General features: G+C 61.3%; 52 protein-coding genes (2 of these 52 cut by a window edge). 41 read left to right on the plus strand and 11 right to left on the minus strand.

Annotation, left to right across the window (positions count from 1 at the left end; translation table 11 throughout):
* The 7 genes from prpB to VJR90_08710 form a co-directional block, all read left to right on the plus strand.
* Positions 1 to 121, plus strand: the end of a protein-coding gene (gene prpB / locus VJR90_08680; protein HKV97547.1) for a methylisocitrate lyase. Its footprint begins 758 nt before the window's first position; only the last 121 of its 879 coding nucleotides appear in the window; its start codon lies off the left edge, out of view; it ends in the stop codon at positions 119 to 121.
* 40 nt (positions 122 to 161) lie between these two features.
* Positions 162 to 1,313 (plus strand): 2-methylcitrate synthase, encoded by a 1,152-nt coding sequence (gene prpC / locus VJR90_08685; GenBank protein HKV97548.1) that lies wholly within the window; start codon positions 162 to 164, stop codon positions 1,311 to 1,313.
* A gap of 128 nt (positions 1,314 to 1,441) precedes the next feature.
* Positions 1,442 to 2,890, plus strand: a complete 1,449-nt coding sequence (locus VJR90_08690) for a bifunctional 2-methylcitrate dehydratase/aconitate hydratase (GenBank protein ID HKV97549.1) — start codon at positions 1,442 to 1,444, stop codon at positions 2,888 to 2,890.
* 164 nt (positions 2,891 to 3,054) lie between these two features.
* Positions 3,055 to 5,034 (plus strand): S9 family peptidase, encoded by a 1,980-nt coding sequence (locus tag VJR90_08695; GenBank protein HKV97550.1) that lies wholly within the window; start codon positions 3,055 to 3,057, stop codon positions 5,032 to 5,034.
* Positions 5,035 to 5,113: 79 nt separating this feature from the next.
* A complete protein-coding gene (locus tag VJR90_08700; GenBank protein ID HKV97551.1) occupies positions 5,114 to 5,965 on the plus strand; it encodes a DUF6159 family protein in 852 nt (283 codons plus the stop codon).
* Positions 5,962 to 6,501: a DUF924 family protein gene (locus VJR90_08705; protein HKV97552.1), complete on the plus strand. Its 540-nt coding sequence runs from the start codon at positions 5,962 to 5,964 to the stop codon at positions 6,499 to 6,501. The genes VJR90_08700 and VJR90_08705 overlap by 4 nt, the downstream gene beginning before the upstream one ends.
* 37 nt (positions 6,502 to 6,538) lie before the next feature.
* Positions 6,539 to 7,663, plus strand: a complete 1,125-nt coding sequence (locus VJR90_08710) for an aromatic ring-hydroxylating dioxygenase subunit alpha (protein HKV97553.1) — start codon at positions 6,539 to 6,541, stop codon at positions 7,661 to 7,663.
* Here the strand turns inward: VJR90_08710 and VJR90_08715 are convergent.
* Positions 7,660 to 8,142, minus strand: a complete 483-nt coding sequence (locus tag VJR90_08715; protein HKV97554.1) for a DUF5946 family protein — start codon at positions 8,140 to 8,142, stop codon at positions 7,660 to 7,662. The genes VJR90_08710 and VJR90_08715 overlap by 4 nt on opposite strands.
* A 198-nt stretch (positions 8,143 to 8,340) precedes the next feature.
* Here VJR90_08715 and VJR90_08720 point away from each other — a divergent pair, with 198 nt between their 5' ends.
* Positions 8,341 to 9,222: an arginine deiminase family protein gene (locus tag VJR90_08720; protein ID HKV97555.1), complete on the plus strand. Its 882-nt coding sequence runs from the start codon at positions 8,341 to 8,343 to the stop codon at positions 9,220 to 9,222.
* Between the two features lie 82 nt (positions 9,223 to 9,304).
* Here VJR90_08720 and VJR90_08725 read toward each other — a convergent pair whose 3' ends face one another.
* The gene (locus tag VJR90_08725; protein ID HKV97556.1) at positions 9,305 to 10,627 is read right to left on the minus strand and encodes a glycosyl hydrolase family 18 protein; all 1,323 of its coding nucleotides are present in this window, start codon (positions 10,625 to 10,627) and stop codon (positions 9,305 to 9,307) included.
* Positions 10,628 to 10,687: 60 nt separating this feature from the next.
* The gene (locus VJR90_08730) at positions 10,688 to 11,389 is read right to left on the minus strand and encodes an SDR family NAD(P)-dependent oxidoreductase (GenBank protein HKV97557.1); all 702 of its coding nucleotides are present in this window, start codon (positions 11,387 to 11,389) and stop codon (positions 10,688 to 10,690) included.
* Between the two features lie 393 nt (positions 11,390 to 11,782).
* On the opposite strand from VJR90_08730, the gene VJR90_08735 reads away from it, so the two are divergent.
* From VJR90_08735 to VJR90_08840, 22 genes are all read left to right on the plus strand, one after another.
* Positions 11,783 to 12,796 (plus strand): zinc-dependent alcohol dehydrogenase family protein, encoded by a 1,014-nt coding sequence (locus tag VJR90_08735; GenBank protein ID HKV97558.1) that lies wholly within the window; start codon positions 11,783 to 11,785, stop codon positions 12,794 to 12,796.
* Between the two features lie 164 nt (positions 12,797 to 12,960).
* Positions 12,961 to 13,404 carry a hypothetical protein gene (locus VJR90_08740; protein HKV97559.1) on the plus strand — a complete coding sequence of 148 codons (444 nt, stop codon included), beginning with the start codon at positions 12,961 to 12,963 and terminating at the stop codon, positions 13,402 to 13,404.
* Between the two features lie 197 nt (positions 13,405 to 13,601).
* The gene (locus VJR90_08745; protein ID HKV97560.1) at positions 13,602 to 15,200 is read left to right on the plus strand and encodes a thioredoxin-like domain-containing protein; all 1,599 of its coding nucleotides are present in this window, start codon (positions 13,602 to 13,604) and stop codon (positions 15,198 to 15,200) included.
* 51 nt (positions 15,201 to 15,251) lie between these two features.
* The gene (locus VJR90_08750; GenBank protein HKV97561.1) at positions 15,252 to 17,048 is read left to right on the plus strand and encodes a GspE/PulE family protein; all 1,797 of its coding nucleotides are present in this window, start codon (positions 15,252 to 15,254) and stop codon (positions 17,046 to 17,048) included.
* Positions 17,049 to 17,122: 74 nt separating this feature from the next.
* On the plus strand, positions 17,123 to 17,416 hold the full coding sequence (locus VJR90_08755; protein ID HKV97562.1) for a hypothetical protein: 294 nt from the start codon (positions 17,123 to 17,125) through the stop codon (positions 17,414 to 17,416).
* Complete coding sequence (locus tag VJR90_08760) at positions 17,413 to 18,174, plus strand: CPBP family intramembrane glutamic endopeptidase (GenBank protein HKV97563.1); 762 nt, start codon at positions 17,413 to 17,415, stop codon at positions 18,172 to 18,174. The genes VJR90_08755 and VJR90_08760 overlap by 4 nt, the downstream gene beginning before the upstream one ends.
* A gap of 222 nt (positions 18,175 to 18,396) precedes the next feature.
* Positions 18,397 to 19,029, plus strand: coding sequence for a 16S rRNA (guanine(527)-N(7))-methyltransferase RsmG (rsmG, locus tag VJR90_08765; protein HKV97564.1), 633 nt, complete (start codon positions 18,397 to 18,399; stop codon positions 19,027 to 19,029).
* Between the two features lie 68 nt (positions 19,030 to 19,097).
* Positions 19,098 to 19,916 carry a ParA family protein gene (locus VJR90_08770; GenBank protein ID HKV97565.1) on the plus strand — a complete coding sequence of 273 codons (819 nt, stop codon included), beginning with the start codon at positions 19,098 to 19,100 and terminating at the stop codon, positions 19,914 to 19,916.
* A 2-nt stretch (positions 19,917 to 19,918) separates the two neighbouring features.
* Complete coding sequence (locus tag VJR90_08775) at positions 19,919 to 20,806, plus strand: ParB/RepB/Spo0J family partition protein (protein HKV97566.1); 888 nt, start codon at positions 19,919 to 19,921, stop codon at positions 20,804 to 20,806.
* Positions 20,807 to 20,958: 152 nt separating this feature from the next.
* Positions 20,959 to 21,348: an ATP synthase subunit I gene (locus VJR90_08780; protein ID HKV97567.1), complete on the plus strand. Its 390-nt coding sequence runs from the start codon at positions 20,959 to 20,961 to the stop codon at positions 21,346 to 21,348.
* A gap of 5 nt (positions 21,349 to 21,353) precedes the next feature.
* Positions 21,354 to 22,190, plus strand: coding sequence for a F0F1 ATP synthase subunit A (atpB, locus tag VJR90_08785; GenBank protein ID HKV97568.1), 837 nt, complete (start codon positions 21,354 to 21,356; stop codon positions 22,188 to 22,190).
* A gap of 39 nt (positions 22,191 to 22,229) precedes the next feature.
* Positions 22,230 to 22,529 carry a F0F1 ATP synthase subunit C gene (gene atpE, locus VJR90_08790; protein ID HKV97569.1) on the plus strand — a complete coding sequence of 100 codons (300 nt, stop codon included), beginning with the start codon at positions 22,230 to 22,232 and terminating at the stop codon, positions 22,527 to 22,529.
* A gap of 35 nt (positions 22,530 to 22,564) precedes the next feature.
* Positions 22,565 to 23,038 (plus strand): F0F1 ATP synthase subunit B, encoded by a 474-nt coding sequence (locus tag VJR90_08795; GenBank protein HKV97570.1) that lies wholly within the window; start codon positions 22,565 to 22,567, stop codon positions 23,036 to 23,038.
* 14 nt (positions 23,039 to 23,052) lie between these two features.
* The gene (locus VJR90_08800; GenBank protein ID HKV97571.1) at positions 23,053 to 23,598 is read left to right on the plus strand and encodes a F0F1 ATP synthase subunit delta; all 546 of its coding nucleotides are present in this window, start codon (positions 23,053 to 23,055) and stop codon (positions 23,596 to 23,598) included.
* A gap of 24 nt (positions 23,599 to 23,622) precedes the next feature.
* Positions 23,623 to 25,164, plus strand: a complete 1,542-nt coding sequence (gene atpA, locus VJR90_08805) for a F0F1 ATP synthase subunit alpha (protein HKV97572.1) — start codon at positions 23,623 to 23,625, stop codon at positions 25,162 to 25,164.
* Between the two features lie 170 nt (positions 25,165 to 25,334).
* Positions 25,335 to 26,195 (plus strand): F0F1 ATP synthase subunit gamma, encoded by an 861-nt coding sequence (gene atpG, locus VJR90_08810; protein HKV97573.1) that lies wholly within the window; start codon positions 25,335 to 25,337, stop codon positions 26,193 to 26,195.
* 125 nt (positions 26,196 to 26,320) lie between these two features.
* On the plus strand, positions 26,321 to 27,718 hold the full coding sequence (gene atpD, locus VJR90_08815) for a F0F1 ATP synthase subunit beta (protein HKV97574.1): 1,398 nt from the start codon (positions 26,321 to 26,323) through the stop codon (positions 27,716 to 27,718).
* Between the two features lie 20 nt (positions 27,719 to 27,738).
* Entirely contained in the window at positions 27,739 to 28,167 is a 429-nt protein-coding gene (locus tag VJR90_08820) for a F0F1 ATP synthase subunit epsilon (protein ID HKV97575.1), read from the plus strand.
* 66 nt (positions 28,168 to 28,233) lie between these two features.
* Complete coding sequence (gene glmU, locus VJR90_08825) at positions 28,234 to 29,595, plus strand: bifunctional UDP-N-acetylglucosamine diphosphorylase/glucosamine-1-phosphate N-acetyltransferase GlmU (protein HKV97576.1); 1,362 nt, start codon at positions 28,234 to 28,236, stop codon at positions 29,593 to 29,595.
* Between the two features lie 157 nt (positions 29,596 to 29,752).
* The gene (glmS, locus tag VJR90_08830) at positions 29,753 to 31,579 is read left to right on the plus strand and encodes a glutamine--fructose-6-phosphate transaminase (isomerizing) (GenBank protein HKV97577.1); all 1,827 of its coding nucleotides are present in this window, start codon (positions 29,753 to 29,755) and stop codon (positions 31,577 to 31,579) included.
* A 100-nt stretch (positions 31,580 to 31,679) separates the two neighbouring features.
* Positions 31,680 to 32,243 (plus strand): hypothetical protein, encoded by a 564-nt coding sequence (locus VJR90_08835; GenBank protein ID HKV97578.1) that lies wholly within the window; start codon positions 31,680 to 31,682, stop codon positions 32,241 to 32,243.
* The gene (locus VJR90_08840; GenBank protein HKV97579.1) at positions 32,230 to 33,339 is read left to right on the plus strand and encodes a hypothetical protein; all 1,110 of its coding nucleotides are present in this window, start codon (positions 32,230 to 32,232) and stop codon (positions 33,337 to 33,339) included. Before VJR90_08835 ends, VJR90_08840 begins: the two co-directional genes overlap by 14 nt.
* A gap of 432 nt (positions 33,340 to 33,771) precedes the next feature.
* On the opposite strand, the gene VJR90_08845 is transcribed toward VJR90_08840, so the two are convergent.
* Complete coding sequence (locus VJR90_08845; GenBank protein HKV97580.1) at positions 33,772 to 36,114, minus strand: GH92 family glycosyl hydrolase; 2,343 nt, start codon at positions 36,112 to 36,114, stop codon at positions 33,772 to 33,774.
* 117 nt (positions 36,115 to 36,231) lie between these two features.
* Here VJR90_08845 and VJR90_08850 point away from each other — a divergent pair, with 117 nt between their 5' ends.
* From VJR90_08850 to VJR90_08870, 5 genes are read left to right on the plus strand one after another with little or no spacing between them, the layout of a single operon-like run.
* On the plus strand, positions 36,232 to 37,515 hold the full coding sequence (locus VJR90_08850; GenBank protein HKV97581.1) for a sugar MFS transporter: 1,284 nt from the start codon (positions 36,232 to 36,234) through the stop codon (positions 37,513 to 37,515).
* Positions 37,508 to 38,488, plus strand: a complete 981-nt coding sequence (locus VJR90_08855) for a carbohydrate kinase (protein HKV97582.1) — start codon at positions 37,508 to 37,510, stop codon at positions 38,486 to 38,488. Before VJR90_08850 ends, VJR90_08855 begins: the two co-directional genes overlap by 8 nt.
* A complete protein-coding gene (locus tag VJR90_08860) occupies positions 38,485 to 39,672 on the plus strand; it encodes an AGE family epimerase/isomerase (protein HKV97583.1) in 1,188 nt (395 codons plus the stop codon). Before VJR90_08855 ends, VJR90_08860 begins: the two co-directional genes overlap by 4 nt.
* 44 nt (positions 39,673 to 39,716) lie before the next feature.
* Positions 39,717 to 41,102, plus strand: coding sequence for a glycoside hydrolase family 47 protein (locus VJR90_08865; protein ID HKV97584.1), 1,386 nt, complete (start codon positions 39,717 to 39,719; stop codon positions 41,100 to 41,102).
* Positions 41,099 to 41,791 carry an aspartate/glutamate racemase family protein gene (locus VJR90_08870; protein HKV97585.1) on the plus strand — a complete coding sequence of 231 codons (693 nt, stop codon included), beginning with the start codon at positions 41,099 to 41,101 and terminating at the stop codon, positions 41,789 to 41,791. Before VJR90_08865 ends, VJR90_08870 begins: the two co-directional genes overlap by 4 nt.
* 193 nt (positions 41,792 to 41,984) lie before the next feature.
* On the opposite strand, the gene acs is transcribed toward VJR90_08870, so the two are convergent.
* Positions 41,985 to 44,021 carry an acetate--CoA ligase gene (gene acs / locus VJR90_08875; protein ID HKV97586.1) on the minus strand — a complete coding sequence of 679 codons (2,037 nt, stop codon included), beginning with the start codon at positions 44,019 to 44,021 and terminating at the stop codon, positions 41,985 to 41,987.
* A 122-nt stretch (positions 44,022 to 44,143) separates the two neighbouring features.
* Positions 44,144 to 44,728, minus strand: a complete 585-nt coding sequence (locus VJR90_08880) for an acetate uptake transporter (GenBank protein ID HKV97587.1) — start codon at positions 44,726 to 44,728, stop codon at positions 44,144 to 44,146.
* 340 nt (positions 44,729 to 45,068) lie between these two features.
* Between VJR90_08880 and VJR90_08885 the strand changes: the two genes are divergently transcribed.
* The 5 genes from VJR90_08885 to VJR90_08905 all read left to right on the plus strand — a co-directional run bounded on the left by VJR90_08885 (position 45,069) and on the right by VJR90_08905 (position 50,665).
* Entirely contained in the window at positions 45,069 to 46,298 is a 1,230-nt protein-coding gene (locus tag VJR90_08885; GenBank protein ID HKV97588.1) for a hypothetical protein, read from the plus strand.
* 116 nt (positions 46,299 to 46,414) lie between these two features.
* On the plus strand, positions 46,415 to 47,827 hold the full coding sequence (locus tag VJR90_08890) for an extracellular solute-binding protein (GenBank protein ID HKV97589.1): 1,413 nt from the start codon (positions 46,415 to 46,417) through the stop codon (positions 47,825 to 47,827).
* Between the two features lie 26 nt (positions 47,828 to 47,853).
* Complete coding sequence (locus tag VJR90_08895) at positions 47,854 to 48,885, plus strand: ABC transporter ATP-binding protein (protein ID HKV97590.1); 1,032 nt, start codon at positions 47,854 to 47,856, stop codon at positions 48,883 to 48,885.
* Positions 48,872 to 49,807, plus strand: a complete 936-nt coding sequence (locus tag VJR90_08900) for a sugar ABC transporter permease (protein HKV97591.1) — start codon at positions 48,872 to 48,874, stop codon at positions 49,805 to 49,807. The genes VJR90_08895 and VJR90_08900 overlap by 14 nt, the downstream gene beginning before the upstream one ends.
* A gap of 12 nt (positions 49,808 to 49,819) precedes the next feature.
* The gene (locus VJR90_08905; GenBank protein HKV97592.1) at positions 49,820 to 50,665 is read left to right on the plus strand and encodes a carbohydrate ABC transporter permease; all 846 of its coding nucleotides are present in this window, start codon (positions 49,820 to 49,822) and stop codon (positions 50,663 to 50,665) included.
* On the opposite strand, the gene VJR90_08910 is transcribed toward VJR90_08905, so the two are convergent.
* From VJR90_08910 to VJR90_08930, 5 genes are all read right to left on the minus strand, one after another.
* Positions 50,662 to 52,191, minus strand: a complete 1,530-nt coding sequence (locus VJR90_08910) for a CoA-acylating methylmalonate-semialdehyde dehydrogenase (GenBank protein ID HKV97593.1) — start codon at positions 52,189 to 52,191, stop codon at positions 50,662 to 50,664. The genes VJR90_08905 and VJR90_08910 overlap by 4 nt on opposite strands.
* Before the next feature lie 53 nt (positions 52,192 to 52,244).
* Positions 52,245 to 53,015 (minus strand): exodeoxyribonuclease III, encoded by a 771-nt coding sequence (gene xth / locus VJR90_08915; GenBank protein ID HKV97594.1) that lies wholly within the window; start codon positions 53,013 to 53,015, stop codon positions 52,245 to 52,247.
* Positions 53,016 to 53,360: 345 nt separating this feature from the next.
* A complete protein-coding gene (locus tag VJR90_08920; protein HKV97595.1) occupies positions 53,361 to 55,439 on the minus strand; it encodes a M3 family metallopeptidase in 2,079 nt (692 codons plus the stop codon).
* A gap of 51 nt (positions 55,440 to 55,490) precedes the next feature.
* Positions 55,491 to 56,426: a GIDE domain-containing protein gene (locus VJR90_08925; GenBank protein ID HKV97596.1), complete on the minus strand. Its 936-nt coding sequence runs from the start codon at positions 56,424 to 56,426 to the stop codon at positions 55,491 to 55,493.
* A gap of 48 nt (positions 56,427 to 56,474) precedes the next feature.
* The gene (locus VJR90_08930; protein HKV97597.1) at positions 56,475 to 57,047 is read right to left on the minus strand and encodes a LemA family protein; all 573 of its coding nucleotides are present in this window, start codon (positions 57,045 to 57,047) and stop codon (positions 56,475 to 56,477) included.
* Positions 57,048 to 57,193: 146 nt separating this feature from the next.
* On the opposite strand from VJR90_08930, the gene VJR90_08935 reads away from it, so the two are divergent.
* Positions 57,194 to 57,671 carry the 5' portion of a gamma carbonic anhydrase family protein gene (locus VJR90_08935; GenBank protein HKV97598.1) on the plus strand. The gene runs 74 nt beyond the window's last position, so the window shows 478 of its 552 coding nt (coding positions 1-478); it begins with the start codon at positions 57,194 to 57,196; the stop codon falls past the right edge of the window.

Genomic DNA, 57,671 nt, shown 5'->3' on the forward strand with positions numbered 1-57,671 from the left:
CATTCGCAAACAGGGCACGCAGCAGAAGATCCTCGACTGGATGCAGACGCGTGACCAGCTTTACGACGTACTGAATTATCTGAGCTACGAAAAAAAGCTCGACGAGCTGTTCAAAAAGTAGGAGCGGCCCATGGCCGCGATGCTTTCTTGGAGACAAGCACATGAACGAATCAACGGTCGGCTTCAAACCCAAAAAATCCGTGGCCCTGTCCGGCGTGGCCGCCGGCAATACCGCGATTTGTACCGTCGGCCGGAGCGGCAACGATCTGCACTACCGCGGCTACGACATCCTCGACATCGCCGGCAAGTGCGACTTCGAGGAAGTGGCCTATCTGCTCATCTACGGCAAGCTGCCGAACCGCGCCGAGTTGAAGGCGTACAAGATCAGGCTCAAATCCATGCGCGGCCTGCCGGAGACCGTGAAGACCGTGCTCGAATCCCTGCCCGCGTCCGCGCATCCCATGGATGTGATGCGCAGCGGCGTCTCCGCGCTCGGCTGCGTGCTGCCGGAGAAGGAGGATCACAATCCGGCCGGCGCGCGCGACATCGCCGACCGGCTGGTGGCTTCGCTCGGCTCGATCCTCTGCTACTGGTACCACTGGAGCCACGACGGACGCGCCATCGAGGTCGAGACCGGCGACGATTCCGTGGGCGGACATTTCCTGCACCTGTTGCACGGCCGCGAACCCCCGGATGCCTGGGTGCGCGCCATGCACAGCTCGCTGATCCTGTACGCCGAGCACGAGTTCAACGCCTCGACCTTCACCGCGCGCGTGATCGCGGGCACCGGCGCGGACATGTATTCCTGCATCACCGGCGCCATCGGCGCGCTGCGCGGTCCCAAGCACGGCGGGGCCAACGAAGTGGGTTACGAAATCCAGAGCCGTTATGCGACTCCGGAAGAAGCCGAAACCGACATCCGTAAACGTGTAGCGGCCAAGGAAATCATCATCGGCTTCGGTCACCCGGTGTACACCGTGAGCGATCCGCGCAACCACGTCATCAAGGAAGTGGCGCGCAAGCTTTCCAAGGAAGCCGGCGACATGAAGCTGTTCAACATCGCCGAGCGCATAGAAAAAACTATGGGGGACGCGAAAAAGATGTTCTCCAATCTCGACTGGTTTTCGGCCGTGTCCTACCACATGATAGGCATTCCCACCGCCATGTTTACGCCGCTGTTCGTGATTGCGCGCACCACCGGCTGGAGCGCGCACGTCATCGAACAACGCGCCGATGGCAAGATCATCCGCCCGAGCGCTAACTACATCGGCCCGGAAGACCAGAAGTTCGTGCCCATAGAAAAACGTGCTTGAAGCGGCTCTGCCCGACCGAAGGTTCCCGGTAGGTGCAACGATATTGTGGGAGCGACGGTCCCCGTCGCGATTCCATAACCATCGCGGTCGGGACGACCGCTCCCACAGCAAACCCCGGAGAAAATGTAGTGTCACATCAAGACATCAAATCCGCCCAGCGTCCCGCGCCCGAGAAAGTCCTGACCGATATCGCCGATTACGTTCTCGGCTACCAGATCAAAGGCCTCGAAGCCTACGAGACCGCGCGTTACTGTTTGATGGACACGCTGGCCTGCGGCATGCTGGCCCTGAACTACCCGGCCTGCACCAAGTTGCTCGGGCCTCTGGTAGAGGGCGCAACGCTCACGGGCGGCGCGCGCGTGCCGGGCACGCGCCATGAACTCGATCCGGTGCAGGCGGCGTTCAACATCGGCGCCATGATCCGCTGGCTGGATTTCAACGACACCTGGCTCGCGGCGGAATGGGGCCATCCTTCGGACAACCTGGGCGGCATACTGGCCACTGCCGATTATTTGTCACGCAAGAATCTCGCCGTCGGAAAAGCGTCGCTCACGATACGCGACGTGCTCACCGCCATGATCAAAGCGCACGAAATCCAAGGCGTGCTGGCGCTGGAAAATTCCTTCAATCGCGTGGGGCTGGACCATGTGCTCCTGGTGCGCGTGGCCTCCACCGCCGTGGTCACGGCAATATTGGGCGGTACACGCGAGCAGGTGATCGCCGCGGTATCCCAGGCCTTTATTGACGGCGGGGCGCTGCGCACCTACCGCCACGCGCCCAATGCCGGCTCGCGCAAGAGCTGGGCGGCGGGCGACGCCACCAGCCGCGGCGTGCGCCTGGCGCTCATCGCGCTCACCGGCGAGATGGGCTATCCCACGGCGCTCTCGGCTAAAACCTGGGGCTTTTACGACGTGCTCTTCAAGGGCCAGCCCTTCAAGTTCCAGCGCGCCTACGGCAGCTATGTGATGGAAAATGTGCTCTTCAAGATTTCCTATCCGGCCGAGTTCCATGCGCAAACCGCGGTGGAATGCGCCATGACATTGCACCCGCAGGTCAAGGATAAGCTGGAGCAGATAGAAAAGGTCGTGATCGAAACCCAGGAACCCGGCGTGCGCATCATTGACAAGACCGGTCCGCTCAACAATCCCGCCGACCGCGACCACTGCATCCAGTACATGACCGCGATCCCGCTGATCTTCGGCCGGCTCACGGCCGAGGATTACGAGGACAAGGTGGCGGCCGATTCGCGCATCGACGTGCTGCGCGCCAGAATGGAAGTGCGCGAGAACCCGCAATTCACCAAGGACTACTACGATCCCGCCAAGCGCTACATCGGCAACGCGCTCCAGGTGTTCTTCAAGGACGGAAATAAAACCGAGCGCGTGGCCGTGGATTACCCCATCGGCCATCGTAAGCGCCGCGTCGAAGGCATTTCGGTGCTGGTGAAAAAATTCGAGCAGGCCATCGCTGGCCGCCTTCCGGCGAAACAGTGCGAAGCACTCAAGGTTCTGTGTGCCGATCAAAAGAAACTGGAAGCCACGCCGGTCACGGAGTTTATGAAATTGTGGGTGGTTTGAGCGGTCGAGCAGGGCGGCTGTAGGTTGGGCTGACCCCGGACTTGATCCGGGGGAAGCCCAACGATTGAATCCTTGAGGTTCGCTGGGCTCGCCACCAAATTACGGCGTAGCCGCACGATTCCGAATTTCCGTTGTCTGAAACCGTCTGATACATGGAGAAAACCATGAAACCCGTGAAGTATCTGTTGATGTTGATGTTATGCGTTTGGGTCTGGCCGCTCGCGAGCCGCGCGGCCGCACCGGCGTTCACGCTGGATGACTTGCAGAAAATCATCTCCCTGCGCAGCCCGCAGATTTCGCCGGACGGCAAGCAGATCGCGGTCATCGTATCCACGCCCGACTGGAAAACCGACAAGGCGAAACAGGAAATTGATTTGGTGGACGTCGCGACCGGCGCGCGGCGCGCGCTGACTTCAAGCCGCGAGGGCGTTTCCGAGCCGCGCTGGTCGCCGGACGGCTCGCGGCTCGCATTCATGGCGAAGGATACGGAGACCAAGGAAGCGCAGATTTTCGTCATGCCGATGAACGGCGGCGATGCGGTGCGCATCACCGACAACAAACAGGGCATAGACAACTTTTCCTGGAGCCCGGACGGCCAGCAGATCGCTTTCATCGCGCAGGATCCGCCGTTGAACGAGAAGGCCATCAAGGAGCACAACAAGGTGTTCCAGGTGACCGACGGCAATTTCCTGCTGGACAAGGACGTTGCGCCCTGGCAGTTATGGGTGGTGTCTGCTACGGGCGGCCAGGCCAAACAGCTTACCAAGGGCACGTTCAGCCTGGACACGGATCAGGGCGGGGCCACGCCGCCCGCCTGGAGCCCTGACGGCCAGCGCATTGCGTTCACGAAGTTTCCGAGTTCCTATTGGGGGCCGTCATTCCAATCCGTGATCGCCGAAGTGAACGTCACGAGCGGTGCGGTGCAGACGCTGGTCTCCGCGCAAACCTCGGCGGATGTCAACTTCGCGCCGGCGGGTGACGCCTTTGCATTCGCTCGCCCACGCGGCGGCGACCAGAACAACGGTAACGCCGTGTACGTGGGCAGCAATGGGGAAGTCCACGATGCCACCGCCGCACTGGCGCGCAATTTCAATAACTATATATGGATGCCGGATGGTAAGTCGTTGTTGCTGCAGGGCGAGCTGGGCACGCGCTCGGTTTTTTGGCAGCAGCCGGTATCCGGCAATGCGCGCCTGCTCAATCTGGGTGATGTGGATGCCGGTGCCTCCATGAGCGTTTCCAAAACCGGTGCCATCGCCTTCATCGGCAGCACCGCAACGCATCCCGACGAGTTGTACGTGCTGGAATCCGTGCATGCTCAGCCGCGGCGACTGACGGACGTGAACGCTTTCGTGGACAAACTCAGTCTCGGCCGCACCGAACCTATCGAGTGGCGCGGCCCGAATGGATTTCACGAGGACGGCGTGCTCACGTATCCGGTCGATTATCGGCAGGCCAGCAAATACCCACTGGTGCTGGTGATTCACGGCGGGCCGGAAGGTGCGTCCACGGTGCGCTTCTCGCCCTTGCCGCAACTGCTGGCGGCTGCGGGCTTTCTGGTATTCCAGCCGAATTACCGCGGCAGCATCAATCTGGGCGACAAGTACCAGCATGCGATTTACCGCGACACCGGCGAAGGGCCGGGCAAGGATGTGATGGCGGGCCTCGCCGCGGTGGAAAAACTCGGCAGCGTGGACAAAGGCCGCATCGGCGTGACCGGATGGTCCTACGGCGGCTACATGACCACTTGGCTCAGCGGGCATTACGACGTGTGGAAGGCCGCGGTCGCAGGCGCGCCGCTCACCGACTGGGTGATGGATTACACGGTTGCCTACTATCAGACCGGCGACCGGTATTTCTTCGGCTCCTCGCCGTGGACCGATGCCGGCTGGAAAATCTGGCGCGCACAGTCGCCCATCACCTACGTGCGCAATGTCAAGGCGCCCACGCTGCTCATGAGCGACGTGATGGATGCCAACGTACCGTTCGTGAATGCCGAGGAGTGGTACCACGGACTGCGCGACAACGGCGTGACCGTGGAGTTCTACGCCTATCCCGAGCCCACGCATTTCCCGCGTGACATCGTGCAGACCACGGATGTCTACCGCCGCTGGGTCGGGTGGATGGAGAAATACCTGAAATAGCGCTTGCACCGGGGCGCTGGCGCATACCGCCCGCTTCAGGCAACATTTCATCACCAATGGGCAACCGGGAGAGGCTCACATGGGGAAATTCGCACGCACCTGGCAGTTGATGGGCGCCTCCTGGCAACTGCTCAAACAGGACAAGCGGCTGGTCGTGTTTCCATTGATCTCCGGCGTGGTGCTGGCGCTGGTGATCGCTACGTTTGGCATACCGCTGTTCGCCACCGGTCAGGCCCAGCACTACCTGAGCGACCCGAACCAGCCGGCGCGACAGATGTACGTCACGCTGTTCATCTTCTATTTTGTCAGTTACTTCGTGATGATCTTTTTCAATTCCGCGTTGATCGCCTGCGTGCTGAAGCAGATGGACGGCGAGCAGCCGACCATCCGTGACGGGTTGAGCGCCGCCTGGCAACGGCTGCCGCAGATTTTCGCTTGGGCGCTGCTTGCGAGCACCGTGGGTTACCTGTTGCGTTTGCTGGAGCAGCGCGTTGGCTTTGTGGGCAGGATTGTGGTCGGACTCTTGGGTATGGCATGGACCGTGACGGCGTTTCTGGTGGTACCGGTGGTCGTGGCCGAAGGCGACGGACCGTTTGCAGCCTACAAACGCTCCGTGGTGATGCTCAAGCGCACCTGGGGTGAGCAGATCATCGGCAACGTGAGCTTCGGTTTGATATTCATGCTGCTCGGCATCGTGCCTGCGATTGTCGTGATCGCGCTCGCGGCTGCAGCCGGCCCCGCAGCGGCGCTTGCAGCCGTGGCGCTGGTCGTCATCTATCTCGTGGCGCTTGGTCTGGTGCAATCCACGTTGCAGACCATATATCAGGCCGCGGTTTACCGCTACGCGGTGAATGGTGAGGCGCCGGGCGGATTTGACAAACAGTTGATCGCCGAAGCGTATCGCGTGAAGAAACCGAAGAGCTGGATGTGAACCCGCAGGAGATTCTGAAATTCTGGTTTGAGGAAACCACACCCGGGCAAAAATTCAAAAAGGATGCCGTATTCGATGCGCTGATCCGCCGGCGTTTCTCGGAAACCCAGCGCGCGGCGGCGCATGGCGAACTGTACGGTTGGCGCGTCACGCCGGACGGACGGCTCGCCGAAATCATCGTGCTCGACCAGTTCTCGCGCAACCTGTTCCGTGACGATCCGCAGGCGTTCGCCTGCGATGGCATGGCGCTGGTGCTCGCTCAGGAAACTGTGCGCCTTGGTGCCGATCAGGCGCTTGAACCGCGCCAGCGCGTATTCCTGTACATGCCTTACATGCACAGCGAATCGCGTGCCATCCACGTGATCGCCGAGCAGTTGTTCCGGCAGCTCGGCATTGCCGAAAATCTCAAGTTCGAACTCGCCCACAAGGCCATCATTGACCGCTTAGGGCGCTATCCGCACCGCAATGCCGTGCTGGGACGCGAGTCCACCGCCGAAGAACGCGAGTTTCTGCAGCGCCCGGGATCGTCGTTCTGAGCAAAGCCGCTTTGCCGTTGCTGCTATGCTTGCCTTTGTGAGCCAGCCGATTCCACAGCACTTCCCATCCGCGTTGCAGCAGGCGGACTTGAACCCGCAGCCCTTGCAGCAGGCGCGCACCTTGCCGGCTTATGCGTACGCCGATCCCGAATTTCACGCCTTCGACGCCGCGGCGATCTTTGCGCGCACTTGGCAGTTCATTGGCCGGGCGGATCAGGTGAAAGACCCTGGCGACCATCTGGTGGCGGAGATAGCCGGCAAGCCGGCGATAGCCGTGCGCGGCAACGATGGTGTGTTGCGCGGGTTCTTCAATGTCTGCAAACACCGCGCGGGGCCGTTGGCTGTGGACAATGGCAACACGCGATTCCTGCAATGCCGCTACCACGGCTGGGTGTATACGCTCGAAGGCCGGCTGCGCGCCACGCATGAGATGCAGGAAGCCGAAGGCTTCGACCCGTCCGGTGTCTGTCTTGATTCGGTGTACGTGGCCGAATCGCAGAATCTGGTGTTCGCAGCGGTCAGCGACCCCGGCGTGACGTTGGCAAAAGTGTTTGACGGTATTGCGCAGCGCATTGCACCGATCGAGCTCGCCGCGTTGCGCTTCCATGCACGCGTGAGTTACGACCTGCACTGCAACTGGAAAGTGTATGTGGACAATTACCTCGAAGGCTACCATCTGCCGTATGTGCACCCGAAGCTCAACAAATTGCTGGATTACCGCAATTACACCACTCACACCGCGGAGTGGTATTCGTGGCAGCAAAGTCCGGTGAGCGGCGGCGCGGGACTGTACGCCGGAGGCGAGGCGCAGTATTACTTCGTGTTTCCGAACCTGATGCTCAACATCCTGCCCGGACGCATGCAGATCAATCAGGTGATTCCGGTTTCACAGAACCTGTGTCGCGTGCTCTTCGATTATTACTACGCGGATACGCAATCCGCATCCGCGAACAAGCTGATTGCCGACGACATGCGTTTCAGCGACGAAGTGCAGCGCGAGGACATCGCCATCTGCGAGCGCGTGCAACAGGGACTGGAATCCGGCGCCTACACGGCCGGACGGTTATCGCCCAAACGTGAATCCGGCGTGCATCACTTCCAGGAACTGGTGCGCAAGGCTTACCGGCAGGCGGTTGCGGAACAGTGCGTCGGGGGAACCTAGAATCCGGCTGGCAGCCAGCCATAAATCGTGTCGTGATGCGCCGACCAGGCGTTCCAGGCGGATTCGGCCCACGTCCGCACCTGCCGACGGTGTTCGTCCGAGTCACTGGCCTTGCGTACGTCCACTACGGTTACCGATCCCATGGAGGCGGGCGGCGTGAGCCAGACATATTGACGCTCCACCGCGGCCTTGATGGCATCGTTGGCGCGCTCGGTCGCAAGATTGCGTTCCAGCATCAGGCACAGGCGGATCAGGTGCCCGGCCACGGACTGTATGGTCTGAGGCGATGGGTGACCGGGATGCTGCACGGCGTAAGCATCCACCGTGAACTTGTGGACCGCAAAGTAATCCTGGTCCTGATATTCACGTGCCAACACTTCGCCGTAGACCGCCCAGCAGCCGGGAGAGGATTCCATGTAGCGGTGCGTCGGACCGTGAATGTCCTCGAACAACCCGCCGCAGCCGAGGCATTTGCTCATGGCCATAGTCAGTTCTCAAGATACATTGGGTTTGGTTGCAGGCGAATATAATTCATAAAGAGGACTTAATGAGGTGTTCTGGGTTCAATCCCTTCTCCCCTAGAGGGGAGAAGGTGAGGTTGAGGGGTGGAATATCCACTCTCACCCTTTTTCAGGCTTCGCATTCCTGCTGCGCCTGAAAATCCAGGACTGCCATCCATGGCAGCCCGCTCGCAGCTTCGCTGCTCACCCTCTCCTGCCGGCGGGAGAGGAGAAGATATTTGTACCAACGCAGCCTATTGGCTGCAGGTACTCAATTTGCGAAGGCGATTTTCTATGCGGATAGCCATCACACGCGAAGTGAGCCCGAGTATCGCCGAATGCGAGCTCACGCATCTGGCGCGCGAACCGATAGATGTTGTACGCGCTCGCGCACAACATCGCGAATATGAAGAGCTGCTAGTGAAGCTGGGCTGCAAGCTGATGCGGCTGCCGGCTGAGGCGGACTTGCCGGACTCTGTGTTCGTGGAAGATGCCGCGGTGGTACTGGATGAATTGGCGGTGATTACCCGGCCCGGTGCGGAATCGCGCCGCAGCGAGACTGTCTCAGTCGCTGCGGCACTCAAGCCCTATCGCAAGCTGTTTCACATTCAACCGCCCGGCACACTGGATGGCGGCGACGTGTTACGAATCGGCAAAGCACTGTATGTGGGGCTGTCGAAGCGCAGTAATCGGGAAGGCGTCAAACAACTGCGCCGCATTCTTGCACAGTTTCGCTATTCAGTGACTGCGGTTGAGCTGCACGATTGTCTGCATCTGAAATCAGCGGTGACCCAAGTAGCTGAAAACACTTTGCTTATCAACAGAGCTTGGACAGAGGCGCGTGCATTCGACTCCTTCAGGCTGATTGACGTGGTGCCCTCGGAACCTTTTGCCGCCAACGCACTGCTTGTTGACGAGGCGGTAATCTATCCCGCGGCATTTCCGGAAACGCGGAAGCGGTTGGAAACGCAGGGCATCAAAGTGCATTCCGTGGATGCTTCAGAACTCGCCAAGGCGGAGGGCGGTGTGACTTGCTGCAGCCTTATCTTGGCAGTGTAAAGATGAACGGCGCGACTGGCTTTGCCCAGGGTGGGTGACTACCTCGGTAATGTTGAAACTAGCCGTAAGCGGGACCGATGGATTATCGCTTAGGTTGCGATTCGGACAGGGCTATTTGAGCGCTGACCAACAAAGAATTCTTGTTGGTAGCCGGCAAGTCTTCGCCGATTTCCCACATTATCATGCCCGCCAAGTGCCGCCTGACGACGTAATCGGCTTTGGCGGCCACTGACTTGGCGTCGTCGTAACTGATCCATTGCTGGGTCATTGGGTTGTAGGCAAATACGGCGCTGATCGTGTCGTTGACACAGATAGAGTGGGGTATGAATCCGGAATCCAGTAGATGTTGCGCAGCTTGATAGGAGCCATAACCTCGCTGGTGCAAGTCGTAGTCAGGGGTATTTGATTTGTCGAAACGCTCATAGAGTCCATGGCTATGACCCGCGGATCTGACTCCGCCATAAGCGACGAAGTACGCAGGAAAGCCCAGCAGGATTCTGTTTGAAGGTACGCCTAAAAACGTCAAATATTCAATCGCCTGATTGTCGCTTAGATGATAAAACTCCGGGAGCAGCGGCTCATCCGGACTGCTGTAAAGGTTTGCATTATTGCCGGTTACGCCACCGGGATAATACGGGCCGTGAAAGTCAAAACCCATGAGCGACACATAGGCATTACTTGCAATCTGTTCTAGGTTATTGCTGCACGAGGTGCCGGATGAACAGTCAATGCTGCGCAAAGTTTCCCAGTCACCAGGGACCTCAATGCTGATGAATGCTTGGTTATGGAGTTTTCTTCTCAATGCGAGGACAAGTTGTGTGTAGCGTTTACCCTCGCCCGGACCGAAAAGAGCTGACGGCTCGAAATCCAGATCAATGCCGCTCAGGTGGTATGCGGCAATAATCGCTGATGCAGACTCGACGAAAGCTTCCGGATAAGCGATAGCGTTTTTAAATGTATTTTGACTGCCGGCGCCGCCGATGGAGATGACCTTTCTGAGTGTCCCAGACTTGTTTTGCAGCTTTGCAAAGGCCGAAAAATTTCCGGCGAAAGCTTTGTCGGCATCCGGGCAACTCTCAAGGTCTTGCTTGCAGAAGCTTGCTGTGTCGCGTTTGGAAAGGTCCGTGTCCGGGTGGGCGAAGTACACATGGCCCGACGCATCTACTTGCAAAAACGCATAGGCCAGAACATTGATCAAATCCAATTGGTTAAATAATTTCGGGTTTTTCTGAGTGACTCCTGTGGGGCTCAAACTACCGGGTATGGGGTCATACGCGTATCTCGCCGTATTGTCTGACCAATAGGTCATGAGAATTTTTTGTGTGTGTATCTCTCCTGCCTGTGTTGCGTTGGCAAAAAAGAAAAATGCCGCGGTGAGCAACGCGTACTTGGTGGATATAGACATATTTTGTATTCCGCTGTTTTCGAGGGGCAGGCACGTTCGTGGGCGCCGTATTCCAGTCTTTTACCACACTTCGCCAAACGGCCGTGCTTCCACTTCGAAACTCCAGGCCGAGCGGGGTTGCTGGGTAAGCCAGTAAACCGTCGCGGCCACGTCGTCGGGCTTGACGAAGAAACTGTCGGGTTTGCCTGGCATGCGCTCGCGCGTGCGTGGCAGATCCACCACGCCGTCAATGACCACCAGTGCCACGTGGATGCCGGAGGGCCAGAGGTGCCGCGCCATGGATTCGGCCAGCGTGCGCTGCGCGGCCTTGGCCTGGGCGAAGGCAGCAGCGCGCGCAGCACCGCGGCGTGAGGCCGTGGCGCCGATGAAAACGATGCTGCCCGCACCGCGTTGTTTCATGGCGGGAATGACTTCGCGGGCGGCGGCGAAAGCCCCAAGCGCGTTTATCCGCCAGGCATTTTCGAGATCCATGGCGCTCACGTCCTCCACGTTGCCCCAAGTGCCCGAACCGGCGTTGTACACCAGCACGTTCACTTCACCCAGGTCTTTGCGGATGGTGGCGAAGGCTGTCTTTACTGAATCCGGGTCGGACGCATCGCACGCATAGGCGTGCGCGTTTCCCAATTCAGCAGCAAGTTTTGTGGAGAGCGTGGTGCTGCGCGAAAGCAGGGCGAGACGAAAGCCCGCCTGTGAGAAACGCTGCGTGATGGCGGCGCCATTGCCGGGACCGATGCCGATAACTGTGCAGACAGGTTGAGTCATGATGCTTTACCAACTGTGTGAAGCAATGCCCTGCGTATGCTACACCGCGACGGTCGGTGCAGTGGGCGTCAGTCGTGTTTGACATGCACCATGGGTAACTTGTCTTGCTCCCTCCTTTGGAAAAGGAGGGCGAGCTGCACAGCAGCGAGCGGGTTGCCAGGGGCACATCGCGAAGCGATGTGCGGGAGACCAGGGATGGTCTCCCTGGACCGGAACACGATGCAGGATGGCGGAGTGTGCAGGGCAACCCTGGGCTTTCAGGCGAAGCCGGAATGCGCAGCCTGAAAGGGGTGGATTTGCATTGGAAAATCCCCCTCTATCCCCCTTTGAAAAAGGGGGAGATGGCACTACCGACAGCGCGCGTAGAATTCTTTGAGGCGAGGGCGGTTATCCATGAAAGCAAAACCCAGCGCGACGGCCATGGTCCTGGAGCAGCGCGGCGGGCCGCTCAAGAAACACGAGCTGCCTGTACCTTTGCCGGGGCCGGGCGAAGTGCTGCTCAAAGTGCGTGCCTGTGGCGTGTGCCGCACGGATCTGCACATTCATGATGGCGAACTTGCGCACGGCAAGCTGCCGGTGACTATGGGCCACGAGATCGTCGGCAGCGTGATGGCGGTCGGCAAGGGAGTGACAGCTTTCAAACCCGGTGAACGCCTGGGCGTGCCGTGGCTCGCGTGGACCTGCGGTGAGTGCGTCTATTGCCGCAACGGCCGGGAAAATCTCTGCGACCGGGCGCGCTTCACCGGTTATGACCGCGACGGCGGATATGCGGAATATGCGCTTGCGGACCAGCGTTATTGCTTGCACGTGCCGGAGCAATACGATGACGCGCATGCGGCGCCGCTATTGTGCGCCGGGCTTATCGGCTACCGCGCATTCCGCTTCGCTGGCGATGCGCAACGTCTGGGAATTTACGGCTTCGGTGCGGCGGCGCACATCATCGCGCAGATCGCCGTCGCCCAGGGGCGGCGCGTGTATGCGTTCACGCGCCCGGGCGATGCGATGACGCAGCAGTTTGCGCGGGAACTCGGCGCGCATTGGGCTGGCGGCTCGGATGAACCCCCGCCCGAACGGTTGGATGCGGCATCGATCTTTGCACCGGTAGGTGCGCTGGTACCGGCGGCGCTTGCCGCGGTGGCCAAGGGTGGAACCGTAGTGTGCGCCGGCATCCACATGAGCGACATTCCGGCGTTTCCCTATGTACGGCTCTGGGGTGAGCGTGTGCTGCGCTCGGTTGCGAATCTCACGCGCAAGGACGGCGAGGAATTCATGCAGGCAATCGAGCGCTGGCCGGTGCGTACTACGGTCACCGAGTTTCCACTCACCCAGGCCAATGAGGCGCTGGCCGAGTTGCGTGCCGGGAAACTGAACGGTGCCGCGGTGCTGGTGCCGGAGTCACACGCGTAACGTGCGCCGATTGCATTTCCGCGCAACGGAAATCATTTGTTACATCCTGTTCACACCCTGACACCACTTTTACACACCACGTCGCTAACATTCATCGCAGTCAACGCAGCCAGCGCATTTGCGTTTCCAGTTGCGTTGACGATCCAAATGTCAGGAGATTCATCATGCAATATGCAAATCTGAAAATTGCCACGGCATTCGTGCTCGGTGCCGTGCTCGCCGGCGCTATGCCCTTCGCTTTCGCCCAGTCTGCGGACGCGCCCGCGGGCGCGCAGCCGAGCGTCACTGTGCAGCGTGAAATCACCCGAGGTTTTCCCGCCGGGATGCACCGGAACTGGCGGGGCTCGGGACCGGTGGGCGCGGCCATCGCCGACTTGAACGGCATGCGGCGGCTCTATCTGCTTGAGGGCAAGCGCCAGAATCTCCCCGAGCTTTACCGCTACGTGCTGAGCAAGACCCAGAATCCGGTATTGCGCAACTATGCCTACCGGCATCTGGCGCGGGCCGAGCTGCAGGTGACCAATGCCAACCAGGCCATTGCCACGCTACGCCGGAGTCTGGACGAAAATCTCACGCGCCTGAACCAGGCGCCCGCCACCAAGCCGTAAGCACGCGCGGGCTACGCAGGCTCACGGCGTGTCGCGCTCGGCGTCCCGGGCGGGGAGCGAGTCGCGGTGCGCCCGGGCACGGAACCTTGTGGCCGTACGCTTGCCCAATGCCCATGAAATAATCCTTGCACTGCGCAGGTCTGTGTATCCACTGCCTGCGCAAGCGTGTCGCCGGGCTGGGCCACTGGATGCGGGTCATGAGTGTCACCAAAAAACTGTCTCTGCTTGTGGCGCTGGCGCTGGTCACCAGTGCCTTGTTTGCCGGGCTGCGCTGGTATACCGGCCTGCGCGTGATGCCGCTGGCGCTGGCGGCGGAAGTCCCGTCCCTGGCGGGCACAGTAACGGCGCCGGCTTTTCCGCCCGGCCTCGACTGGATCAACACCGGTGGCCGGCCCGTGATGCTCAAGGAACTGCGCGGCAAGGTGGTGCTGCTGGATTTCTGGACCTACGGCTGCATCAATTGTTTCCACATCATTCCCGATCTCGAGAAGCTGCAACAGACCTACGGCCACAAGCTGGTCATCGTCGGCGTGCACTCCGCGAAGTTCGCCACGGAGCGCAAGACCACGCACATCGCCATGATCGTGCAGCGTTACGGCATCGATCATCCGGTGGTGAACGACAGCAACATGCAGATCTGGAACGCCTACGGCGCCGAAGGCTGGCCCACGCTCACCTTGATTGACCCCGCTGGCAAGATCGTGGGTCAGGTGTCGGGCGAAGGTCATTACACGCTGCTCAACAAGGCCATCGGCATCCTGGTAACGGGGTTTGGCGCAAAGCACGAGATCAATGACAAGCCGCTGTGGTTCAACGACATCAAACTGACCATGCCGGATACCGAACTGCTGTACCCCGGCAAGGTGCTCGCGGATGCAGCGCATAACCGCTTGTTCATCGCGGACTCCAACCATAATCGCATCGTGGTGACCACGCTCCAGGGTGCGGTGCTGGCGGTGATCGGCAACGGCAAGAAAGGTTTGCACGACGGCGATTACGCGCACAGTGAATTCGCCTATCCGCAGGGCATGACGCTCGCGGGGGCCGATACGCTGTACGTCGCGGACACGGACAACAACGCTGTCCGCAAGGTGGATCTGAAGTCCCGCACGGTGACGACCGTGGCCGGCGATGGCAAACAGGTTTACATGACCGAAACCTCGCTGCCGGCCAAGGGCTCGGAACTCAACACGCCCTGGACGGTGTTGTGGCACGACGGCCTGTTGTACATCGCCATGGCGGGCCAGCACCAGTTGTGGCTGTATGACCCGGTAACGCAGACCATCAAACTGTACGCCGGCAGTGGCAATGAAGGCATTGATGACGGCGCACTCAGTTCGGCAAGTTTCGCGCAGTCCAGCGGGCTCACTACTGATGGCAAGTATTTGTACGTCGCCGATCCCGAAGCCAGCGCGGTGCGCCAAGTCGGTTTCGGTTCCGGGGCGCAGGTGCGCACGCTCGTAGGCACCGGCCTGTTCGATTTCGGCGACGTGAACGGCGTGGGTAGCGCGGTGCGCCTGCAACATGATCTAGGCATTGCCTGGCACGCTGGGCTCCTTTATATAGCCGACACCTACAACAGCAAGATCAAGGTGCTCGATCCCAAGACCCGGCGCGTGACCACGCTCTCGGGCGGCGACGGCCAGTTCGACGAGCCGGGCGGCGTGAGCGTGGCCGGCGATATCCTGTATGTCGCCGACACCGACCACAACCGCATCGCGCTCGTGAATCTCAACACCGGCCAGGTGAGCGCGCTCAAGCTCAGCGATCCACAGCATCTGTTGCAGGGCAACTGACGGCACGGCGGCCGCCGTGCAGCGGCCGGAGCTTTTGACTACACTGGGGTCATGGCCAGCGCGCGTCCCGCACCGCAAACCGCCGACCGCAAGCTCGCGTTGCTCGAAGTGCTCGGCTGGGTTGAAGCCGAAGGCATGCTGGCCGCCGATCAGGTGAGTCTGTTGCGCGGACTGGCGGAACGCGGCGTGTACGATGGTCAGCATCCGCTCTCGGTCATCGGCAAACGCAGTTGGCCGGACGCACGCGATCCTGACAAGGTGCTGAATGTCGAAACCCTGACGCAATGGCTGGCCGCGCGCGTCAAACTCCCGTATTTCCGCATTGATCCCCTGAAACTGGACGTGCGCCGCATCACCGGCGTGATTTCGCAGGGCTACGCCTCGCGCTTCAAGGTGCTGCCGGTGGAAGTCACGGCCGATGAGATCGTGGTGGCCACCGCCGAACCCTGGGAGCGCGAATGGGAGCGGGAGCTCAAGCAGATCCAGCGCAAGAAGATCCGCCGGGTGCTGGCCAATCCGGACGAGATCAACCGCTATCTGGTGGAGTTCTATTCGATTTCGCGCTCGGTGATCGGCGCCGAAGCCCAGAATCTCGGGGCCAACGCGCCCGGCATCCAGAATTTAGAGCAGCTCATCGAGTTGAGCCGCGCCGGCAAGCTCGATGCCAACGACCAGCACGTGGTGAGCATCGTGGACTGGCTGCTGCAGTACGCTTTCGAACAGCGCGCCAGCGACATCCACATCGAGCCGCGGCGCGAAGTCGGACTGGTGCGCTTCCGCATTGACGGCGTGCTGCACCAGGTCTATCAGCTGCCAGCCGCGGTGCTCGCACCGATCACCAGCCGCATCAAGATTCTGGCGCGCATGGACATCTCGGAAAAGCGCCGCCCGCAGGACGGCCGCATCAAGACGCGCAATCCCAAGGGCCAGGAAGTGGAACTGCGCATTTCCAGTATGCCGACCGCGTTCGGCGAAAAGCTGGTGATGCGCATCTTCGATCCCACGGTATTGCTGCGTAGTTACCGGGAACTCGGCATTTCCGAGGCAGACGAAAAATTCTGGCAGGCGATGATCGAAAGCCCGCACGGCATCATCCTGGTCACCGGTCCCACGGGCTCCGGCAAGACCACCACGCTGTACACCACGCTCAAGCAACTGGCGCAGCCGGACGTGAACGTATGCACCGTGGAAGATCCCGTCGAAATGGTGGACCCGGCGCTCAACCAGATGCAGGTGCAGGCCAACATCGAACTGACGTTCGCGAACGGCGTGCGCACGCTGTTGCGCCAGGATCCGGACATCATCATGATCGGCGAAATCCGCGATGCCGAGACCGCGGACATGGCGGTGCAGGCCTCGCTCACCGGACATCTGGTGTTGTCCACGCTGCACACCAACGACGCGCCCTCGTCAGTGAGCCGGCTGCTCGATCTCGGTGTGCCGCCGTATCTGCTGCAGTCCACGCTGCTCGCGGTGATCGCACAGCGGCTGGTGCGTGTGCTGTGCGCGAATTGCAAGCAACCGGTGGAGCTGGGCGATGCGGATTGGGACAGTCTGGTGGCGCCGTGGAAGGCACAGAATCCCAAGCGGGTTTACAAGGCGATTGGATGCCTTGAGTGCCGCAATACAGGTTACCGGGGACGCATCGGGCTGTACGAGATGCTGGGATTCACGCCCGCCATCAAGCACCTGATTACCGGCAATTTCGATATTGACGCGCTGCGCCAGGAAGCCATGCGTGGCGGCATGAAACCGCTGCGTTTGCGTGGCGCCGAAAAAGTAGCCGAAGGCGTGACCACAATGGACGAAGTGCTGCGCGTGGTGCCGTCGGCCACGACTCACTATTGACCGGCGAGTTCCGGCTTGCGATTTTGACGAGGGCGCGGCCCGGGCCGCGATTTGACAACGACGAGGGGAACAACATGAAACGGGTATTGTTCGGGATTCTCTGGTTCATCGTGTTTTTCATCGTGCTTTACATCATTTACAGCGTGGTGCTCGGCGTAATCGTGGCGCGTGCCAGCGGCGCGCACGGCCCGGTGAATTATCAGCAAGGCCTGCAGGCGGGCCTGGCGTTTGCCCAGACGCATGCGCACGCGCTTGCAGTGTGGCGCGTGGTGGTCCTGATAATTGCAATCGTGCTGGCCGTGGCGGGCTCGGTCAAAGGCGTGCTGCCGGGAACCAGGAAGAAACTTCCGGCTGCGGCGCCTGAATGATGCCCGACAACGCGGTGGCCGCGCCGCGTGCGCGGTCATTGAATGCCTGGCACGCGCTGTGGCTGGTGCTGGGCTACGTGGTCGCCCAGTTCCTGGGCTCAGTGCTCGCGGGCATGGTGTGGGGATTCGGCAAGGGATTCGAAGCCGCGCTGCAGGGTGCGCACACCATCACGCACTCGCAACCGGGCCTCGTGGTACTCGCGTGGTCGGTGGCGGCGGGCCTGATCCTGGGTGCCGCATGGGCGGTGTATTTCGGCGGGCGTTACGCGGGCAGTGCCTTGCGCAGCCCGGGACCCGAGGGCGTCGCCTGGCGTGCCGCTGCTTTTCGCGGTTATGCGCTCGCGGTGCTGTTAGCCGTGCTGTTGATGCTGCTGGCCATTCTGCTCGAGCATATGTATCCGCCGGATTTCACCCACCTCACCGGACCCGCGGAACAATTGGCACGCTCGAGTGGATTGCCGTACGCCGTGTTTCTGGTGTGTGTCGTGTTCATTGCGCCGCCGGTCGAGGAATACATATTCCGCGGCGTTGCCTTTGCCGCCGTGACGCGCAGTTTCGGCGTGCCGGCCGCGGTGATACTCACCACGCTGGCGTTCGTGCTGCTGCATTACGCCGACAAGATTCATTATTGGCCGGGCTTCCTGCTGGTGGGCGCGCTCGGGCTGGCCGCCGTGGGTTTGCGCCTGCGCTATCAGTCGCTGTGGCCCGGTATCGCATTGCACTGCTGTTACAACGGCATGGTGCTGGCATTGCATTGATTGCTGCCGGTGCGCAATGCGGGCACTCTGTTATTCTGGCCGTACCGCCAGCCGGTTCTGTTGCCACGCACACCTGTTTCTTAGAGCCCCTGACAAAATGGCCATTCGTAATAAATGCCCCCGCGCGCAAAGCGTGGCCCCCCTTTTGCAAAGGGGGGTACAGGGGGATTTAACGTGTGCCGGATGATGACCATCGTACATTTTGTTAGACGCTCTTAACCGATGACGCCGCACGCCATCATGCGCCTGCTGGAAGCCGGCATGGCCGAACTGGGTGTGAGTCTGCCCGCCGATGCACCGACGACGCTGTGCCGTTATATCGAGGTGCTGCTGCAGTGGAACCGGAAGTTCAACCTGACGGCGGTGCGTGCGCCCGCGCAGATCGTGAGCCGGCACATCCTCGACAGTCTGGCGGTGGCGCCCTGGGTGCACGGTACGCGTGTGCTGGATATCGGTACCGGCGCGGGCCTGCCCGGCATCCCCCTGGCCGTGGCGTTTCCGGAGCGGCAATTCACGCTGCTCGACAGCAACGGCAAGAAGACCCGCTTTGTTACGCACGCCGCGACCACGCTGGGGCTGCGCAACGTGGAAGTGGTGCAGGCACGGGTCGAGACCTACCGCGCTCCCGAGCCGTTTGCTACCGTGATTACCCGCGCGTTCGCAACGCTGGGCGAATTCCTCGGGGTTTCCGCGCATCTGGGCGCCACCGGCACACGCTGGCTGGCCATGAAAGGCGCACCGCCTGCGGGCGAACTGCAGGCGCTGCCCGCGGGATTCCGGCTGCTCGCCGTGCATGCGCTCAAGGTGCCGGGAGTGGAAGCGGCACGCTGCGTGGTGGAAATCGTTAGATTGTAGGAGCGACGGTCCCTCGTCACGATTCGGTAAATTATCGCGGCGGAGACCGCCGCTCCTACGGGAATAAAATGAGTCGCATCATCGCCATCACCAACCAGAAAGGCGGCGTGGGCAAGACCACCACCGCGGTGAATTTGGCTGCATCGCTCGCGGCCACCAAGCGGCGCGTGTTGCTGGTGGACGTGGATCCGCAGGGCAATGCCACCATGGGCTGCGGTGTGGACAAGCACGCGCTCAGCGCCGGTACATACGAAGTGCTCATGGGCGAGCGCCCGATCACCGACGCCATCCAGCGCGTGGAGGCCAGTGGCTTCAGCCTGTTGCCCGCGAACAGCGATTTGACCGCGGCCGAGGTGAGCCTCATGCAGGCACCGCAACGCGAAAGCCGCTTGCGTGCGGCACTCGCAACGGTGCACGCGGATTACGATTACATACTGGTTGACTGCCCGCCCTCGCTCAACATGCTCACCCTCAACGCGCTGGTGGCGGCGGACAGCGTGTTGATACCCATGCAGTGCGAGTACTACGCGCTTGAAGGACTCTCGGCGCTGGTCGCCACCATCGAGCGCATCCGGCAGATCAATCCGCGGCTCGAAATCGAAGGCCTGCTGCGCACCATGTTCGACCCGCGCAACAACCTGGCGAACGAAGTTTCCGCGCAACTCATCGAGCATTTCGGCAACAAGGTGTACAACACTATTATTCCACGCAACGTGCGGCTCGCCGAGGCGCCGAGCTTCGGCATGCCGGCGCTCAAACATGACGCCAGCTCGCGCGGCGCGCTTGCATATCTGGCGCTGGCCGGTGAACTGCTGCGCCGCGAAGATGAGCGCGGTGCAGCTTCCAGGCATGCTGCTACAATCTCCCGCTCTTCGAGGGAGGCATGAGTGTGGCGTTGAAGCGTAAGGGGCTGGGTCGCGGACTGGATGCGTTGTTGGGCGGTGCGCTGCCTGCAGCCGCGGATCAGGCGGCCCACGAGGAGTTGCGCGACATTCCGGTGGACCTGATCCAGCCGGGAAAGTATCAGCCGCGCATGCATATGAATGCCGAGAGTCTGCAGGACCTGGCCGATTCCATCAAGGCGCAGGGACTGGTGCAGCCCATCGTGGTTCGCCCGGTCGGCGACGGCGGCGCGCAAGCCGCCGCGGAACGCCGCTACGAAATCATCGCCGGTGAACGCCGCTGGCGCGCCGCGCAGATCGCCGGCCTGCACCGTGTGCCCGCGGTGGTGCGCGATGTGCCGGACCGTGCCGCCATCGCCATCGCGCTCATCGAGAACATCCAGCGCGAGAACTTGAATCCCCTGGAAGAAGCCCAGGCGCTGCAGCGTCTGACCGGCGAATTCAGCATGACCCACCAGCAGGCGGCCGAGGCCGTGGGGCGCTCGCGTGCCGCCGTGACCAACCTGCTGCGGCTGCTGGAGCTGAGCGCGGAAGCCAAGGATCTGGTGGAACGCGGCGAGCTGGAGATGGGCCACGCGCGGGCGCTGCTGGCCCTCAAGGGCACGGCGCAGACCGAGGCCGCGCGGCGCGTGGTGGCGCGGCACCTGTCGGTGCGCGACACCGAGAATCTGGTGCGCCGGATGCTCAAGGAAAACGGCGCCGCCGCTCGCGGCACCCGGCACGTGGATCCCAATATCCGCCAGCTGGAGACCGAGCTCACCCGCAAGCTCGGGGCCAAGGTCAAAATCGAGGCCGGCGCCGGCGGCAAGGGCCGGCTGGTAATCCAGTACACCAGCCTGGATGAACTGGACGGGATTCTGGCCCGCATCCGCTAGGCATCCCGGGGTTTTTGTTGCTGATTTCATTGAAGAAACCCCTGCCAACCCGCTAAAATGCGCCGCTCTCCACGAGCTGGGGCTTATCGTGTAGCCACCCGCTGCCACACCGGTAACGTCGTGGCTTTTTTGTTGTGCGCGGAGCTGGGTCCATGGCCGGCACGTTTTCGCAGGCGCGGCGCGGGACGCTCCTGATCGTCGGGATGCAACTGGCCGTGGCGCTGCTGGCGGCGCTGGTGGCCGGGGTTCTCGCCGGGTGGCACGCGGCCTGGTCGGCGCTGATCGGCGGCCTGATCAACGTGCTCGCGAGCCTGTATCTGGCGTTCAAGCTGTTTGGCCGGGGACCGGCGGCCGCAGCTTCGCAGTGGCTGGGGCGCCTGCTCGCAGGCGAGGCACTGAAGTTTGTCATCACCGTCGTCCTGTTTGTCCTGGCGATTGTGGTGCTCAAGGCGGCGTTTTTGCCGCTGATTCTGGCGTTCATTGCCACCTACGTGGCGTACTGGATCGGGCTTGTGAAGATTGGTCTCGGGCAGGCAGCGTGAGTCGAATGGCGGGCATCACCTCGGACGAATACATCCATCATCACCTGACCTATTGGACGGTCGGCAACGGTGGTTTCTGGACTTTGCACCTGGACACCTTGCTGGTGTCGGTGGCTTTGGGGCTGTTGTTTTTCTTTTCGTTCTGGGTGGTGGCGCGCAAGGCCAGTTCCGGCGTGCCCGGCAAGTGGCAGAACTTCATCGAAATCGCGGTCACGTTCGTGGATTCCCAGGTGAAGGAGACCTTCCACGGCAAGAACCGGATGGTGGCGCCCATGGCGCTCACCATTTTCGTGTGGGTGTGGCTGATGAATTTCATGGACATGATCCCGGTGGATCTGTTCCCGCGCATCGCCGCCTGGATTGCCATGCCCTTCGGCGCCAATCCCGAGCACGTGTATCTCCGGGTGGTGGGTACCAACGACCTCAACATGACCTTTGCGATGTCGTTCAGCGTGTTTGCGCTCATGATCTTCTACAGCTTCAAGGTCAAGGGCGTCAGGGGGTATGGCCGGGAAATCCTGTTCCACCCCTTCAATCATTGGGGATTCATGCCGGTCAACCTGATGTTGCGCATCGTGGAAGATCTGGCCAAGCCGATCTCGCTGTCATTGCGACTGTTCGGCAACATGTACGCGGGCGAACTCCTGTTCGTGCTCATCGCGCTGCTGCTGGCGCAATTCACCCACGGTGCGACCGGCGTGGCGCTCGGCATCCTGGGAATCATTTGCGGTTTTGCCTGGACGGTGTTCCACCTGCTGATCATCACCATCCAGGCGTTCATTTTCATGATGTTGTCGGTCGTGTACCTGAGCATGGCACACGAATCGCATGATATGCACTGAATTTCATTCACCGGGTCAATAAGCCAGAGGAGAGTTTCAATGGATACCGTAAGTTTGATCGCCCAGGTTCAGGGCATGACCGCCGTGGGTGTGGGCCTGATCTTCGGTCTGGGCGCACTCGGCACCGCCATCGGCTTCGGCATTCTGGGCGGCAAGTTCCTGGAAGGTTGCGCGCGCCAGCCGGAGCTGTCCGGCATGCTGGCCGGCCGCATGTTCCTGATGGCGGGCCTGCTGGACGCCGTGGCCATGATCGGCGTGGGCTTCTCGCTGTACTTCATCTTCGCCAATCCGTTCGTGAGTGCGGTGACCAAGGCGGCGGCCGCGGCGGCGGGTCACTGAGAAAAACCCGCGGCGGGTAGCGAGGATAAGCGCACATGAACATCAACGTGTCCCTGATCGGCGAAGCCATCGTCTTCGGTTTGTTCATCTGGCTCACCATGAAGTACATCTGGCCTTACATCACCAAGGCCATGGACGAGCGCGCCAGCAAAATCGCCGACGGCCTGGCCGCGGGCGAGCGCGGCCGCAAGGATCTGGAGAACGCCCAGGTCAAGGCCACCGAGCTGCTGCATTCGGCGCGCGATCGCGGCGCCGAAGTCGTGGAAGTAGCGAACCAGCAGGCGGCCCGTGTCCTCGAAGAGGCGCGCAAGGATGCGCAGGCCGAGCGCCAGCGTCAGGTGGACGCAGCCAAAGCGGAAATCCAGCAGGAACTCAACCGTGCCAAGCAAGCCTTGCGCGCGGAAGTGGCGAATATTGCCGTGACCGCCGCCGGCCGCATCCTCGAGCGCGAGATCGATCCGCGCGCGCACAAGGCGCTGCTGGATGAGCTGGCGCGACAGATTCACTGAGTCCCGGTGACGACATGGCTGAAACTCTGACCCTCGCGCGCCCCTACGCCAAAGCGGTGTTCGAGCTGGCGCGCACGCGCCACGCGGAGGAACGCTGGAGCAAACTGCTCGCGTTGCTGGTCACGCTGGTCGGCAATCGCGAAGCCCGGGTGATGCTCGGCGATCCGCGCGTGCCGGCCGGAGTGCGTGCCGAAGTTTTGCTGGACTTGTGCGCCAAATCCGGCCACAAGCCGGACGCGCAGGAGCGCAATTTCGTGCGCCTGTTGGCGGATTACCGGCGTCTCGCGGTGTTGCCCGAGATTGCCGCCGAGTACCGCGCATTGCGCGAACAGGCGGAGAGCCTGGTGGAAGTTGAAATGCGCGCCGCCGTGCCGGTGAGCGAGGCGGAGCAAAGCACAATGCGCGCCGCGCTCGAGAAGAAGCTCGAGCGCAAGGTGAAACTCAGCTGCGTGACCGACAAGGCGCTGATCGGCGGCGCGGTGTTGCGCGCCGGCGATCTGGTGATTGACGGTTCGGTGCGCGGCAAGCTTGGACGCCTGGCCGCGGCCATCATTCAATAAACGTATCTCCCAGGAAATTCGATCATGTCACTCAATCCATCTGAAATCAGCGAGCTCATCCGCCAGCGCATCGAGCACTTCGACGCCGAAGCCGAGGCGCGCAACGTCGGCACCGTGGTGAGCGTCACCGACGGCATCGTGCGCATCCACGGCCTGCAGGCCGCGCAGTACGGCGAAATGCTGGAGTTCCCAAAGAATACCTTCGGCCTCGCGCTTAACCTCGAGCGCGACTCGGTGGGCGCGGTGGTGCTCGGGCATTACGAGCACATTTCCGAAGGCGATACGGTCAAGACCACCGGCCGTATTCTCGAAGTACCGGTGGGACCGGAACTTCTCGGGCGCGTGGTGAACTCGCTCGGCGAACCGATTGACGGCAAGGGCCCGCTCAAGGCCAAGCTCACTTCGCCGATTGAAAAGGTGGCGCCCGGCGTGATTGCGCGCCAGTCGGTCAGCCAGCCGGTGCAGACCGGCTACAAGGCCATTGACTCGATGGTGCCCATCGGCCGCGGGCAGCGCGAACTCGTGATCGGCGACCGCCAGACCGGCAAAACCGCGCTCGCGGTGGACACCATCATCAACCAGAAAGGCAAGAACCTGTTCTGCATCTACGTGGCCGTCGGCCAGAAGAATTCCTCGATTGCCGCGGTGGTGCGCAAGTTCGAAGAGCACGGCGCCATGGAATACACCACGGTGGTGGCGGTGTCGGCCTCCGAGTCCGCGGCGCTGCAGTACATCGCGCCCTATGCGGGCTGCGCCATGGGCGAATACTTCCGCGATCGCGGCCAGGACGCGCTCATCGTGTACGACGACCTGACCAAGCAGGCCTGGGCCTATCGCCAGATCTCGCTGCTGCTGCGCCGCCCGCCGGGCCGCGAGGCTTATCCGGGCGACATTTTCTATCTGCATTCGCGCTTGCTGGAGCGCGCGGCGCGCGTCAATGCGCAATACATCGAGCGCATCACCGCGGGCAAGGTCAAGGGCAAGACCGGTTCGCTGACCGCGCTGCCGATCATCGAAACCCAGGCGGGCGACGTGTCGGCGTTCGTGCCGACCAACGTGATTTCGATCACCGACGGCCAGATCTTTCTCGAGACCGACCTGTTCAACGCCGGCATCCGCCCGGCCATCAATGCCGGTATTTCGGTGTCGCGCGTGGGCGGCGCGGCACAGACCAAGATCATCAAGAAGCTCGGCGGCGGCGTGAAGCTGGCGCTCGCCCAGTTCCGTGAACTCGCGGCTTTTGCGCAGTTTGCCTCGGACCTGGACGAGGTGACCCGCCGGCAACTGGACCGCGGACAGCGCGTCACCGAACTCATGAAGCAGAAACAGTATGCGCCGCTCAGCATTGCCGACATGGCGCTGTCGCTGTACGCCGCCAACGAAGGCTATCTGGACGACATTGACGTGAAGAAAGTGGTGGTCTTCGAAGCCGCCCTGCACAGCTATTTCCAGGCGCATTTTGCCGCGCTGCGCGATCGCATCAATGCGAGCGGGGATTACGGCAGCGAGATAGAACGGGGCCTGAAGAAGGCGGTCGTGGAATTCAAGAAGACGCAGGCATGGTGACGGTGGATTCGCGGCCGTCTTGTGGGAGCGGTGATATTCGCCGCGATTCCGTATGTATTGCGGTCGGGACGACCGCTCCCACCATATTTATGGTGAGAGCTTAACCCCCTCACTTTGGTCTCTCCCCCGGAAGGGGGCGAGAAAACAGGGAAACAGAGACAGCCGAATATATGGCAGGCGCAAAAGAAATCCGGACGCAGATCAAGAGCATCCGCAGCACGCAGAAGATCACCAAGGCCATGCAGATGGTCGCGGCGAGCAAGATGCGCAAGGTGCAGACGCGCATGTCGGCTTCGCGTCCGTACGCGGAAAAGATGCGCAAGGTCATTGGGCATCTCGCCAAGGCCAATCCGGAGTACCGGCATCCGTTCATGACCGCGCGCGAAGTGAAGCGCGTGGGCTTCATCGTGATCGCTTCGGATCGCGGCCTGTGCGGCGGCCTCAACATCAACCTGTTCAAGACGGTGCTGGTGGCGGTGCGCGAGTGGCGTGAGAAAAACGTGCAGGCGGATTTCTGCATCGTCGGGGCCAAGGCGGTGATTTTCTTCCGCCACGTAGGCGGCAAGGTCCGCGCCCAGGCCACGCGTCTTGGCGATACCCCACATGTCGCGGATCTGGTGGGCACCGTCAAGGTGATGCTGGACGCTTACCGCGCGGGCGAGCTGGATCGGGTGTTTCTCGTCAACAACGTGTTCGTGAATACCATGCGCCAGGAGCCCACGGTGAGCCAGTTGCTGCCGGTGGTGGGCGTCGAGGATCCCGGACTGCAGGCGCACTGGGACTATATCTACGAGCCCGAGGCCCGCGACCTGCTGGACAGCGTGCTCGGCCGCTACGTGGAATCGCAGGTGTATCAGGGCGCGGTGGAGAACGTCGCGTGTTTCTATGCCGCGCAGATGGTGGCCATGAAATCGGCTTCCGACAACGCCGGCGAGATGATTGACGGGCTGCAGCTCGCCTACAACAAGGCGCGCCAGGCCGGCATCACCAAGGAGCTGGCGGAAATTGTCGGCGGCGCGGCGGCGGTGTAAAGAGAGTGAGGGGTGAGGAAGTGAGGCGTGAGGAAGAAACCCCTCACTCCTCACCAGCGAACGCAGTGAGCGACCTCACTTTTGCCAGGTATGTAAATTCTAGGAATTTAGAGAGAGAGACAACAATGAGCAGCGGCAAGATTGTGCAAGTCATCGGCGCGGTGGTGGACGTGGAATTTCCGCGTGAGGCCATCCCCGAAGTGTATGACGCGCTCAAGCTGGAAGCGGGTGGGCTGACGCTCGAGGTGCAGCAGCAGTTGGGCGATGGCGTGGTGCGCACCATCGCCATGGGCGCGTCCGAAGGCCTGAAGCGCGGCCTCGAAGTGCAGAACACCGGCGCGCCGATTTCCGTGCCGGTCGGCAAGGGTACGCTCGGTCGCATCATGAACGTGCTCGGCGAGCCGGTGGACGAGGCCGGCCCGATCAAGACCGCCGATCACTGGCCGATACACCGCGCCGCGCCGAGCTACGAAGAGCAGTCGGGTTCCACCGATCTCTTGGAGACCGGCATCAAGGTCATTGACCTGCTGTGCCCGTTCGCCAAGGGCGGCAAGGTCGGGCTGTTCGGCGGCGCGGGCGTGGGCAAGACCGTGAATATGCTGGAACTCATCAACAACATCGCCAAGGAGCACTCGGGCCTGTCGGTGTTTGCGGGCGTGGGCGAGCGCACCCGCGAAGGCAACGACTTCTACCACGAAATGGCCGAGTCCGGCGTCATCAACCTGAAGAGCTTGAACGATTCCAAGGTGGCGATGGTCTATGGCCAGATGAACGAGCCGCCCGGCAACCGCCTGCGCGTCGCGTTGACCGGCCTGACCATGGCGGAGTACTTCCGCGACGAGGGCCGCGACATCCTGCTGTTCATCGACAACATCTATCGCTATACGCTCGCGGGCACCGAAGTCTCGGCGCTCCTCGGGCGCATGCCGTCGGCCGTGGGTTATCAGCCGACGCTCGCCGAGGAAATGGGCGTGCTGCAGGAGCGCATCACTTCCACCAAGAAGGGCTCGATCACTTCCATCCAGGCGGTGTACGTGCCGGCCGATGACCTGACCGATCCTTCGCCCGCCACCACGTTCGCGCATCTGGATTCCACGGTGACGCTGTCGCGTGACATCGCGGCGCTCGGCATCTATCCGGCGGTGGACCCGCTCGATTCCACCTCGCGCATGCTCGATCCCAACGTCATCGGCCAGGAGCATTACGACACCGCGCGTTCGGTGCAGGCGGTGCTGCAACGCTACAAGGAGCTGAAGGACATCATCGCGATTCTTGGCATGGACGAGCTTTCCGAGGAAGACAAGCTCGTGGTGCAGCGCGCGCGCAAGATCCAGCGCTTCCTGTCGCAGCCGTTTCACGTTGCCGAGGTGTTCACCGGTTCGCCCGGCAAGTATGTGCCGCTCAAGGAAACCATCCGCGGCTTCAAGGGCATCGTGGCCGGCGAGTACGACACGCTGCCCGAACAGGCGTTCTACATGGTCGGCGCCATAGACGAAGCGGTCGCCAAGGCCAAGTCTCTGTAAGACGCGCACTGGGAAGCTTTATGCCCATGACTTTTCATGTAGATGTGGTGAGCGCCGAGCAGGAGATTTTCTCCGGCAAGGCCGAGATGGTGTTTGCGCCTGCCGAAATGGGTGAGCTCGGCATCACGCCGCGGCACGCGCCGCTGTTGACCCGCCTCGAGCCCGGAACCGTGCGCGTCAAAACCGGGCCTGATGAAGATGCCATCTTCTACGTGTCCGGCGGCATCCTTGAAATCCAGCCGCATCTGGTCACAGTGCTGTCCGACACTGCACTGCGCGCGCGTGACATAGACGAAGCTGCTGCGCTGGAGGCCAAGCGCCGCGCCGAGGAAGCCCTGGCCAACCAGACCGGTGAGGTGGACATCGTGCGCGCCCAGGCGGAACTCATGGAAGCGCTGGCGCGGCTGCGCACGCTGGAGAAAATCCGCAAGCAGCTCGGCGGGCATTGATGGCCCTGCGGCGCCTGGTTTTTCCCTTATCATAAGAATTCCCTGATTCCGGGTTACCGGGCCACCATGCCATTCAGCGTCGTCATCCTGGCCGCGGGTCAGGGCAAGCGCATGCATTCCGACCTGCCCAAGGTATTGCAGCCTCTGGGCGGCCGCACGTTATTGGAACACGTGGTAGCCACCGCAGCCTTGCTCAAGCCGGACGCGATGTATGTGGTGTACGGTCACGGCGGCGAGCAGGTCCAAGAAGCGCTCAAACATCTCGACGTGCGTTGGGTGAGCCAGGCAGAACAGCTCGGCACCGGACATGCCGTGCTGCAAGCGCTGCCGCAGATCCCCGACGAACACCGGGTGCTGGTGTTGTACGGCGACGTCCCACTGCTGCGTGTGACGACGCTGCAGAAGTTGCTCGCCGCCGCGACGCGCGGCGAGCTTGCGATTCTTACTGCGAACCTTTCCGACCCGACCGGATATGGCCGGATCGTGCGCGACGCCGAAGGCCAGGTGGCACGGGTGGTGGAACAGAAAGACGCCAGCGCGGCGGAACTGCGCATCGCCGAAGTCAGCACCGGCCCGCTGGCGTGCCAGGCCGGGTCGCTGCGTCGCTGGCTGAAGAGTCTCGGCAACGACAACGCCCAGAAGGAATACTATCTGCCGGACGTGGTGCCGGCCGCCATGGGGGAGGGAGTTTTGGTGACAGCCATCACGGTAGCCGATGAATCCGAGGTCGCGGGCGTCAATGACCGCGCACAGCTCGCCGCCGCCGAACGCGCACTGCGTCGCGTGCGCGCCGCGGACCTCATGCAGCGCGGCGCAATTCTGCGCGACCCCGAGCGCATCGACGTGCGCGGTGAACTCGAGTGCGGTCGCGACGTGGTGATTGACATCAACTGCATATTCGAAGGCCGGGTGAAACTCGGCCACCGCGTGCGTATCGGCCCGAACGTGCTGGTCCGCGATTGCGAACTCGGCGACGATACCGAGGTGTACGCCAACAGCGTGCTGGAGGGCGCGAGCATCGGTGCACGTGTGCGCATCGGCCCGTTTGCACGCCTGCGGCCGGGCGCCGCGCTCGCCGAAGAAGTGCACATTGGCAATTTTGTCGAGGTCAAGAACAGCCAACTGGGTGCGGGCACCAAGGCTAATCATTTGGCGTATCTCGGCGACGCCGAAATCGGCCGGCAGGTGAACGTCGGCGCCGGCACCATCACCTGCAATTACGATGGAGTGAACAAACACCGCACGGTGATCGGTGACGACGCATTCATCGGCTCCAATACCTCGCTGGTGGCGCCGGTGACTGTGGGTGCGGGCGCCACCATCGGCGCCGGCTCGGTGATTTCAAAGGAAGCGCCGGCAGGCGAGCTTACCCTGGAGCGCGCACAGCAGAAGACTGTGACGGGATGGAAACGGCCACAGAGGAAATGAGGCGTGAGGGGTGAGGCCGGGCGCTTCGCGCCCTGGTGAGGTGTCCAGTCCTCACTTCCTCACAGCGAACGTAGTGAGCGGCCTCACTCCTCACCAAACAGCGCGCGAAGCATGATGAGCGGGTAACCCAATAGGAAGTTTAAGGAGAAACCTTGGAATGTGCGGAATCGTAGGAGCAGTCGCCGGGCGTGACGTGGTGCCGCTGCTGGTCGAGGGCCTGCAGCGGCTCGAATACCGCGGCTACGACTCGGCGGGCGTGGCAGTGCTGAACGGCGGCATCCGGCGGATACGCACCGTGGGCCGGGTGGCGGAGCTGCGCGGCAAGGCCAAAACCGAACGCCTGCAGGGTTTCATCGGCATCGGCCATACGCGCTGGGCCACGCATGGTGGCGTCACCGAAGCCAACGCGCATCCGCACGTGTCGCGCGACGAGCTCGCGGTGGTGCACAACGGCATCATCGAGAATCACGAGCAGCAGCGTGCGCGTCTGCAGAAACTCGGCTATGAATTCGAATCCCAGACCGACACCGAAGTCATCGCCCACCTGATTCACTATCACTTTTCGCAGAGCCATGACCTGTTTGCCGCGCTGCAAAAGGCAGTGCATGAGCTGATCGGCGCGTATGCCATCGGCGCAGTCGCGCTCAAGGCTCCCGAAGTCATGGTGTGCGCGCGCATGGGTTGCCCGCTACTCATCGGCCTGGGCAAGGGCGAGAACTTCATCGCTTCGGATGTTTCCGCGGTGCTCGCCGCCACGCGCCGGGTGATTTATCTCGAAGACGGCGACGTCGCTGAGCTGCGCCGCGAGCGCGTCCGCATCGTAGACCGCGACGGCCGGGCGGTCGAGCGCAAGGTGCACGAAAGTGATGTATCGCTGGCCTCGATGGAACTCGGGCCTTATCAACATTTCATGCAGAAGGAAATCCACGAGCAGCCGCACGCGCTCACGGATACGCTGGAGAGCACGATTTCGGAAGGCTTCACGCCGGCGCTGTTCGGCAAACAGGCGGCGGCGGTGTTCAAGGATGTGGATGCGGTGCAAGTCCTCGCGGCCGGCACCAGCTATTATGCCGGCCTGACCGCCAAGTACTGGATTGAGAGCTTCGCCAAGCTGCCGGTCGGCGTGGAGATCGCCAGCGAATACCGCTACCGCGATTCCGTGGCCGACCCGCGTCAGTTGATCATCACCATTTCGCAGTCCGGGGAGACGCTCGATACGCTCGAAGCGCTCAAGCACGCGAAAAAGCTGGGCCAGGCCAAGACCCTGTCCATCTGCAACGTGCAGGAAAGCGCCATTCCGCGCGCCTCGGAACTGGTGTTCCATACCCGCGCCGGCGCGGAAATCGGCGTGGCTTCGACCAAGGCGTTCACCACGCAGCTCGCCGCGCTGTTCGTGCTCGCGGTGACGCTCGCCCGTGTGCGTGGCTTGTTGGATGAGCAGAAACTCGCCGTCTACATGGAAAGCCTGCGGCATCTGCCCGGCAGCGTGCAGCATGCGCTCAATCTGGAGCCGCAAATTGCCGAATGGTCAAAGCGCTTCGCACCCAAACAGCACGCGCTGTTCCTGGGGCGCGGCATTCACTACCCGATCGCGCTCGAAGGCGCGCTCAAGCTCAAGGAAATCTCCTATATCCACGCCGAAGCCTATCCCGCCGGCGAGCTGAAACATGGCCCGCTGGCGCTCGTGGACAAGGACATGCCGGTAGTGGTGATTGCGCCTAATGACGCGCTGCTGGAAAAACTGAAATCCAACATGCAGGAAGTGCGCGCCCGCGGCGGAGAGCTGTTCGTGTTTGCCGATGCGGACAGCCATTTCGCCGAGAGCAACTTGGTGCACGTGATCCGCACGCCGCGCCACGCCGGCATTCTCTCGCCCATCGTACACGCCATCCCGGTGCAACTCCTTGCCTACCACACCGCCCTCGCGCGTGGCACGGATGTGGACAAACCGCGCAATCTGGCTAAATCTGTGACTGTTGAATAGTTTAATGTTATCGCCCGAGACGCGTTGCTATATGTACGACAACACGAATCTCTGGATGATTTCATTCAGCCTGTAGCTATTGGCCTTTAGAAATTCAGCAATGAGTGAAAATGACAAAAAACCTCTCGAATTGACCGCGCTTTACAAGCGTCACTCCGGTCTCACACGCGCAATTAGTGACACCTTTTACGAAGCCGTATCAATTTGCCTCAGCCGGCACCACGTTTCTCCTGTTGATATGAGGATAGAATGTGATAAAAGGGCGACTAAGAGGACGGCAGAATTTGCAACCCCGACCGTTAGAACACTCAATGCGTGGGCAAACAATATAGATACTACAGAAAGTGGCGCCTATGGTGTTTGTCTTGCTGCGATAGAAGTTGAGGAAGATATGATTGCCGTAAGGCGTGCAGAAACACTAACGGGTGCAGATTGGTATGTTGCTCCGATGGGCACGCGAGCAGATGATTTGGAACGATGCCTGCGCTTGGAGGTATCAGGTGTTGACGGTGGAACTCAGTCTACATTGAAAACGCGTCTTAGACAGAAAGTCGAACAAACGAAGCGCGGTGTGAGCAACATTCCGGCAATTGCTAGCGTAGTGGGGTTCAAGGAAAAAACCATAATGATTCAGACTGTAGAAAGAAGCGATGACATGGCTTGATTATCATGCAGCCAGCGAAAAACTGGCGAGTGAGGCTCAGTCAGCCCAGCTAGAAAGAAATATCAAGCGGGCACGCGAGTTGTACCGTGCTGCTGCGCAGGCCGAACGTAGGGCGCTTGATGAAGTTGACGTATCGAAGGCAAGAACTAGGGGCGTAACCGCTGTAAGTGCCGTGGCCCTATGGTTTAAAGCATTCGAATTCGTTGAGGCTGAGCGCCTTGCGTATTCGCTCTTGGCCGATCCGGACATTCCTAATTTTGCGCGTGGCGAATTGAGAACCCTAGTGCAAGCTATATGGACAGAGGCTTCAAAACAAGAAGCCAATGTAGACTTTGTGCCGGGACAAGTGCTTGTTTCAGTTAAGGGTGGTGAAGTCATTACTGGTGGTGCACCGCTAGATTTGATCGTTGACAAAGTTCAGACGATTCAATCAATGTTCTATAGAACAATAGAGTTTCTTAATGGAGCGGCACACCGAAGGACGGGCCGTCCGACAAAAGAAATACAAGAAGCATGCAGGCCGTGGCTTTTCCAGTCAGCTCCTGGAAGTTATCAGTTTGCTGTAGCAATTCAGAAGCCGCTACAGTCTGACTTTTTCCGAGAAAACGTTCAACCTGAACAAATTGCCCGCCACTTCCTGGATATTGTTGACGCTTCTTCTCAACAGGACACAACGGAATTGAAAAGGCTTGTGGGAGATGACAGTTACAGGAGCACGTTCTTAAAACTTGCACGAAATCTTGCACCCACGGGCAGGTCATTTGAGAGGATTGAGCTGAAAATACCTGGGGATCCTCATCGAGTAAGTCTTGGAGCTGATTCTCGTGGGAATATTAACCAGCAATTACATCAAATGGTCGAGCCTCAGGTAAGCTCAAGCGAAGAACTAACCGAGTTGCACGGTATTTTGCGTGCTGTACATTTGGACAAAGACTGGATCGAAATACATGTCGAAAGCGGGTTTATACATGTGGATAATCTTCGGGACGCTGTCGACGATGTGATTGGGCCCATGGTGAATCGCTCCGTTGTGATTCAAGCGGTTCACACAGCAAGTAACAAGTATAAGTTTGTGGATATTGAATTAGCCGACTAGGAATACTTCCACTCCACGCAGTCGGTGGATTTGTAAATCCTGTGCCGGGCTGTTGTGGATCTCAATAAAGAGCAACGCTGCACCACCTGTGCGCGGAGCTTTTCCACCAGTTCTGGATTGGCGAGGGTGGTGATCTCGTTTGCGTCACGGCCGCTGGAGAGCTAAGTGAATCGTGGCGCTCGCGCCGATCTGAAACTTGTCGATGTCATTTGACAATCATGACAGTGAACTCGAATTCAGCTCTCAATGCAGATTCAGGAATACTTACAGTTCGTGATGATATAACTGCGAGCGAGCTGCATGTGGTTTGGCGCAACCAATGAAACTCTTGGCCTCATCGGCGGCATGAGTTGGGAGTCCACCGCCCATTACTACACGCGTATTAACCAGTTGGTGACGGAGCGCCGCCTTTAGAGCGCCGCGAGCATACGGTCAATAAGCCCTCATCGAATAAGGCCGGCTGGCAGGCGAGGTCGCCCAAGTTTTGTTCGGCGTCGCCTGCATTACAAAGCGCAGCACACCGCCTGACATGATTTCGTCCTCGCGGATATAGCTGCGGTTCAACGGTTTGCCGTTCATACTGACCGCGCCCACGTAGGGGTGCGCGTCGTCCAAGTTGTCGGCTATGACGGTAAATTGCCGACCGTTCGGCAGGTGCAGCGTGGCGCGCCGTACGAACGGCCGGCCGATCACGTATTCGTTGCTGGCGGGTGCGACGGGATAGAAACCCAAGGCGGTGAAGATGTACCACGCCGACATCTGCCCCAAGTCGTCGTTGCCGACCAGGCCCGTCGGTGTCGGTGCGTACTGGCTGTTCATGATTTGCGCGAGACGCTGCTGGGTTTTCCACGGCTCGCCCGCGTAATCGTACAGGTACGCAATGTGATGGCTGGGTTCGTTGCCGTGCGCATACCAGCCGATGAGCCCGGTCACGTCCTCGAGTTTGGCAAAGACCTTGGGATTGATTTTGGCGTCGAACACCTGATCCAGCTTGGAGACCAGTCCGGCGTCACCACCGAGTTCATGAATCAGACCGCCGATATCCTGCGGTTCGTACCACGAGTACTGCCACGAATTACCTTCAGTGAAACCGCTGCCCGCACCGGCGGCGGCGGGATCGAAGGGTTCGCGGAATTTCCCATTCGCAAGCCGGGGCTGCGCGAAGCCGGTCTTCGGATTGAACACGTTGCGCCAGTTTTCGGCGCGCTTGAAAAACTTCGCCGCTATTTTCTTGTGGCCCATGGCTTGCGCCATCCGCGCCAGTGTCCAGTCGTCGAAGGCGTATTCCAGTGTCTTGGAAACCGACTCGGGTTCGCGGTCGCTGGGCACGTAACCGAATTTCATGTAGTCGCCGAGATCGCCGTACGGCGCATAGGTGGCGCTCGCGATCATTGCCTGCAACGCGGCATTCGCGTCGAAGCCGCGGAAACCCTGCATGTAGAAGTTGGCGATCACCGGTACCGCGTGGTAGCCGATCATGCACCAGGTTTCCAGGCCCTCGTAGGCCCACACCGGCAGGATGCCGAACGGGCTTTCCTGTTGTGCCGCGATCAGCGAGTCCGCAAAATCGTTGATGCGCTGTGGCGGCTGCAGGAACGCCATTAAAGGCATTTCCGCGCGATACACATCCCACAGCGACCAGCTCGAATAGAAGGTAAATCCTTTGGCGGTATGCACCGCGTGATCTGGGCCCCGGTATTCGCCGTTCACGTCCATCGAGACATTGGGCGAGATCAGCGCGTGGTACATCGCGGTGTAGAAACTCTTCTCGATGTCCGGCGGCGCCTCCACGTCAATCGCCGAAAGCGCCTTTATCCATGCCGCCCGCGCCTCGGCGCGGCGTGCGTCGAAGTCCCAGCCTTGGCCGTCGGCATCGAGGTTCGCGATCGCGTTGGCTGCGCTGACGGTGGAAATCGCCACCTTTACCAGCAGCGGACTCGTGAGTTTGCCGAACTCGAACGCGCCTTCGAGCTGTTTGCCTGCAATCGCATCCACACCCGTCGGGTCGGGCGCCGGCCCTTTGAAACCCTGGTACACGATATTTTGTTCGCGATTCACCAGTTCGTGGGACTTGAGCGGTTGTGAGAAGCGGATCGCAAAATACAATTGCCGCCCCGGCGCCCAGCCACGCGTTTCGCGGTAGCCGGTGACGGTGCCATCGGCGCGCACCCGCAGCCGCGCCCACAGCACCTTGCCGGGGTAATCGTAGATACTCGGGCGCAGGTCCAGCAGTACGTGTGCGGTTTGGTCTTTCGGGAAGGTGTAACGATGCCAGCCGACGCGCCGGCCGGCGGTAAGTTCCACGCGTACGCCGCTGGTCGCGAGCGTCACCGCGTAGTAACCGGGTTGCGCGGTCTCGGTCCTGTGGCTGAAATCCGCACGGTAGCCGCTGCCCGGCTTGTCCGGGTTACCCGGGTCCCATTCAATCTTGCCCACGCCCGGCATCAACAGCACGTCACCGAGATCGGAATGGCCGCTGCCGGAAAAATGCGTTTCGGAAAAACCGAGGATGCTGTGATCGCCGTATTGATAACCTGCCGCCCATGCATAAGCGTGCTTGAAATCGGGCATCGCGGTATCGGGACTCAACTGGATCATCCCGAAGGGCACCGTGGCGCCGGGGAAGGTGTGGCCGCCGCCACCAGTGCCGATGAATGGATTTACGGAATCATAGGCCTGGCTGGCAGCGGACGCGGCGTAGGCCGGGAGCGTGACGGCGGCCAGCAGGATCACGACTCCGAAGCATGAAGTGGCGTGAAAAATGCGCGTGCGCATGTTGTGATTCCTCTTCAGATTCCGCATCCCGGCGAGGGTTTGAAACACGGGGCAATCATAATATAGTGCTGCCCGCCCTTCTGGCCCATTCGGGCGGCTCAGCGGAATCACTGCCATATGAACAAAAACCGCCTGGCATTCGGCGTAGTGACCGCCGTGTTCTTCATGTGGGGCTTCATCACAGTACTCAACGATGTGCTGGTGCCACACCTGAAATCGGTGTTCGCGCTCGATTACACCCAGATCATGCTGATCCAGTTCACATTCTTCGGTGCTTACTTTCTCATGTCGCTGCCCGCCGGCAAGGTCGTCGCGGTATGTGGTTACAAGAACAGCATCATCGTCGGCCTGTGCGTGGCGGGATTGGGCGCACTGCTGTTCTATCCGGCGGCGGCGATGCCTTCCTACGGCATGTTCCTTGGCGCGCTGTTCGTGCTGGCCAGCGGCATTACCTTATTGCAAGTGGCGGCCAACCCGTATGTGAGCCTGCTGGGTGCGCCGCGCGGTGCACCCAGCAGGCTCAACCTGTCGCAGGCATTTAATTCATTGGGTACGGCCCTGGCGCCCAAGTTTGGAGGCTTGCTGTTGTTGTCCGGCGCGGTGTTGAGCAGCGCGGCGCTTGCCAAACTCAGTGCTCCGCAGCAGCTGGCTTATCAATTACAGCAGGCGCGTGCGGTCCAGGGTCCGTACATCGGCATCGCCGTGGCTTTGTTCGTGCTCGCGCTGATTGTGTATCTGTTTCACCTGCCGGCGGTGGGTATCGCGGAAAATCGCAGTGCCGAGCCTGAACATCCATTCCGCGCCGCCTTGCGTCACCGGCATCTGCTGTTTGGTGTGCCGGCGATCTTCCTGTACGTCGGGGCGGAAGTTTCCATCGGCAGCTTCATGATCAATTACATTTCATTACCCGGCATCGGCAATATGCCGGAGGTCAGGGCGGCGGGTTTCGTTTCGCTCTACTGGGGCGGCGCGATGATCGGGCGATTCATCGGTTCGGCGCTGTTGCAACGCATTGACGCGCGCAAACTGCTGGGCATCTATGCTTGCATTGCCGCACTCCTGGTGGTTGCCAGCATGTTGAGTCATGACATGACGGCGGTATGGAGCATCGTCGGCATCGGCCTGTTCAATTCCATCATGTTTCCGAATATCTTCACGCTCAGCATCGAGGGTCTCGGCCCTCTGACCAGCCGCGGCTCGAGCTTGTTGATCATGGCCATCGTGGGCGGCGCGGTCATCCCGGAACTGCAGGGTGTTCTGGCTGACCATATCGGTGTGCATCATGCTTTCCTGCTCCCGCTGTTGTGTTATCTCTACATAGTGTTCTACGGCTTCCGGGGCTCGAAGCCTGATCTAAAGACATCGCTGGCCACACCGGCGGAGCCGCCTGCCCATGCCTAGCGTGGTGTGTTTTGGCGAAGCCCTGGTGGATTTGCTCGCCGAACCTTCCATGGAATCGGGCGCACCGCAGCGCTTCGTGCGCTACGCGGGCGGTGCGCCCGCTAATGTTGCGGTGGCGGTGGCCAGACTCGGTACACCGGCGGCCTTTGTGGGCATGTTGGCCGAAGATTCGTTCGGGGATTTCCTGCTGGAAAGTCTGCGGGCAGCGGGCGTATCCACCGAGCATGTGGTACGCACGCGCGCGGCCCATACCGCCCTGGCGTTCGTGTCGCTGGATGCGAAGGGCGAACGCCAGTTCAGCTTTTACCGACCACCGGCGGCGGACCTGTTGTTCCGCTCACACCATTTCCATGGCGCCTGTTTTGCCGAAGCTGCCGTATTTCACGCCTGCTCCAACAGCCTGACGGAAGCGGCGATTGCTGATGTCACCCTCGAGGGCATGCGGCGCGCACAAACGGCCGGGGCGTTGGTGAGCTTCGATATGAACCTGCGCCTGAACCTGTGGCCCGAAAGCACCGACCCGCGTCCGCGCATCTGGCAGGCCTTGCACGCTGCCGAACTGGTGAAACTGAGTGCCGCAGAGCTGGCATTCCTGGCTGAACCGCTGGGGGGCGAAGCCGCGGTGTTCGATAAACTGTGGCGCGGGCGCACTCAATGGGTGTGGGTCACCAACGCAGCGGCGCCGATAAGGCATTTCACGCGCTCCGGCAGCATCACTCTGCCGGCATTTGCCGTGCAGACCGTAAACGCCACAGCCGCGGGTGATGCGTTTGTAGGCGGAATGCTGAGCTGGCTGGTGCGAGATAAGGTGAGCGCCGCCGGGTTGACGGACTGGCTCGCGGGTGCGACGCGCATGCAAAACGCACTGCGTTTTGCCGCCGCCTGCGGCGCGCTTGCAGTCACGCGTCATGGAGCCTTTGAATCCATGCCGACGTTGGCCGAAGTGCAGCAATTCCTCGCGGAACATTCATGAGTATGCAGCCGGATTTCCATTCACCCGATTTTCTGCGCACACACATCGCCAGCATCATGGCCTTCTATCATCCCCGCGCCATAGATCCCGCCGGCGGATTTTTCCATTACTTCAAGGATGACGGCAGCGTGTATGACACGCATCATCGGCATCTGGTGAGCAGCACACGCTTTGTCTTCAACTATGCCATGGCGTACCGCGAATTCGGCAATCCGGCTTACCTCGATGCGGCAATCCATGGCGTGCGTTATCTGCGCGAGGTGCACCGCGACGCACGCACGGGCGGTTATGCCTGGACGCTCAGCGATGGCCGCGCGGAAGATCGCACCAATCATTGCTATGGGCTTGCTTTCGTGTTGCTGGCTTACGCCTGCGCGTTCAGGGTGGATATGCCGCAGTCCCACGGCTGGATGGAGGAAACCTGGAAGCTGCTGGAGAAATATTTCTGGGACGCTCAGGCCGGGCTGTACCGCGATGAAGCCGATGCAGACTGGAATTTCAGCAATTACCGCGGCCAGAATGCCAACATGCACATGTGTGAAGCGATGCTCGCAGCTTTCGAGGCCAGCTCGGAAGCGCGCTACCTGGAGCGTGCCTGCACGCTGGCCGACCACATGACACGCCGCCAGGCGCGCAAAGCCGGGGGGTTGGTGTGGGAGCACCATGATGAAAACTGGAACCCTGACTGGGAATACAACCGCGACAACCCCAAGCACCTGTTTCGCCCCTGGGGTTTTCAGCCTGGCCATCAGACGGAGTGGGCCAAGTTGCTGTTGATCCTGGAACGGCACCGGCCGGAGCCGTGGCTGCTGCCGCGCGCGCGTGAACTCTTCGATGTGGCCCTGAGCCGTTCCTGGGATCATGAATTCGAGGGCATGTACTACGGATTTGACCCCGAGGGCAAACCCTGCGACACCGACAAATACTTCTGGGTGCAAGCCGAAACTCTCACGGCGGCGGCGCTGCTTGCGGCGCGCACTGGCGAGGCGCAATACTGGAGCTGGTATGGCCGGATCTGGTCGTACGCGTGGCGCCATTTCGTGGATCATGAATACGGCGGCTGGTACCGAATCCTGGACCGCGAGAACCACAAATACAGCGATGAGAAAAGTCCCGCCGGCAAATGCGATTACCACACCATGGGCGCGTGCTATGAGGTGCTCAGGGTGTTGCGCAAGCTCTGAGCAATCAGCTTGTGGTTAACGGGGGTTTTGTTATGCGCCTTTCTGTGAAAATTTTGCTCCCGATCATCGCGCTACTGCTGCACTGTGCAGGCGTCGCGCAGACGCCGCCCGCCACGACCATGAGCAACGCAGAAGCGCGGCGCATGGCAGCGCGCGTTAAGGCGGAGTTTCTGCACGCCTGGTACGGCTACAAGCGTTATGCCTGGGGACATGATGCACTGCGGCCCTTGAGCAAGCGGCCGTTCGACTGGTATGGGCCCGGGCAGTCATTGCTGATGACACCAGTGGATGCGCTGGACACGCTGGTGCTCATGGGCCTGAAAAAGCAGGCCGCCGAGGATCGCGCGTTGATTGATACCAAACTAGATTTCAACAAGGACATCTACGTCAAGGTGTTTGAAGTCAACATCCGCCTGCTGGGCGGGCTGCTGTCGGGCTACGAGCTGACCGGGGACCGGCGATTGCTGGCGTTGGCGGACGACCTCGGCACCCACCTGCTGCCGGCGTTCAATTCGCCGACCGGACTGCCGTACCGCTACGTGAACCTGCGCACCGGCGCGGTGCGCGGCGTGGACTCCAATCCCGCGGAAACCGGCACGCTGCTCCTGGAATTCGGCACGCTCAGCAAACTCACCGGTAATCCGGTGTTCTATGCCAAAGCCAAGCGCGCACTGGTGGAAACCTTCAAGCGCCGCTCGCCCATCGGGCTGGTGGGCGACGGCATCAACGTGGAAACCGGCCAGTGGACCGATGACGATTCGCACATCAGCGGCGGCATTGATTCGTATTACGAATACCAGCTCAAATGCTGGAAGCTGTTTGGCGATGAAGACTGTCAGCGCATGTGGCTGACCAGCATCGCCGCCGTGGACAAGTACCTGGCCGACGAACGCGACAGCGAGCTATGGTACGGCCATGCAAACATGTACACCGGCAAGCGCACCGCCACGGAATACGGCGCGCTGGATGCCTATTTCCCCGCGGAACTGGTGCTGTCAGGCGATCTTGTTCAAGCCCGGCGCTTGCAAGCTTCGTCTTTCAGGATGTGGAACCTCTACAGCATCGAGCCCGATACACTGAATTACCGCACCATGCAAATCGTGGATCCGGAATATCCACTGCGCCCGGAAATCGTCGAATCCACCTATTATCTGTACCACTACACCCGCGATCCTTATTACCGCCTCATGGGTAAACGCATGTTCGACGAGTTCGTGAAATACTGCCGCACGAATGACGGCTATGCCGCGCTCGCCAGCGTCATCACCAAGCAGAAAACCGACGCCATGGAAAGCTATGTATTCGCGGAGACTTTCAAGTATTTCTACCTGCTGTTTGCGCCGCCGCAAACGCTGGATTTCAACCGCGTGATTTTCAATACCGAAGGCCACTCGCTGCGGCGCGATCCGCAACCCGTGCCTCAATCATGAAGACGCTCGCCCTCATCGGCGGCATGAGCTGGGAATCCACAGCGCATTACTACGCGCGCATCAACCAGTTGGTGGCGGAGCGCCTGGGTGGATTGCATTCAGCGCGGCTGCTGCTCTACAGCCTCGATTTCGACGTATTGCAGCGCCTGCAGCATGCCGATGACTGGGCCGGCGCGGCCCGTCTGCTGGTGGATGCAGCCAAACGCCTGGAGCGCGCCGGCGCCGAAGGGTTGGTAATCTGCGCCAACACCATGCATCTCGTGGCGCCCGAGATCGAAACCGTTGTGAAATTGCCGCTCATTCACGTAGCCGATGGCACGGCCAAGGCGGTCAAGGATCGGGGCATCCGCACCGTAGCTTTACTCGGCACCCGTTTCACCATGGAGAAGGATTTTTACCAGCTGCGCCTGGAGCAGCACGGCTTGCGTGTGCTGATTCCGGATACCGATGACCGCGAGGTGCTGCATCGCATGATTTACGCGGAGCTGTGCAAGGGCGTGGTACGGAAGGAATCGCGCCAGGCGTTCTTCGGCGTAATCCGCCGTCTTGCGGCGGCGGGCGCCGAAGGCGCCATTCTCGGCTGTACCGAGTTCACGCTGTTCGGCGGTTCGCCCGGCGCAGGCATCCCGCTGTTCGATACCACCGAGATTCACGCGCGCGCGGCGGTGGACTGGGCTTTGAGTGCTTGAGGTTTGACGGCTAGCTCGGCGAAAACGCAATTATTCTGCTTGTCTGTGAGCGTGTAACAAAATATGTAGTGATAACTTACTCGGCATACCTGAATTCCCCCCTCACCCCCCTTTGCAAAGGGGGGTGCGTTTGGCGCGGGGGGATTTATCGCTGGTGTACATCTTGTTGGGAGCCCTAAGCAACTGATTAACGTCAGTGCTGTGCCACTTGAGCGCGGATTTTCTCCACCACTTCCGGATTGGCGAGCGTGGTGATGTCGCCGGGGTCGCGGCCCGCCGAGAGCGCGGCGAGTACCCGGCGCATGATTTTTCCGGAACGCGTCTTGGGCATGTCGGGCACAATCCACACGCGCCGCGGCCGGGCGATGGACCCGATTTCGGTCTCGATGGCTTTTGACACACGCTGCGCCATCGCATCGTTCGCGGCCGCGCCAGGTCTAAGTGACACATAGATTTCCGGTACACGACCTTTGACTTCGTCCGGCACCGGCACCACGGCGGCTTCGGCAACTTCCGCCACGGTCATGGCGGCGGATTCGATTTCCTTGGTGCCCAGGCGATGGCCGGCGACGTTGATCACGTCGTCAATGCGACCGAGCACCCGGTAATAACCGTCCGCGGCCTGGACTGCACCATCGCCCGGGAAATACGGCCAGTCCTCCCAGTTCTTGCTTTTCTTGTTTTTGCAGTAGCGCTCGAAATAGGTCTTCACGTAGCGATCCGGATCGCCCCAGATGGTCTGCATCAATCCCGGCCAGGGATTGCGGATGCAGAGATTGCCGGCGCGGCCGGTGCCCGGCGGAATCTCCGCGCCGTTGTCGTCGTAAATCACCGGATGCACGCCGGGCAGCGCGGGGCCGGCGCTACCGGCTTTCATGGCGCCAAGCGCGGGCAATGTCGAGATCAAATGCCCTCCGGTTTCGGTCTGCCACCAGGTGTCCACCACTGCCGCCTTGCCCTTGCCGACGACGTTGTAATACCAGCGCCAGCTTTCCGGCTCGATGGGCTCGCCCACGGTGCACATGAGTTTGAAATGGTGATTGTATTTCTTCGGTTCGTCCGGGCCCTCGCGACGCAGTGCGCGCACCGCGGTGGGCGAGGTGTGAAAGATATTGACGCCCAGTTGTTCAGCGATGCGCCACGGCCGGCCGGCGTCCGGGTAATTGGGCACGCCTTCGTACATGACCGACGAGGCGCCAAGCGCCAGCGGTCCGTACACGATGTAGGAATGGCCGGTGATCCAGCCGATGTCGGCCATGCACCAGTACACGTCCTCGGGTTTCACATCCAGCACGTCCTTCGCGGTGCCGGTGCACCAGGCGAGATAGCCGCCGATCGCGTGCAGACAGCCCTTGGGCTTGCCGGTGGTGCCGCTCGAATACATGATGAACAGGCCGTCGGTGGCAGCGAGGCGCTCGGGCGCGACGCGCTGGCGCCGGTACTTCACCAGCACTTCGTTGACCGCGTGGTCACGGCCCGCGACCATCGGCGTCGCGGCCGAGTGTTTGCCGGGGTGGCGCTGCCACACCAGCACCTGGTCCACCTTCTGGCCTTGCTTCTGCGCGTCGCTGACCGCGATGTCGGCCTTCTCCTTGTGGTCCAGCAGCTTGCCGGCACGGTAATAGGCATCCATGGTGATGAGCACGCGGCTCTGGGAATCCACGATGCGGTCGGCGCAGGCTTTGCCGGAAAAGCCGCTGAATACCTGCGAGTGGATCACGCCCAGACGCGCGCAGGCGAGCATGGTGATCACGGCTTCCACCGCCATTGGCATGTGCAACGTGACACGGTCGCCGCGCTTCAAATGGGAGAAATCGCGCAGCAGCGCGGCGAATTCGTTCACCCGCACCCACAGGTCCTGGTAGGTGATTGCGGCGATCGGTTCGCCCTCGGCGTCCGGCACGAAATACAGCGCCGCCTTGTTGCGGCGTTTCGCGAGGTGCCGGTCCACGCAGTTGTAGCAGGCGTTGAGTTCCCCGCCCACGAACCATTTCCAGAACGGCGCCTGCGAGCCGTCGAAGGTATGCGTCCAGTAACGGTCCCAGGAAAGCAGATCGGCGTAAGCACGGTAGCATTCGGGAAAGTTCTTCAGCGCCATGCGCTCGAACACTACCGGATCGGTCATGTTGGCCTGGCCGATGAATTCCACCGGCGGCGGAATCAGCGGTTCCTCGCGCCAGTGGACCGCGATTTCGGCCTCGGAGAATTCGGTTTTCACATTGACAGCCATGACTGCAACCTCCTGCATCCCAGGAATTTCTGCAATTATCTACGCGACTCGCGCGGCCTGCCACGCTGCCGCTGAAAAACAGCGGGGGCCGTTTACAGCCCCCGCACTTTTGCTTTGGTGTATCAGCCGCCTATCGGTCCAAGCGGCAGCACCGTGCGCTTGAAGGTGCTGTTGGTGACGATCGCGAAACTCGTGTACATCGCGATGACACCGCAGATCACGCCCAGCCAGCCGCCCGCGAGGCCCAACGTCTTGCTGCCGGTCAGCCCGCCGATGCCCAACAGGAAGTAGGTAACCCACAGGGTGAGGAATATCCACCACAGGGCCCAGTTCAGCTTGAAGGTTCCAACCCACATGTACAGAGTGAAAAAGCCCCACAGGATCAGCGCAACGTTGATCCCGTTGCCGACACCGGACAAATCCAGTGACTTCATGCCGCCGAGCCAGAGCAGCAACGCGAACCATACCCAGAACGCACCGTACGAAATAAACGCGGTCATGCCAAACGTGTTGCCGGTTTTAGCTTCGAGCACCCCGGCCACGATTTGCATGAGGCCGCCATAGATGAAGGCCAGCGGCAGCACGACCGCCAAGCTACCGCTCGGTACCATGCCGGCGTTGACCAGGCTCAACATGACGGTAGTGAGTCCGAAACATATCAGCCCCAATGCCGCCGGATTGGCCTGGGGATTAGCTTGTTCTGCCATTGAGATCTCCTCCCATAGTTATCGAGCGCCAAAGGTTATATGCCTAAGTACTGTGCTCCGCAAGAGCCTGAATCAGCCCCGGGACGACAACCGAAGCCGGAGAGGCCGCGCGCAAATCGCCGCATGTGATGAATCGCCGCTATTTGCTCAATTTAAATAACCACTTAGCGTTGCCAGTTGCGTAGTCAACTGAGTTGTTATATGTGGATTGCAGTTGCCCAGTGCGTGGATGGTGCTTGACAGGAAGGAGCAGCCAAGAGTAAAACCTTGCGTATCTCAAGGCCTTGACCGGCCCATTCGAACACTCAATCCGTTTGTGATTTCCCAGGGGAGAATCGCCATGAGCAAGAACAGCATCAAGACAGGCGTAATCTTCGGTTTGATAGCTTCTCTGTTTTTTGCCACCGCAGTATTTGCGGATCCACCCGCGAGTTCCGGTCCCACCATCAGCTTCCACGGTTTTGTCAGCACCAGCTTCTTCTGGCAAAACCAGGACTTCACTTTCGGCAACGGCCAGAACGCGGAATGGCCGGTGACCAATGCCGGCTCGAACCATAATCTCTCGGGCTTCGATGTGCGCAATACGCGTGCCTGGATAGACATTTCCGGGGTCAGCCTCTCGAATGGCTGGACGGTGAGCGGGCATCTGGAAGGCGATTTCTTCGGCGGCTTCAACGGCGCTGGGGCGTACAGTTCGCAGCAGCAGACGCCGCGATTGCGGCAGGCGTTCATGAAGGTTTCAAACGCCGACAGTGGCAGCAGCTTCACCATCGGCCAGCAATGGGATCTGCTGTTTCCCATAGATGCGATTCCCGAATCCCTCGCACATATCGCTTTTCCGCTGGGCTTCGGGAGCGGCATGATCGGCTGGCGGTTCCCGGGCGTGGTGTACTCGCAGGCTCTGGGTCAGTCGTCGTCGGATTCCATGGCATGGCGGCTGGATCTGGGGGCGTTTTCGGGTTCCTGGAATGGCCCCGGCTCCAACACCAATTTCGATACCGCCGCGAATGTAGACTTCCGTCCGCAGATCGAGGCGCGCCTGCATGCACAGGAGGGCGACTGGCACGGATTCGTGGTTGGTCATTACAGCAGTGAGGATTTGAGCGGTGTGACCGGCACTTCGCCCACGCCGATCACCGGCACGATCACTTCTTCGGCCCTGGAAATCGGCACCGGCTGGCATCCCGGTCCGTGGTCAGTGGTGGCCACCGCCTACACCGGCAAGGGCTTGGGCCAGGTTTTCGGGGCGCTTGCCCAGTTCGGCAACATCAGTGAGCACGGTATTTACGCACAGGGTGGCTACAAGTTCACACCCAGTTGGGGCCTGTATGTGTCCTATGCCACCGCGCAACCCAATGAAAGCGATGTGATCACCTGGATCGGAAATGGCGCCAGCGGCCTGCTGAAATCCCGGCAATACGCCGCAGACCTGATTTTCGGCGATGGTCCGTTCGGATTCGGTGTGGAGTGGATGCATGCCAGCCTGGACAGCACCACGGCCGCGACGGCGCCCGCAGTGACTACCACCAGCGGCAATCAGATCTCGCTCAGCGCCATTTATAAATTCTAGCTTGGTAGTTTTCCGGCTCGATCGCGGGTGCCCTTAAAGGGGCACCCGCACGGCCGCTGCTCAGGACGGTCACCGGGGCGGCTCTGTCGCAGTTTATCCAGTCGAGGAGGTTAGCCATGAAAAGATACTTGTCGCAATGTAGTGTCACGCTTGCAGCGCTGCTGCTGTCAGCGTCCGTAATGGCGGCGGTTCCCCAGCCCGCGCCCGTGCATTTCCCCTCGAAGTTCGGCTCCATGAACTTCCCGGCCAAATTCCCGACGGGTACCACGCTCACTATTACCCAATGGAGCCATTTCGTGCCGCGCTACGACAAGTGGTTCGACCCCTACGCGCAGGAGTGGGGCAAACAGAACAATGTCAAGGTCACCGTGCAGCACATCAATCTGGGTGATCTGGTGCCGACACTGGCCGCCGCGGTGGCCGCCGGCAAAGGTGCGACGCTGTTCGAGATGATATCGCCGCCGGCGTCATTCATTCAGGGATTGCAGAACCTCGATGCCGTAAACCATGCAGCGGAGCAGGCGTTCGGCAAGCAAGAGGCGGTTTGCACCAGCCAGACCTATCTGCCGATCAAGCACGAATGGTATGGCTATTGTCACGGCTGGGTACCGGACCCGGGCGATTACCGCGTGTCGCTGTGGAAAGACGCTGGCTATCCCACCGGCCCGCACACCTACGCGGATCTGTATGACGGCGGCGTGAAGATCTTCAAGAAGACCGGCATCCCGGTGGGTGTGGGCATGTCGCCGGAACTCGATTCCGAGTTCTACACACGTTCGCTGATCTGGTCCTACGGTGGCGAGGTGTTCGACAAGTGCGGTGACGTGGCGCTGGACTCGCCGCAAGTGGTGGCGGCGGTGGCATACCAGGCCAAGCTGTTCAAGGATGCGGAGACTCCGGAGGTGTTTGCCTGGAACCCAGCCTCCAACAACCAGGGATTCGTCTCCGGTCAGCTTTCCTATATCCAGAACTCCATCTCGTTCTACCGCACTGCGCAGGCATCCGCTCCCGCGAACGCCGAGGACACGGGCTTCAGCCCCGGCCTCAAGGGCCCCGGCGGTCAGGTGCACCAGACCTCGCACGTGTGGTTCATCTACGTGATGCCCAAGTACGTCACAAATCCAGAGCAGAAGCGGGCGGCCGAGAAATTCCTGCTTGACCTCACCGCCAATTACAGCTGGGCGACCTACGAGAGCGAACTGTACAATTTCCCGGCTTTCCCCAAGTCCGTGCCGCAGTTGTTCGAGAAGGGCGGCTGGCTGGCGCACGATCCCTGGGGCTCGAAACCCGCTGACAAACTCGAAGTGCTGCGCAATGCCGCCACCTGGACTGCATGGCCAGGCTATCCGGGTTTCGCCAATCCGGCGGTGAGCGAGGTGTACAACACACACCTGCTCAGCACCATGATGGCGCAGACCGCACGCGGGGAAAAAACTCCGGCGCAGGCGGTCAAGGACACGGCCGCGCAGATTGCCAGCATCGTCGCCAAGTGGAAAAAGCTGGGCTTCGTCGGTTGTCCAGCCAAGTGAGGTATTGCGGAGTGCGAGTCTGATGCATGGCGACGCTTGAACTGCGGGGCATAAAAAAACACTACGGCAACATCCACGCAGTAGATGGCGTTGACTTGGCGATTGCCGAGGGCGAGTTCTTGGCGATCCTCGGGCCGTCGGGATGCGGCAAAAGCACCCTGATGCGCATGATTGCCGGACTCGAGATGCCAAGCGCCGGCGAGGTGCTGATCGGCGGGCAGCCGGTCACGCACCTGCCGCCGCGTGCGCGCAACGTGTCCATGGTGTTCCAGAGCTACGCGTTGTATCCGCACATGGTGGTGGCGGAGAACATTGCGTTTCCGCTCAAGGCGCGGCGCGTGCCGCGCGCCGAGCGCGAGGCCAAGGTCAAATGGGCCTCGGCGCTGCTCGGCATCGAGCCGCTGCTCAAGCGCCGGCCGGCGCGACTCTCCGGCGGCGAAAAACAGAAAGTCGCGCTGGCGCGTGCGCTGGTGCGTGATCCCACGCTGTTCATCTTCGACGAGCCGCTGAGTTCGCTCGACGCCCAGGTGCGCGCCATGGCGCGCAGCGAGTTGCGCCAGTTGCACGAGCGCACCGGCATCACCACGGTGTACGTCACGCATGACCAGCTCGAAGCGCTCAGCATGGGCGATCGCATCGCCATCATGAAAAGCGGCCGGGTGCGTCAGGTAGGCACGCCGCAGCAGTTGTACGATCAGCCGGCCGACACTTTCGTGGCGGCGTTTCTCGGCACCCCGCCGATGAACCTGCTGGAACGCGACGGCCGCATCGTGGGTTTCCGACCGGAATACCTGCGGCCCGTGTTGTCGGCTGCGCCAGGCGCGGACGCGCTGCGCCTGGCCGTGCATATCATCGAACTCGAATTCCTGGGAGCGGAATGGCAGGTGTACGGCCAGCTCGAGAACGGTGCGAAGCCGCAGAAGCTGATCGCCAAGGCAGCACCGGCGGTGGCCGCCGGCCTACGCGTTGGCGAAACGCGCGAGTTCGCGGTGGAGCGTACGCATCTGCGGCTTTTCGATCCGGCCACCGGCCTGCGGGTCAACAATGGCACGCGCTGAAGCCGCGGCGCGTATCGGGGTGGGTGACCGCGAGGGCCTGCTGGGCACGCTGATGCTGGCACCGGCGCTGGTGTACATCGCCGCGCTCGTGGGGTTGCCGTTCTGCCTGGCCATCGCACTCAGCCTGTCGAGTGCCACCATTGGCAACCCCGGCATCCATCACTTCGTGGGCTTGGCGAATTTCATCAGTGCGGTACACGAATCGGCGTTTCCCCTGGCGCTGCGCAACAGCGTGATCGTCACGGCCGCCACCCTGATCATCACACTGGTGCTGGCGACCGCGGAATCGGAGCTGCTGGCGCACGATTTCCGCGGCAAATGGTTCTGGCAAATATTGATAATTCTGCCCTGGGCCATGCCGGTGTCGTTGGCGGCGGTGAACTGGTTGTGGTTGCTTGACTCGGAATTCAGCCCGGTGGACTGGATCCTGCGCCAGATCCACCTGTTGGGTCCCGGTACGATCTTCGGTCCCGCCAATCACCTGTATTACTATGGCCGCGAGTGGCTGGGACTGGCCTCGATCGTGACCATCAACGTGTGGCGGCTGCTGCCGCTGGCCACCATCATCGTGCTCGCCGGGCGCACCTCGATCCCGCGTGATATCTTCGAGCAAGCGCAGGTGGACGGCGCGCGGTTTTTCCGCGTGCTGTTCCAGATCACGATACCGGCGCTGCTGCCGATCCTGGTGGTCGCGGCGATGTTCACCGCGCTCTTGGTGTTCGGCGACATGACGGTGGTGGCCATCACCACCCGCGGCGGGCCGGGTTATGCGACCCAACTGCTGCCGTACTGGGCCTATCTCAAGGGTATCGAGGGTGGCGCCCTCAGCGAGGGTGCGGCGATCGCGTTGTTCATGTTCCCGATCCTGCTGGCGGTCGCCATTTTGGCGCTGCGCATGGCATACCGCGCGGAAGAGCGCTAGCGGGAGGGCACGATGATGCGGTGGTTACGCAAACTGGGGTTCTGGGCGGGGCTGGGGTTGTTTGCCATTTTCGCGATTTTCCCCGCGGCCTGGATGGTCATTTCCTCATTCAAGCAGGACCAGGACCTCTACAACGTCGCCAACGACCCTTTCAAATACAATCTGGCCCCGACGTTCAAGAACATCACCTTGCTGTTCACCGGTACGAATTACCCGATTTTCCTGTGGAACTCGTTCTACATCGGCGTGATCGTGGTCATCATCACGCTGCTGCTGTCGCTGCCGGCGGCCTACAGCCTGTCGCGGCTCGCGGGACGCTGGGGCGAGCGCTCCGGCATCGCAATTTTCCTCGTGTACCTGATTCCACCGACACTGCTGTTCATCCCGCTGTATCGGATCGTCACCTTCCTGCAAACGGCCAATACCGTATGGTCCTTGGTGCTGGTGTACCCCACGATCACCGTACCGTTTTGCACCTGGCTGCTGCTGGGATTCTTCAAGTCCATGCCGCGTGAGGTGGAAGAAGCGGCGCTGATTGACGGCTGCAGCCGCTGGCAGGCGTTCCTGCGCGTGGCGTTGCCGCTTGCCGGACCCGGGATCGCCACCTGCGTGGTGTTTGCCTTTGCGCTGTCGCTCAGTGATTACATTTACGCGGCGGTGTTCGTCAGCTCCACCGCCAGCCGCACGGTGAGCGCCGGTGTGCCCACCGAGCTGATCCGCGGTGACATCTACTACTGGCAGTCGCTGATGGCGGCCGCCGCCATTGTCGCAATCCCGCTGGCGGTGGCCTACGGTTTGTTGTTCGATCGCCTGGTGAAGGGCTTCCAGAGTGAGCCAGCCGGCGAGAAGGGCGGCTAAGCCGGCAGACTGAAATCCGGCCCTGCGGCTCCGGCTTCCGGCCAGCGCGCGCTCACGGTTTTCAAGCGAGTGTAGAAGCGCACGCCGTCTTGGCCATGCACGTGCAACGGGCCAAACAGCGAACGCTTCCAGCCGCCGAAACTGTGGAACGCCATGGGCACGGGGATCGGCACATTGATGCCCACCATGCCGGCGTGTACTGCGTGGCTGAAGCGGCGCGCGGCGGCGCCGTCCCGGGTGAAAAGGCTCGCCGCATTGCCGTATTCGTGTCGATTGATGAGTCCGATGGCTTCATCCAGATCGCGCACGCGCAGCACCACCAGCACCGGCCCGAATATTTCCTCGCGGTAGATGCGCATCGCGGGCGTGACCCGGTCAAACAGACAGGGACCGAGAAAAAATCCCGCATCATGACCGGTCACGCACAGTCCACGGCCGTCCACCACCAGCTCGGCGCCTTCGGCGACACCCGCTTCCACGTAAGCAAGCACGCGTGCACGATGCGCGGCGGTCACCAGCGGTCCCATCTCCGAGGCGGCTTGGCTGCCCGGTCCGACGTGCAACTTGCGGGCGCGCTCGGCGAGCGCGTCCACCAGCGGTTCGGCGGACGCGCCTACCGCTACCGCCACGGACACCGACATGCAACGCTCACCGGCTGAACCATAAGCCGAGCCGATAAGCGCGTCGGCCGCTTGCCGGGTATCCGCGTCCGGCATCACCACCAAGTGATTCTTGGCGCCGCCGAGTGCCTGCACGCGCTTGCCGTGACGGCTGGCCTCGGCGTAGATGCGTTCGGCGACCGGCGTGGAGCCCACGAAACTCACCGCCGCCGTGCGGGGCTCGGCGAGGAGCACGTCCACGGTCTGGCGGTCCCCGTTTATCACATTGAATACGCCCGGCGGCAGGCCGGCCGCGGTGAACAGCTCCGCCAGCCGCAGTGGGCAGGAGGGGTCTTTCTCCGAGGGTTTGAGCACGAAGCTGTTGCCGCAGGCGATGGCAATCGGAAACATCCACAACGGCACCATGGCGGGGAAATTGAACGGCGTGATGCCGACGCACACACCGAGCGGCTGGCGCAGCGACCAGCTGTCAATGCCGGAGGAAACGCTGTCGGAAAACTCGCCCTTGAGAAGATGCGGAATGCCGCAGGCGAACTCCACGACCTCGATACCGCGGCGCAACTCGCCGCGCGCATCGTCGAGCGTCTTGCCGTGTTCGCGCGTAATCAGCAGGGCGAGGGCGTCGCTCTCACGCAGCAACAGGTCGCGGTAGCGGAACAATATCTGTGCACGGCGGGCCGGCGGTACGGCGGCCCAGCGGGGAAATGCTGCGGCCGCGGCGTTTATCGCCGCAGCGACTTCCGCTTCACCGGCGTACAGCAGTTCTGCAGCAGGTGTGCCGCTCGCCGGTTCGTATACTGGTCCGCAACGCCCTGCATTGCTGCCTACCGGCCCGCCATTGATGTAATGGCCCAGCCGGCGCGTCGCCGGCTGTTTGCCACCATCGGCTTGCCGTTGGGTATGCATGCCATTTCCTCGCTGCGGCAAAGTGTACGCCGTCACTTGGACGGCGTGCAGGTTCAGGGACCACTGAGTTCGGCGGTGACCGGCGTGTGGTCCGAAGGCCGCTCCCAACTGCGCGGCTCGCGGTCAATAACGGTAGCGGCGGAGCGCTCGGCCAGGGCCGGCGACAGCAGGATGTGGTCAATGCGCATACCCTGGTTGCGGCGGAACGCGGCCGCACGGTAATCCCACCAGCTGTAATGCCCGCCGCCATCGGTGTGCAGCCGGAAACTGTCGCGCAGACCGTGGTCGAGCAGCCGCCGGAACGCGTTGCGTTCCGGATCGCTGACCAGCACCTGGCCTTGCCAAGCCGCCGGGTCATGGACGTCGCGGTCCTCGGGAGCGATGTTGAAATCACCCAACATCACGAGCTGCGGATGGTCGCGCAGCAGTTGTGCCGTCCAGAGATCGAGTTGTGCCAGCCAGTCGAGCTTGTAGCGGTACTTGTCGGAGTCCACGCTCTGGCCGTTCGGCACATACAAATCCAGCACCGCCAGCTCGCCGTACCTGGCCAGCAGCACCCGCTTTTGCACATCTTCGAAATCGGGCAGAGCGGTGGCGATGACTTCCGGCGGTTCACGGCTCAGGAGCGCGACGCCATTGTAGGTGGGCTGTCCGGCGAACACCGCATGGTAACCCGCACGCTCGAATTCACCGACCGGAAAGTCGCGGTCCTCGGTCTTGGTTTCTTGCAGCGCAAGCACGTCCGGCTGGTGGGTTTCCAGCCAGCGCAACACGTGCGGCAAACGCACGCGGAGGCTGTTGATATTCCAAGTCGCTATTTTCATGGATGCATCCGGCTCACGGCACCATCCTTGGCAGGTTGGCCAGCCCGGCCCGCAACGCTCCGCGTCCTGCTGCGCTCGCGGTCCAGGGCGTACATCCTTGTACGCCCGCTCGAAGCCACGCTTCTCGCCCTTGGCCGGGCGCTCGCGGCGCGAAGCAGTGCTTCGCGTAAATTCGCCGACTCGCCCAAGTGGCGATTCTCATGTTTCAACGGGATTCATCGAGCCGTCCGTGGCGGGTTGGCCAGCCCATACATCCATGTATGGGCGTTCGCCGGCGCGAAGCGGTGTGTCGCATAAATTCGCCGGCTCGCCCAGGCTGCTATCATCATTTTGATACTGCAAATATCACGCGGCGATGCCGTTCAACCGCAGGAAGGGACCGAGCACCGGTGCGCGGCCGCGGAATTCGGTGAACAGCTCCATGGCCTCGCGGCTGCCACCTTGGGCGAGGATGGTATCCATGAAACGTTTGCCGGTGACGCGGTCGAACACGCCGGCCTCTTCGAACGCGCTGTAGGCGTCCGCGGCCAGAACTTCCGCCCACAGATAGCTGTAATAGCCTGCCGCGTAACCGCCGGCGAAGATGTGCGAGAAGCTGTGGGCGAAGCGGTTCCACTCGGGCACCGGTGTCACGCTGACTTCGCGGCGCACCGCCGCAAGTGTTGCGCCGATGAAGTTCTCGTCCGGATGTTCGTTTGCCTGCATGTGCAGGCGGAAATCCAGCAGGCCGAATTCCAGCTGGCGCAGCATGAACAGCGCGCTCTGGAAATGACGCGCGGCCAGCATTCTCTGGAACAGCGCGTCGGGCAACGGCTCGCCGGTCTGATAATGGCCTGACACCAGCGCCAGGCCTTCACGCGTCCAAGCGAAGTTTTCATGAAACTGGCTCGGTAATTCCACTGCGTCCCACGCCACGCCGTTAATCCCGGCGACCGAAGGGTAATCCACCTGCGTCAGAAGATGATGCAGACAGTGGCCGAATTCATGAAACAGCGTAACCACCTCATCGTGCGTCAGCAATGACGGCATGCCGTCCAAGGGCGGCGCGAAGTTGCAGGTGAGATACGCTGCGGGAATCTGTATGCCGTGCGCGGTTTTGCGCCGGCTCAGGCAATCGTCCATCCACGCGCCGCTGCGCTTGCCGGGACGGGTGTACAAATCCAGATACAAGCGCCCGCGCAAGCGGCCGGTGTCGTCTTCTATGGCATACAGGGCCACATCCGGGTGCCATACGTCGGCGCCCGCCACTTCGCGCAGGCTGATGCCGTAGAGCCGGCGCACCACGGAAAACAGGCCGTCGCGCACGCGCGTCACCGGGAAATACGGCTTCAGCATTTCGTCCGAGATGGCAAAGCGCCGTTCGCGCAATTTCTCCGAGTAATAACCCAGATCCCAGGCTGCGAGCTCTGCGAGGCGGTCGCGGTTACAGGCGTATTCCTGGAGTTCCGCGTATTCGCGCTGGCCGGCCGGACGGCAGCGGTGCACCAGGTCCGTGAGGAAACCCAGCACTTCTTCCTGTGTGTGCAGCATTTTGCTGGCGAGTGAGTAGTCGGCGTAGGACTTGAAACCCGTAAGCCGCGCGGCTTGGGTTCTCAGGCCCAGGATTTCGCGCATGTTTTGGCTGTTGTCCCAGCGTTCGGCATCGGGACCCTGATCGGAGGAGCGCGTGACATAGGCGCGGTACATTTCCTCGCGCAAGCTGCGATCATCGGCATAGGTGATGACCGCGGCGTAGCTCGGGTAGTCCAGCGTGAATACCCAACCCTCGAGCTTGCGGGTTTCCGCCTCGTGGCGCGCCCGTGTTACCGCGGTGGCCGGAAGGCCGGCAAGCTGAGCTGCATTTGTGACCTGCTTGACCCAGCCCTGGGTCGCGTCCAGCAGATTTTCCTCGAACTTCGTTTCCAGCTTTGACAAGCGTTGCATGATGTCCCGAAAGCGGTTTTTCTTTTCCGCCGGCAAGTCCACGCCCGCGAGGCGGAAATCGCGCAGCGCGTCGTCAATGAGTTTGCGCTGCGCGGCTGTGTAAGCCTGCCAGGCCGCACCGTTTTTGAGCGTAGCGTATTGTTTCTGCAGCACGCCGTTCTGACCGAGTTCGGTGTCGTAGTCGCTGATCTTGGGCAGGCAGGCGTTGTAGGCCGCGCGAATTGCGGGTGTGTTCATCACCGCGTTCAAGTGCGCTGCCGGCGACCAGGCGCGGTGCAACCGGTCGCCCAGAGTTTCCAGCGGCTCAATGAAATCGTCCCAGTCGGGAGCGCCGCCGGCTTCCAATTGCGTGATGCGTGCCCGGTTCTCGGCAAGCACGGTGTCCACCGCCGGTTCAATGTGCTCGGCGCGGATTTCGGAAAAACGGGGCAGCCCGTCCGGTGCGAGCAGCGGGTTGTCGTTCATGTGCGGTGCGGGAGTCTGATGAGGGTCGCGGCGCATGGTAGCACGCCGGATTCAGACCATCAGGCTGCGCAACTCCAGTAGCGGAAATCAGGGTTGTGCGCTCGGGACCACGTAGGTCGCAGTGGATGCCTGGTGGTGCAGCGTAATCCTGTAGCCGGCAGCAACGCCGGCAATTACAAACAGCAGCAGGCAGCCCGCGGCTGCGATCTGGAAACGCCGGACCACCTGCTTTTCCGGGCGCGTGGAAATGATGAAGCGCCGCCCGTCTTCCGGTTTCGCCAGCACGTTCATGGGCGGGCGCTGCATGGCCTGGCGTTCCTGAGCCAGCACTTGCTCGCGCGCGGCTTGGCGCGCAACTTCCCATTCCTGGTCGTTCAACTGGCCGTCGTGATCTTTGTCGAAGCGTCGCAGCAGATCCGCCTGATCCTGTTTCCAGTCATGCAGCAACTGGGCGACGTCCTGATTGAGGGCCAGGGCGTCGGCGCTGGCATTCTGCGTGCGGAAGAATCCCAGCGCAAAAATGAAGTCCTGGGGAGCAATGAGCTCTTCGACATAGCGATACGGCGAAGTCAGACCAAATCCCCCGATGGGTGGTCCGCGTTGTGGCTGTGGCTGGTCCCCGTACCAGACAGTCCGGGTCGTCGTGATCACCTCGGCATGCTCGGGATCTATTACGCACTGGCCGGTAGAGTCACGGAGCAAAAACAAATCGTCGCTGGTGCCATGCTCGATGGCTTGCCAACCCTGATTCCGGCCGGATCGTGCGCGCTCTTCCACTTTGTAGGACCACCAGGTACAGCGGCTTTGGGTCAGCGGCGAAATGATCGGCGCACCCGGCATCAGGTCCGCGTGTCCCTCAAGTTTCACGTAGCCTTGAGCCGCGGAGCGCACGAGCGAGACTGGCGTCTCCTCGACCGCCCAGGCGCGCAGCAGGAACATGAAGCCCGCGACCAGCGCGCCCGCTGCCACCACGCACAGCACTATCGTCCACAACCAGAAATTGCCGGGATCCGCAGCGTGCACAGCAGGCACCTAATTGGCCACAGAGAGTACAGGCGACCTGCGCCCGGATCAGCTGAACAGCGCCTTCATGTTCACGTCTTGCTTGTCGCCCGCAGCGATCTCCAGACGGCTGGCTTCCTTGAAGCCGAAATTGCGCGCGATCAGCACTGCTGGGAATTGCTCGAGGCGCGTGTTGAAGGTGTTTACGGAATCGTTGTAGAACTCGCGCCGGTCCGCGATGCTGCTTTCCAGTCCGGTAATGCGGCTTTGCAGCTGCTGGAAGGACTCATTAGCCTTGAGATCGGGATAGGCCTCGGCAACGGCGAACAGGTTGCCGATGGTGGCGCGCAATTGGGATTCGGCCGGGCCGAGTGCAGCCACGTTGCCGCTGGTGCGTGCCTGTTGCACGCCTTCGCGGGCCTGCATGACTTTCACCAGGGTCTGCTGTTCATAGCCCATGTACTGCTTGCAGGTCTCGACCAGTTTCGGTAATTCATCGTGGCGCTGCTTGAGCAGCACGTCGATGTTCGACCAGGCGGTGGCGACATTGTTCTTCAGCACTACGAGGTTGTTGTAGAGTACGAATGCGTAAATGATGAGAATGACAATAATTGCCAGGATGATGTAACCGGTGACGCCCATGATGTTCTCCCCAAACGTCCGGATTGCGGCCGGACTTTATCATGCGCACGACATGGGGGTCACCACGCGGGTTTCAAGCGCCGGGCTGCGCCGCGCAGCACGCGGCCGGGCCCGTCTCGCGGCTGCGTGCCAGGGCGGGTGACGGCGTGCCGTTGCGGAGGTTTCAGTCGCAGACGCCAGCCCTCGGGCAGCGTGTATATGTGGATGGCACCGCGCTGGTCATTGGCCAGGTGGTACTGGCCGACGACGTGTCGCTATGGCCATACGCGGTGGTGCGCGGCGACGTAAACGCCATTCGCATCGGGGCGCGCAGCAACATCCAGGATCTGAGCGTTTTGCACGTGACTCACGATGGGCCGTATTCACCCGCTGGTTTTGCACTGGCGGTCGGGGAAGACGTGACCGTCGGGCACAGGTGCGTGCTGCACGCCTGCACGATCGGCGACCGCTGTCTTGTAGGGATGGGCAGCATCGTGATGGACGGTGCGGTGATCGAAGACGAGGTACTGCTCGCGGCGGGGAGCCTGGTCGGCCCCGGCAAGCGCGTCGAGTCCGGATACCTGTATCGCGGCAGCCCGGCACGCAAGCTGCGCCCGCTGGCTGCGCAGGAGCGCGATATGCTGC

This window comes from Gammaproteobacteria bacterium (assembly GCA_035279405.1).
Lineage (GTDB): Bacteria > Pseudomonadota > Gammaproteobacteria > Natronospirales > REEB76 > REEB76.

Excerpts from the sequence above, each read along its gene's own strand:
- prpC (HKV97548.1), top strand. The coding sequence starts at position 162 with ATGAACGAATCAACGGTCGGCTTCAAACCCAAAAAATCCGTGGCCCTG.
- VJR90_08695 (HKV97550.1), top strand. The coding sequence starts at position 3,055 with ATGAAACCCGTGAAGTATCTGTTGATGTTGATGTTATGCGTTTGGGTC.
- VJR90_08700 (HKV97551.1), top strand. The coding sequence starts at position 5,114 with ATGGGGAAATTCGCACGCACCTGGCAGTTGATGGGCGCCTCCTGGCAA.
- VJR90_08715 (HKV97554.1), bottom strand. The coding sequence starts at position 8,142 with ATGAGCAAATGCCTCGGCTGCGGCGGGTTGTTCGAGGACATTCACGGT.
- VJR90_08720 (HKV97555.1), top strand. The coding sequence starts at position 8,341 with ATGGCAGCCCGCTCGCAGCTTCGCTGCTCACCCTCTCCTGCCGGCGGG.
- VJR90_08725 (HKV97556.1), bottom strand. The coding sequence starts at position 10,627 with ATGTCTATATCCACCAAGTACGCGTTGCTCACCGCGGCATTTTTCTTT.
- VJR90_08730 (HKV97557.1), bottom strand. The coding sequence starts at position 11,389 with ATGACTCAACCTGTCTGCACAGTTATCGGCATCGGTCCCGGCAATGGC.
- VJR90_08735 (HKV97558.1), top strand. The coding sequence starts at position 11,783 with ATGAAAGCAAAACCCAGCGCGACGGCCATGGTCCTGGAGCAGCGCGGC.
- VJR90_08740 (HKV97559.1), top strand. The coding sequence starts at position 12,961 with ATGCAATATGCAAATCTGAAAATTGCCACGGCATTCGTGCTCGGTGCC.
- VJR90_08745 (HKV97560.1), top strand. The coding sequence starts at position 13,602 with ATGAGTGTCACCAAAAAACTGTCTCTGCTTGTGGCGCTGGCGCTGGTC.
- VJR90_08750 (HKV97561.1), top strand. The coding sequence starts at position 15,252 with ATGGCCAGCGCGCGTCCCGCACCGCAAACCGCCGACCGCAAGCTCGCG.
- VJR90_08755 (HKV97562.1), top strand. The coding sequence starts at position 17,123 with ATGAAACGGGTATTGTTCGGGATTCTCTGGTTCATCGTGTTTTTCATC.
- VJR90_08760 (HKV97563.1), top strand. The coding sequence starts at position 17,413 with ATGATGCCCGACAACGCGGTGGCCGCGCCGCGTGCGCGGTCATTGAAT.
- rsmG (HKV97564.1), top strand. The coding sequence starts at position 18,397 with ATGACGCCGCACGCCATCATGCGCCTGCTGGAAGCCGGCATGGCCGAA.
- VJR90_08770 (HKV97565.1), top strand. The coding sequence starts at position 19,098 with ATGAGTCGCATCATCGCCATCACCAACCAGAAAGGCGGCGTGGGCAAG.
- VJR90_08780 (HKV97567.1), top strand. The coding sequence starts at position 20,959 with ATGGCCGGCACGTTTTCGCAGGCGCGGCGCGGGACGCTCCTGATCGTC.
- atpB (HKV97568.1), top strand. The coding sequence starts at position 21,354 with ATGGCGGGCATCACCTCGGACGAATACATCCATCATCACCTGACCTAT.
- atpE (HKV97569.1), top strand. The coding sequence starts at position 22,230 with ATGGATACCGTAAGTTTGATCGCCCAGGTTCAGGGCATGACCGCCGTG.
- VJR90_08795 (HKV97570.1), top strand. The coding sequence starts at position 22,565 with ATGAACATCAACGTGTCCCTGATCGGCGAAGCCATCGTCTTCGGTTTG.
- VJR90_08800 (HKV97571.1), top strand. The coding sequence starts at position 23,053 with ATGGCTGAAACTCTGACCCTCGCGCGCCCCTACGCCAAAGCGGTGTTC.
- atpA (HKV97572.1), top strand. The coding sequence starts at position 23,623 with ATGTCACTCAATCCATCTGAAATCAGCGAGCTCATCCGCCAGCGCATC.
- atpG (HKV97573.1), top strand. The coding sequence starts at position 25,335 with ATGGCAGGCGCAAAAGAAATCCGGACGCAGATCAAGAGCATCCGCAGC.
- atpD (HKV97574.1), top strand. The coding sequence starts at position 26,321 with ATGAGCAGCGGCAAGATTGTGCAAGTCATCGGCGCGGTGGTGGACGTG.
- VJR90_08820 (HKV97575.1), top strand. The coding sequence starts at position 27,739 with ATGCCCATGACTTTTCATGTAGATGTGGTGAGCGCCGAGCAGGAGATT.
- glmU (HKV97576.1), top strand. The coding sequence starts at position 28,234 with ATGCCATTCAGCGTCGTCATCCTGGCCGCGGGTCAGGGCAAGCGCATG.
- glmS (HKV97577.1), top strand. The coding sequence starts at position 29,753 with ATGTGCGGAATCGTAGGAGCAGTCGCCGGGCGTGACGTGGTGCCGCTG.
- VJR90_08835 (HKV97578.1), top strand. The coding sequence starts at position 31,680 with ATGAGTGAAAATGACAAAAAACCTCTCGAATTGACCGCGCTTTACAAG.
- VJR90_08840 (HKV97579.1), top strand. The coding sequence starts at position 32,230 with ATGACATGGCTTGATTATCATGCAGCCAGCGAAAAACTGGCGAGTGAG.
- VJR90_08845 (HKV97580.1), bottom strand. The coding sequence starts at position 36,114 with ATGCGCACGCGCATTTTTCACGCCACTTCATGCTTCGGAGTCGTGATC.
- VJR90_08850 (HKV97581.1), top strand. The coding sequence starts at position 36,232 with ATGAACAAAAACCGCCTGGCATTCGGCGTAGTGACCGCCGTGTTCTTC.
- VJR90_08855 (HKV97582.1), top strand. The coding sequence starts at position 37,508 with ATGCCTAGCGTGGTGTGTTTTGGCGAAGCCCTGGTGGATTTGCTCGCC.
- VJR90_08860 (HKV97583.1), top strand. The coding sequence starts at position 38,485 with ATGAGTATGCAGCCGGATTTCCATTCACCCGATTTTCTGCGCACACAC.
- VJR90_08870 (HKV97585.1), top strand. The coding sequence starts at position 41,099 with ATGAAGACGCTCGCCCTCATCGGCGGCATGAGCTGGGAATCCACAGCG.
- acs (HKV97586.1), bottom strand. The coding sequence starts at position 44,021 with ATGGCTGTCAATGTGAAAACCGAATTCTCCGAGGCCGAAATCGCGGTC.
- VJR90_08880 (HKV97587.1), bottom strand. The coding sequence starts at position 44,728 with ATGGCAGAACAAGCTAATCCCCAGGCCAATCCGGCGGCATTGGGGCTG.
- VJR90_08885 (HKV97588.1), top strand. The coding sequence starts at position 45,069 with ATGAGCAAGAACAGCATCAAGACAGGCGTAATCTTCGGTTTGATAGCT.
- VJR90_08890 (HKV97589.1), top strand. The coding sequence starts at position 46,415 with ATGAAAAGATACTTGTCGCAATGTAGTGTCACGCTTGCAGCGCTGCTG.
- VJR90_08895 (HKV97590.1), top strand. The coding sequence starts at position 47,854 with ATGGCGACGCTTGAACTGCGGGGCATAAAAAAACACTACGGCAACATC.
- VJR90_08900 (HKV97591.1), top strand. The coding sequence starts at position 48,872 with ATGGCACGCGCTGAAGCCGCGGCGCGTATCGGGGTGGGTGACCGCGAG.
- VJR90_08905 (HKV97592.1), top strand. The coding sequence starts at position 49,820 with ATGATGCGGTGGTTACGCAAACTGGGGTTCTGGGCGGGGCTGGGGTTG.
- VJR90_08910 (HKV97593.1), bottom strand. The coding sequence starts at position 52,191 with ATGCATACCCAACGGCAAGCCGATGGTGGCAAACAGCCGGCGACGCGC.
- xth (HKV97594.1), bottom strand. The coding sequence starts at position 53,015 with ATGAAAATAGCGACTTGGAATATCAACAGCCTCCGCGTGCGTTTGCCG.
- VJR90_08920 (HKV97595.1), bottom strand. The coding sequence starts at position 55,439 with ATGCGCCGCGACCCTCATCAGACTCCCGCACCGCACATGAACGACAAC.
- VJR90_08930 (HKV97597.1), bottom strand. The coding sequence starts at position 57,047 with ATGGGCGTCACCGGTTACATCATCCTGGCAATTATTGTCATTCTCATC.